Source organism: Pseudomonas sp. RP-B7 (assembly GCF_059803535.1).
In genome coordinates, this window is the sequence record NZ_JAPFHC010000028.1 from 1 (window position 1) to 56,800 (window position 56,800).

Here is a 56,800-nt window from a genome sequence, read left to right on the forward strand (position 1 = left end):
GCCTTGGCTGAATACAACGCTTCCGGCCAGCAGATCTCTCCCTGGACCGGCGCCAATCTGACCCTCAGCAGCGTCGGTGGCGGAGGCGGCACTGTCCCAGGCGGTGCAATCCTGCCACCAGGAAGCCCTCCAGTGCTTACCAGCTCAACGACCATCAACTCCCGCCAGCCACTGCTACAAGGCGTGGCTGCGCCAAATGCCATAGTCCAGGTTTTCCTCGCGGGTGGAAGTGTAAATTACGGGTTGGTCAGAGCCGATCAATTCGGTAACTGGAGCCTCACCCCCAACCAACCATTGGCAATCGACGCCTACGGTAACGTCAGTATCGCCTTGGCTGAATACAACGCTTCCGGCCAGCAGATCTCTCCCTGGACCGGCGCCAATCTGACCCTCAGCAGCGTCGGTGGCGGAGGCGGCACTGTCCCAGGCACTACGCCCCGCCCGCCAGGAAGCGCTCCCGTGTTGACCAGTTCGACCACAGTCAGTGCCTACAATCCTTACCTGCAAGGCATAGCAACGCCCTACTCAACCATCTGGTTCTATAACGCCAGCGGCAGCATCTTTCATGGCCAGGCACAGGCAGATGCGTCGGGTAATTGGAGCTTGACACTCAATCCACCGCTACAGCCCGACGCACAAGGCAACGCCTTGATCCAGTTTGCCGAATACAACACGGCAAACCAGCCTGTCTCCGGTTGGGCTACCTATACACTGAGGGTCATCTAGACCATTTCTGCGTTCGTGCTACCTACGGGGCGAACCAACTTTCTACTTCGCCCCGTCACCTCGCTCTACGCGCAACGGCTCATCCTCGTTATACTTGCCGGCTTTCCTGAATAAATGCCAACTAGGGTCCCGCCGCGCATGGATAAGACCTACCAGCCGCACGCTATCGAAACTTCCTGGTACAACACCTGGGAATCCGAGAATTATTTCGCCCCGCAAGGCGCGGGCGATTCCTACACCATCATGATCCCGCCACCGAACGTCACTGGCAGCCTGCACATGGGCCATGGCTTCAACAATGCGATCATGGATGCGTTGATCCGTTTCCGCCGCATGCAGGGCCGCAACACCCTGTGGCAGCCGGGCACCGACCACGCCGGTATCGCCACGCAGATGCTGGTGGAACGCCAACTCGAAGCCACCGGCCAGAGCCGTCACGACCTGGGGCGCGAGAAATTCCTGGAAAAAGTCTGGGAATGGAAAGACCAGTCCGGTGGCAACATCAGCCGTCAGATCCGTCGCCTCGGCTCGTCCGTAGACTGGAGCCGCGAGCGCTTCACCATGGACGACGGCCTGTCGGAAGCCGTGAAAGAAGCCTTTGTGCGCCTGCATGAAGACGGCCTGATCTACCGCGGCAAACGCCTGGTCAACTGGGACACCAAGCTGCACACGGCGATTTCCGACCTCGAAGTGGAAAACCACGACGAAAAAGGCTTCCTGTGGAACCTCAAGTACCCCCTGGCTGACGGTGCCAAGACCGCCGAGGGCAACGACTACCTGATCGTCGCCACCACCCGTCCGGAAACCATGCTCGGCGACGCCGCCGTGGCCGTTAACCCGAACGATGAGCGCTACCAGGCACTGATCGGCAAGTTCGTCGAGCTGCCGCTGGTTGGCCGCCGCATCCCGATCATCGCGGACGACTACTGCGACCCGGAATTCGGCACCGGCTGTGTGAAAATCACCCCGGCCCACGATTTCAACGACTACGAAGTCGGCAAGCGCCACAACCTGCCGCTGCTGAACATCTTCGACAAAAACGCCGCCGTATTGCCGGCCTGCCAGGTGTTCAACCTGGATGGCACGTTGAACGACAGCATCGACGGCAAGATCCCGGCCGAATACGCCGGTCTCGACCGTTTCGAAGCGCGCAAGCAGATCGTTGCCGCCTTCGACGCTGCCGGCCTGCTGGTCAGCGTTGACGACCACGGCCTGAAAGTGCCGAAGGGCGACCGCTCCGGCACCATCATCGAGCCGTGGCTGACCGACCAGTGGTACGTGTCCACCAAGCCGTTGGCCGAGCCTGCGATTGCTGCCGTGGAAGATGGCCGCATCCAGTTCGTGCCGAAACAGTACGAAAACATGTACTTCTCGTGGATGCGCGACATCCAGGATTGGTGCATCAGCCGTCAACTGTGGTGGGGCCACCGTATTCCGGCCTGGTACGACGAGTCGGGCAAGGTCTATGTAGGCCGCGACGAAGCCGAAGTGCGTGCCAAGCACAACCTCGGTGCCGACGTTGCGCTGCAACAGGACAACGACGTGCTGGACACCTGGTTCAGCTCGGGCCTGTGGACGTTCTCCACCCTGGGCTGGCCGCAACAGACCGAATTCCTGAAGAAATTCCACTCCACCGACGTGCTGGTCACCGGCTTCGACATCATTTTCTTCTGGGTCGCCCGGATGATCATGCTGACCATGCACCTGGTGAAGAACGAGGACGGCACGCCACAGGTTCCGTTCAAGACCGTGTACGTGCACGGCCTGGTGCGTGACGGCCAGGGCCAGAAGATGTCCAAGTCCAAGGGCAACGTCCTGGACCCGTTGGACATCATCGACGGTATCGACCTGGAAACCCTGGTACAAAAACGTACCTCGGGCCTGATGCAGCCGAAACTGGCGAAGAAGATCGAGAAGCAGACCCGCGACGAGTTCGCCGACGGCATCGCCAGCTATGGCACCGACGCCCTGCGCTTCACCTTCTGCTCGCTGGCGTCCACCGGTCGCGACATCAAGTTCGACATGGGCCGCGTCGAAGGCTATCGCAACTTCTGCAACAAGATCTGGAACGCCGCGCGCTACGTGCTGGACAAAGGCGAAGACTGCGGCCAGAACGGCGAAGCCGTCGAACTGTCCCTGGCGGATCGCTGGATCATCTCGCAATTGCAGCGCACCGAAGCCGAAGTGACCCGCCAACTCGACCAGTTCCGTTTCGACCTGGCCGCACAAGCCTTGTACGAGTTCATCTGGAACCAGTACTGCGACTGGTACCTGGAACTGTCCAAGCCTGTGCTGTGGGACGAAAACGCGCCGATCGAACGTCAGCGTGGCACCCGTCGCACCCTGGTGCGCGTGCTGGAAGTGGCCCTGCGCCTGGCGCATCCGTTCATGCCGTTCATCACCGAAGAAATCTGGCAGCGCCTCGCGCCGCTGGCCGGTATCGAGGGCAAGACCATCATGCTGCAACCTTGGCCGGTGGCCAACGAAGCGCGCATCGATGAGGCGGCCGAAAGCGATATCGAATGGCTCAAGACCCTGATGCTCGGCACGCGCAACATCCGCGCCGAGATGAACATTGGGCCGGGCAAGCCATTGGCGGTGTTTGTGAAGAACGCCAGTGCCGAAGACCAGCGTCGTCTCGCCGAAAACGATGCGCTGCTCAAGAAGCTGGCGAAGCTGGAGTCGATCACGGTATTGGCTACCGACGCCGAAGCGCCGCTGTCCGCCACCGCACTGGTCGGCGAGATGGAAGTGCTGGTGCCGATGGCTGGCCTGATCGACAAGGGCGCGGAACTGGCTCGACTCGACAAGGAAATTGCGCGCCTGCAAGGCGAAGTGCAGCGTGTGGGCGGCAAGCTGTCCAACGCGGCGTTCGTCGACAAGGCACCGGCCGAAGTGATCGACAAAGAACGCGCCAAGTTGGCCGAGGCTGAACAGGCCCTGGGCAAACTGGCGGAGCAACATGCGCGGATTTCCAGCCTGTAAGGTGGATTCCATGTAGAAAAGAGGCCTTCGGGCCTCTTTTTTTTGGCCTGAAAACCCAATCGATGTGGGAGCGGGCTTGCTGGCGAATGCAGTGTGTCAGGCACTGCATCTGTTTCTGATGTACCGCATTCGCGAGCAAGCACGCTCCCACATTTAACCGAGTTCACCCTGAGAATGTGTGACAATGCCCACCACTTTGAGCCAACACCAGAATCATCATGACCGCCCCCAGCACACCCAAGCCTGCACGCAAGAAGCCTAAAACCGCCGCCACGGCCAAGCCCGTCGCGCCGCGCAAAGAGGCTACCCTGCACCCGCGCAACCGCCACACAGGCCGTTACGACTTCCCGGCGCTGATCAAGACCACGCCGGAACTGGCGAAATTCGTGATCATCAATCCGTATGGCAAAGAGAGCATCGACTTCGCCAGCCCGGATGCGGTGCGGGTGTTCAACCGGGCGCTGCTCAAATCCTTCTATGGCATCCAGCATTGGGACATCCCGGCCGATTACCTGTGCCCGCCGGTGCCGGGGCGTGCGGACTACGTGCACTTCCTCGCCGACCTGTTGGCCAGCAACAACGACGGCAAGGTCCCGCGCGGCTCGATCATCAAGGTGCTGGACATCGGCATGGGCGCCAACTGCGTCTATCCGCTGATTGGCTACATGGAGTACCGCTGGACCTTCCTCGGCTCGGAGGTCGACCCTACCGCCGTGGCCGCCGCCAAGGCCATCGTGCAGTCCAACGACTTGAGCAAGGTCATCCAACTGCGCCAGCAACCCAACCCCAAACAGATCCTGCTGGGCTTGCTGGAGCCGGGTGAGCGTTTTGACCTGACCATGTGCAACCCGCCGTTCCACGCGTCCATGGACGAAGCCACCAAGGGCAGCGAGCGTAAATGGCGCGCCCTGGGCAAGGCCGATCCCAAGCGCAAGTTGCCGGTACTGAATTTCGGTGGCCAATCGGCCGAATTGTGGTGTGAAGGCGGCGAAGCGCGTTTTGTGACGCAGTTGATCGCCGAGAGTGCGCATTTTGCCCACAAGGTGTTGTGGTTCAGCACCCTGGTGTCAAAGGCGTCGAACCTGCCTGCCATCGAGACCGCGCTGAAAAAAGCCGGCGTGCTGGAAAGCCAGGTAGTGGAGATGTCCCAGGGGCAAAAGCAAAGCCGCTTTGTGGCCTGGACCTTCCAGACCAAGAACGAGCAGCAGATCTGGCGCCAGCGCTGGGCCCGCGACTAACTGTAGTGAGCGGGCTTGCCCCGCGCTGGGGGGCGAAGCCGCCCTAAAACGGTCTGCCGCGGTGTGTCAGGAAAACCGAGGTGACGGGATTTGGGGCGGCTTCGCCACCCAGCGCGGGGCAAGCCCGCTCACTACAGGGCCTCTACAAATCGCAGGCAACAAAAAACCGTGCCCGGATCGCTCCGGAGCACGGTTTTTTTTGCTGCGTCTTACTTGTTAACAGCGTCGGTCAGGCCTTTGGCCACAACCAGCTTGATAACTTTCTTGGCAGCGATTTCGATGGCAGCGCCAGTCGAAGGGTTACGGCCAGTACGGGCAGGACGCTCGGTCACTTTCAGTTTGCCAACGCCTGGCAGAGTGATTTCGCCGCCGTTTTCCAGCTGGTCAGCAACAACTTGGCTCAGTTGGTCCAGCAGAGCGCGCACGGTGGTTTTCGGTGCGTCTACTGCTTCAGCCAGGTCAGCGATCAGTTGGTCTTTAGTAATAGCCATTGTGGTGTTCCTTCCCTATCAAATTCATATGGATTGCAGAGTGCAGTGTCAGCCGTCGAGCCCGACCGTCTAGGTCTGGCACCCCAGGCTATAACCGCGAAGATCGGGGTTATAGATGCTTGAAACGGGGATTGGTTCGACCTGACAGATGCTGAATGCACGCTTAACGCCGAGACTTGGCGTAAGACGGGGCAAAACTAGCACAGAGACGGGGAAATATCCGCTTCTACCTACCCATTTGGTCAGCTTTATCGCTCTAAACCGTGAAAAAATGGCATATGCCATGTCGGAGAGCGGCAAAACCGCCTTGAAAGCGCGTCTTGACCAATGGGTGCGGTACACTGGGCGACTTTTCGGGGAGGCCAACCGCTCCCCTTCAACCAGCCGAGAAGCCCATGCCGATCCGTCATTGCATCGTCCACCTGATCGACAAAAAACCCGACGGCACGCCCGCAGTTCTCCACGCCCGCGATTCGGAGCTGTCCGAATCGGCCGCCATCGAGAACATGCTTGCCGACCTCAACGAGAGCTATAACGCCAAACAAGGCAAGGCCTGGGGTTTCTTCCATGCCGAGTCCGGCGCGCACCCGTTCAGTGGTTGGTTGAAGGAGTATTTCGACGGTGGCCAGGATTTCACCACCTTTAGCCGCACCGCCGTCGAGCACCTGCAAAAGCTGATGGAAGAGTCCAACCTCTCCACTGGCGGCCACGTGCTGTTTGCCCACTACCAACAAGGCATGACCGATTACCTGGCCATCGCCCTGCTGCACCACAGCGAAGGCGTGGCAGTGACCGACGAGTTGGACGTGACCCCGTCGCGTCACCTGGACCTCGGCCAGTTGCACCTGGCGGCGCGTATCAACGTTTCCGAGTGGCAGAACAACAAGCAGTCCAAGCAGTACATCTCGTTTATCAAGGGCAAGAACGGCAAGAAGGTCTCGGAGTACTTCCGCGACTTTATCGGCTGCCAGGAAGGCGTCGACGGCCCGGGCGAAACCCGTACCCTGCTCAAGGCATTCAGTGACTTCGTTGAAAGCGAAGACCTGCCGGACGAATCCGCCCGCGAAAAAACCAAGACCCTGGTGGACTACGCCAGCAGCCAGGCCAAGCTCGGCGAGCCGATGGGCCTGGAAGAACTCTCGGGCTTGATCGATGAAGATCGGCCTAAGGCGTTCTACGACCATATCCGCAACAAGGACTACGGTCTGTCGCCGGAAATTCCGGCGGATAAGCGCACCCTCAACCAGTTCCGCCGCTTTACCGGCCGCGCCGAAGGCTTGTCGATCAGTTTTGAAGCGCACTTGCTGGGCGACAAGATCGAGTACGACGAGGCGGCTGGCACGCTGATCATCAAGGGTTTGCCGACCCAACTGACCGACCAGCTCAAGCGCCGCAACTGATGCTCGGCGGGGTGTTCAAGAAAGTCCTGCTGGTATTGCTGGTGGTGGTGGTGTTCCAGAACTGGGGCAAGATCGAGCGGGTGTTCAATCCGTCCCAGGTGGCGCCGGAACAAACCCGGGCCTCGGCGCGGGTGGTGCTCTATTCCACCGAATGGTGCGGCTACTGCAAGCAGATCCGCCGCTTCCTGGACCAGAAAGGCCTGCCCTACCAGGTGTTCGACATCGAAAAGGACGCCCAGGCGCGCAAGGCCTACGAGGCGCTGGGCGGCGGCGGGATTCCGTTTGTAGACGTCAACGGCACGCTGATCCGTGAGTTCAGCCCGGAGAAGATCATGGCGGCGCTGAAATAATCAGCGCACCACGATCACGTGACCCAGCAGGTTGTGCTGCTCGAACCCGAGCACGGCCTGCAACGCATTCAACACCGCCTGCGGATCCTTGCTCGGGAAACTGCCACTGACGCGCTTGCTGCCCATCTCATCGTTGAGCAACAGGATGCGGCCCGGGTAGTAGCGCTCCAGATCCTTGACCACATCGGCCAGCGGCGCCTTGTAGTAGTTGAGCCAGCCGTCGCGCCAGGCCAGGCGCGATTCGCTGTCCACCGGGTGCATGGCATCGGCCACACCTTGCGTGTAGGCCACTTGCTGGCCGGCTGTAAGAACTTGCTGTTGGCCCTGCCTGGACGGCGTCACCCCTACCCGCCCCGACAGCACCGTCACCTGCGCCCCCGCCGGTTGCAGGCGCACTTCGAATTGCGTACCGAGCACCCGCGCTTCACCGCTGCCCGCCTCCACCACAAAGGACTCGCCAGTGTGGGTCACGCTGAAAAACCCCGCACCACGACGCAACTGGATGTGCCGTTCGCCATGGCTGAAATCCACGGCAATCGCGCTGTCGGCATCAAGGGTGACTTGGGATTTATCCGCCAGGGTGACGGTTTTGACTTCGCCTGGCGCCGTCACATAGTCGGCGCCAAAGTCATCGACCCAGCGCGACGGCTGCCAGCCTGCGCCCATGGACACCATCAGCAGCAGGCACGCGGCCATCGCCAACGCGCCTGCCCCGCGTACAACCCGCGAGCGCTTCGAGGTGTGCATCGCCTTGAGGTAACCCTGCAAGGCCAATGCATCCTCGTCCGCCAATTTTCGCGCAGGCACTTCACTCAATTCCCACAGTACCTGGGCCTGGGAGTACGCCTCGATGTGGGCCGGATCGGCACGCAACCATTGGCTGAACGTGGCCTGGTCGCCGCTGCTCGGTTGGTCGTGCAGCAGGCTCAGCCAGGCCAGCGCGGCGTGTTCCTGGTCGGGCGTGGGGGTGCGGTTCACGGTGCTGTCCCTGGCGTGCGTGGGGGTGATGGCTCACGAAGGCTGGCTTTGCAGGCTTCGAGGGCACGCATCATATGTTTTTCCACGGCACTTTGGGACAGACCCATGGCCTTGGCGATTTCCGCGTACTTGCGGCCATGAATGCGGTTGAGCAGGAAAATCTGCCGCGTGCGCTCCGGCAAGCTGCGCAGGGCAGCTTCGACATGGCGCAGATCATTGCCCGCCTCCAAGGCCGCTTGGGGTTCGCAACCCTGATTATCCTGTTGCTCGGGCAGCCAGCCTTCGCTGCTGCGCACCCGCGCGCTTTCGCTGCGCAGGTGGTCAATGGCGATGTTGCCAGCGCAGCGCAGCAGGTAGGTGCTGAGTTCCTCGACCTGCACCAGCGGGCGGCGCCAGAAGCGTAGGAATAAATCCTGCACCAGGTCGGCAGCCGTGGCACGGCAACCGACACGTCGGCTGACCAAGGCTTCCATCTGTGAACGCTGCGAGAGAAACACCTGCAGGAAATGCGCACGCCCGCCTGCTGATTCAGCGCGCTGGCTGTCCTGGGACTCCGGTGGGGTGCTGATCATCATGGGCGTGGCTCAGAGGATGGCGAAGGCCGCGACGGGGCTGGCCAGCAGGCCGACGCCCGCCAGGATCAAGGCCAACCGTGGCCGATACGGCAACAACAGCACCAGCAACAGCGCACTGAGCATCAACACCGCGCACCACTCCACCAGGCCCCGGCTCCAACCACCGAGCGCCACGGCCGGCCAGATCGACAGTGCCAGCAGCAACCAGCCCGCCGCCCGCAACCCCACGCGCCGTTGGGGCGACGGCTTGCTGTGCAGCAATTCGCCATAGTGACGGTCGGTGGACAGGCACAGCGCAGTGAACCCGGCGTAGCACATCAAGAGTGCGAGCAGCATTCAGTTCGCCTCCTGCTTGAGGGTCAACGAACGCGCCCGCTCGCCCCTGGGCTGGGGCGCAGCACGGTGCTGCATCTTCCACGCGGCCCAGGCGAGGAATACGCCGCTGGCCAGGCACGTCAGGTCGAAACCGGCCATGGCCCAATCACCCGTCGCCAGCGACACGCCCAGGTGGTGCGAAGTGGTCAGCGCATTGAGCAGCGGGATCGCGACAAACAGCAGCGCGCCGACACTCAGTTGTTCAACCCAGCCCTGGCGGCCACGGCGCAGGACCGCGTGCAGCAGGCTCACACCCCAGGCCATGAAGAAGGTCTGTACTTCCCAGGCAGAGCGCTCGGCAAAGCCCACCGGCAGCAGGCGGTTGGCCCAGAAGAACGCCGCTATGGCGATCATCAACCCGGACATGCTGGCGATGTTGAGCACCTCCACCAGGCGCAGTTCAAACGGCATCACGCCGCTCTTGGCGTGCTTGAGTTGGCGCTTGCCCAGCCAGATCACCAGCCCGGTGCCGATCATCGCCGTGCCCGCCAGCCCGCAGATAAAGTACAACCAACGCAACACCGGCCCGGCGAACTGGCCCATGTGCAGGCCGTAGAAACTGCCGCCGATGATCGCCGGCAGCGATTGCCCGGCACTGGTGCGCAGCAGTTCGCCGCTGGTGCCGCTGAACGACACGATGCTGTCGAACTCATGCACCACGTTGTCGGAACTGGCCCGAAACACATTGACCGAAGCGTTCACGTCGCTGGGGTTGTTCACCCCCAGACGCCCCACATGGCCACCGTCCCATTGCGCCCGCGCCTGTTCGTACATCGGCAACAGCGGCAGCAATTTGCCCGGTTGCCCCTGCGCCGGCGCGTTGTTGGTGGCGGGGAACACGTCGTTGAAAAAGGCGCGGGTATCACCCGAATAGGAGGCGAGGATCGGCGCCGGCATCACCATGCTCATGAAAATCACCAGGCTGCTGTAGGTGATCATCAGGTGGAACGGCAGCACCAGCACACCGACCGCGTTATGCCCGTCGAGCCAGGAACGCTGGCCTTTGCGCGGGCGGAAGGTGAAGAAGTCCTTGAAGATTTTCTTGTGGGTGATGATCCCGGTGATCAGCGCGACAAACATCACCATCGCAGCGATGGTGGACAGCCAGCGGCCCCAGGGATGGGGCATTTGCAGCTGGAAATGGAAACGATAGAAGAACTCGCCGCCCATGCTTTCGCGGGCCTGCACATCTTGGCCGGTAACCGGGTCGAGGGTTTTCTGGATGAAATTGCCGCGACGGCCAGGGTCGAGTTTGTCTTGCCACATCACCGTCAAGGCGGGGTCGCGGTCATCCGGCAGGTTGATAAACCAGCGCGCGGCCGTTGGCGCCACCTGCTGCAAATAGGTTTGCGCGACGCCCAGGCTGCGCGCGTTGTCCAGTGGATAAGCCTGCACTTCGGGCTGCATCCAGTGGCTGATCTCGTCCTTGAAATACGACAAGGTGCCCGTCAGGAAAATCGCAAACAGCAGCCAGCCAAAGATCAGCCCGCTCCAGGTGTGCAACCAGGCCATGGCCTGGCGAAAACCCTCTTTCATGGACGCGCCATCCACAACCCCACACCCGCCAGGGTGGCAAACGCCGCACTCGGCAACATCACGCCAAACCAGGCGCGCCAGGCCGTGCGGCATGCAAAGCACCAGAGCACCGCCAGCAGATAGAACACAAACGAACTCATCATCCCGGTGATCACCGCGTCGGCGCGGGACGTGGGCATCCACAATGCCAGGCAGATGGCGGCCAGGGAGGCCATCAGGTAGCCGCCGACGACAGCCGCGAGCACCCGCGATGTGACGGCCAGACGGTAGGGTAGCGCAAGTGAGGTTTTGCTTTTCATGCGGGAGACGCCAGGTTCATCAGTGCGCAATATTAATGATAAATATTCTCATAAGCAAAAAAGAACGGATGAAACGCCGGTACTGGCGGATTGCCGAACCGTAGCGGCCCACCTACAATGCGAACAATTCTTGTTCTCTAAAGCATGCCAAATGCCCGCATGCTCGTAGCGAAGGGTGATCGCGTTGCAGCCGTCCAACACCGTCGAAGTTTTGTACACCGACCATCACCACTGGCTCACCGGCTGGTTGCGACGCAAGCTCGGCTGCCCGGAAAGTGCCGCCGACCTGGCGCAAGACACCTTCATCCGCGTGCTCAGCGCCCGTGAAACGCCAACATTGATCGAACCCCGCGCCTTCCTCACCACCGTGGCCAAGCGCGTGCTGTGCAATTTCTACCGCCGCCAGGACCTGGAGCGCGCCTACCTCGACGCCCTGGCCCAGTTGCCCGAACACGTGGCACCGTCGGAAGAAGAACGCGCAATCATCCTGCAAACCCTGGTCGAGCTGGACCAGTTGCTCGACGGCTTGCCCACGCCAGTCAAACGCGCCTTCCTGCTGGCCCAACTCGATGGCCTGACCTACGCGCAAATCGGCGCAGAGCTGGGCATCTCCATCGCCACCGTCAAACGCCACCTGAATAAAGCCGCCATGCGCTGCTACTTTGCCCTATGAATTTCTCGACCCAAGTTGCCGAACAGGCCGTGCATTGGCTGATGGAAATGCAGCAAGGCGCCCTCAACCCGCGCCAACAAGCGGCCTGGCAGCAATGGCTGAATGCCCACAGTGAACACCAGCGCGCCTGGGACCATATGCAACGCGTCAACCAGCGCCTGCGTGGCATGCCATCGCCCCTGGCCCATGCGGCGTTGAACGCGCCAACCTCCACCAGCCGCCGCCAGGCCCTCAAGCTGCTGCTGATCCTCGGCGCTGGTTCGGTCGCCGCCTGGAGCCTGCGCCAGCAACATATCCTGCCGCCGCTCACGGCCGACTACCGCAGCCCCGTCGGTCAACGGCGCAAGGTGCAACTGGCCGACGGCAGCCAGTTGCAGCTCAATACCGGCAGCGCGGTGGATGTGCATTTCGATGGCCAGCAGCGGCTGATCCGCCTGCTCGAAGGCGAGATCCTGCTGACCGGCGCCAAAGGCAACCGGCCGCTCAACGTGCTGACCGGCCAGGGTCTGCTCAGCAGCCAGGCGGCGCGCCTGAATGTGCGCCAGTTCAACGACCACACCCAACTGGCGGTCCTCGACGGCCACGTCGACGTGATGCCCAATATCTACAGCGGCCTGCCGCTGACGGTCGACACCGCGCACCAGGTCAACTTCACCCGCAAAGGCTGGGACACCCCGCGCGCCACCGACGCCAACAGCGGCGCGTGGGCCGATGGCATGCTGGTCGCAGCCCACATGCGCCTGGAAGATTTCCTCGGCGAACTCAGCCGTTATCGCCGTGGCCAACTCAATTGCGCCCCCCAGGTCGCCAACCTGCTGATCTCCGGCAGCTACCCGCTGGACGACAGTGAACGCATTCTCGACCTGTTGACCGTCAGCCTGCCGGTCAAGGTGCGGCGCTTTACCCGCTATTGGGTGACCGTCGAGGCGCGAGCCTGAAATTATCTGCAATTGTTGTGAGCCGTTTTCCACACCTCGCGTGACAGAGAAGGAAAGCCACCTTGATCCTTCCTTCTCAGGACCGCACTTCATGCCCCAGCAACCGACGCTTCTTGCCCGCACCTTGGGCCAACTCCTACTCGGCGCCAGCCTGAGCCTGACCGTACTACCTGCTGCAATGGCCGCCGACGCCAAGCCTTACCACATCGCACCAGCGTCGCTGGAAGCCGCGTTGAATCAATTCGGTCGCGAGGCCGGCGTGCTGATTTCCTTCGGCTCCGAGGTCACGGCCGGCATGCAGAGCCGTGGTTTGAGCGGCAACTACAGCGCCGCCGATGGCCTGCAAAAATTGCTCGAAGGCACCGGCCTGCAAGCCCGCGCCGAGGGCGACAATGCCTACAGCCTGCAGTCGGCCAGTGCACCGGCAACCCTCGAACTGGGCACCTCCAGCGTGGTCGGCGACTGGCTCGGCGATGCGGCGCAAACCAATGTCTTCGAACATCCCGGCGCCCGTGACGTGATCCGCCGCGATGAATTCGAACGCCAGGGCGCAACCCAGGCCCGCGATGTGCTCAACCGCATCCCCGGCGTCAACGCCCCGGAAAACAATGGCACCGGCAGCCACGACATGGCGCTGAACTTCGGAATTCGCGGCCTCAATCCGCGCCTGGCGTCGCGCTCCACGGTGCTGATGGACGGCATCCCGGTGCCCTTCGCACCGTATGGCCAACCGCAACTGTCATTCGCGCCGATCAGCATGGGCAACATGGACGCGGTGGACGTGGTCCGCGGCGGCGGCGCCGTGCGCTACGGCCCGCAGAACGTCGGCGGGGTGGTCAACTTTGTGACCCGCGCAATCCCGGACACACCGACTGTCAAAGGCGGTTTCCAGACCGAAACCAGCCCGTCTTCGAGCCATGACGGTTTCAAGACCACCGCCAACCTGCTGGCCGGCGGCACCGCCGACAACGGCCTGGGCGGCGCGCTCCTGTACTCCGGCACCCGTGGCGGCGACTGGCGTGAAAACAGCAACACGCGCATCGATGACCTGATCCTCAAGGGCAAATACCAGCTCGACGAGGCCAACAGCTTCAACGCCATGGCGCAGTACTACGAAGGCCAGGCGGATATGCCCGGTGGCTTGAACGTCAAGGACTACAAGGCCGACCCGTATCAGTCGACCCGTCCCTACGACAAATTCTGGGGGCGCCGTACGATGTTCAACGCCGGTTACCGCTACCAGGAAGACCGCCGCGAATTCACCGTGAACACCTTCTTCACCACCACCCTGCGCAACGGCTACCTGGACCAGACCCGCTTCCTGTCCCTGTCGCCCCGCGAATACTGGGTGCGCGGCCTGGAAACCCGCTTCGCCCAAGGCTTCGACCTCGGCAACACCAGCCACGAAGTCGGCGTGGGCTATCGCTATATCAACGAAGCCGGCCACGAGATGCGCTACACCACGCCGATTGCGGCCAACCAGCAAATTCCGAGCACCAGCAGCAAGAACGACCGCGACACCCGTGGCAGTACCGAAGCCAACGCGTTCTTCATCGACGACCGGATTGATATTGGCAAGTGGACCATCACCCCGGGCGTGCGCTACGAAATGATCAAATCCCGGCAGGTCGACCACATCAACAACCTCGACAACAAAGGCAGCTACAACACCGCGCTGCCAGCGTTGAACGTGCTCTATCACCTGACCGACAGCTGGAACCTCTACGCCAACACCGAAGGCTCGTTCGGCAGCGTGCAGTACAGCCAGATGGCCAAGCGCGTGCCCAAAGGCGAAGTCAAACCGGAAAAAGCCCGCACCTGGGAAATCGGCACGCGCTACGACGACGGCACCTTGCGGGCGGAACTCGGCGCGTTCCTGATCAACTTCGACAACCAGTACGAAAGCAACCAGACCGATGACTCGGTGATCGCACGCGGCCAAACCCGCCACCAAGGCATCGAATCCAGCTTCAACTATGCCCTCGACGGTCTGAGCCCGGCGCTGGCCGGTTTTGATGTGTACGCCAGCTACGCCTACGTCGACGCGACCATCCGCGAAGACGGCCCGAACAAAGGCAACCGCGTACCCTTCTCGTCCAAGCACAAAGGCACCCTGGGCGTGGGTTACACCGAAGGTCGCTGGAAACTCAATGTGGACAGCAGCTACCAGAGCAGCCAGTTCGCCGACAACGCCAATACCGAGCAGGAAAATGCTGAAGGCAATACCGGACGTATCCCTGGCTACATGCTGTTCAGCAGCCGTGCCGCGTACGACTTTGGCCCGCAACTGTCAGACTTGAACGTCGCGGTCGGTGTGAAAAACATCTTCAACAAGCAGTATTTCACCCGCTCGTTCGACGACAACAACAAGGGCAAGTACGTCGGTGAACCGCGCACGGTGTACGTGCAGACTTCCATCGCCTTCTAACCCTCGCCACTTTAACTGCCCGCCAGGCAGCTCGGGGTCGCCGCGACCAGTGCGTCGATGGCGCACCGGGTCTTGGCTGGCATGTGCGGTGCGGTCGGCCAAATCACGTGGATCGGCGAAGGCTGTTCACGGTAGCCCGGCAACACCGCCTCCAGCCTCCCGCGCAGTACGTAATGCGCGATCAACCAACTCGGCAACCAGGCCAGGCCAACGCCCGCGATGGCGGCATCGGCCACGGCCTGGAGGTCGTCCAGCACCAACGGCGAAACCACTCTCGAACGATGCGGGGTGTTGGTTCTGTAGGCGATGCCGCGATGGCCTGCCAGATCATCGATAGATTCAATTCGTCCTACGCGCTGCAGGTACGCCGGTGACGCCGCCAGGCCTACCGATTGTTCGCCCAGCCGGCGCGCACTCAGGCGGTCGGTGTCGGGCAGCGGGCCGATCCGCACGGCGAGGTCAAAGCCTTCCTGCACCAGATCGATCATGCGGTCGGCAAAACTGATCTCGATCTCCAACTCCGGGTAAACATCCATCAGCCCCCACAACGCAGGCGCCGCATAGTGATGCCCGAATGCCAGTGGCACGCTTGCCCTCAAGCGTCCGCGCGGCTGCTGGCGCCCGCTTTCCAGCACCGATTCGGCCGCCTCGAGTTCCGCCACTGCACGTAGGCAATGCTCGTAGTACGCCTGCCCATCCTCGGTCAGATGCTGACGCCGGGTAGAACGCTGCAGCAAGCGTGTGCCCAAGCGGGCTTCCAGCCGCGCCAGACCTTTGCCGACGGCCGAGCGCGTGAGGTTCAGGCGTTCGGCCGCCTCGGTCAGGTTGCCGCTTTCCACCACTTGCAGAAAGAGCTCAACGCCATCAAAACGTGGGATAGACATGCTTGAATTGTCGCTCCTGATTCCCGTATTGACGGAAAACTTATCACGAATAACGAACTGAATTCCCCTGAAAATAGCATCACTTCACTCTTCCCAGGAGAATTCCATGCCCGCCGCCACGTTATCGGCCACTCAACCAACCCACACCGCCAGGAACGGCCTCGCTTTAACCGCCGTCTGCCTGGTGGCCCTGATGTTCGGCCTGGAGATTTCCAGCGTGCCGATCATCCTGCCCACCCTCGAACAACAATTGGGCACCGGCTTCCAGGACGCCCAATGGATCATGAACGCCTACACCCTGGCCTGCACCAGCGTGTTGATGGCAGCCGGTACCCTGGCCGATCGCTTTGGTCGGCGGCGCATGCTGGTGCTGTGCCTGTGGCTGTTTGGCCTGGCCTCGCTGGCGTGTGGCCTGGCTGACGACGCCTCCACGCTGATCGCGGCACGTTTCGTACAGGGCGTGGGCGCCGGGGCGATGATGATCTGTCAGTTCGCGATTCTGTCGCACCAGTTCCGCGAGCCAGCGGCGCGCGCACGGGCCTTTGCGGTATGGGGCGTGATCGCGGGTGTGGGGTTGGGCTTCGGGCCGATGGTCGGGGCGTTGATCCTGGCGGTGGCGGACTGGCGCTGGGTGTTTCTCGTACACGTGCCGCTGACCTTGCTGACGCTAGGATTGCTGCACATCAGCGTGCAAGAATCCCGCGACCCGGCCGGAAACCGCCTCGATATCGCCGGCATGTTGACCCTGACGCTGTCGGTGTTTTCGCTGGTGTACTTCATCACCCAGGGCAGCGAATACGGTTTCGGCACACCGGCCATGCTCGGTTGGGCGGGCTTGGCGTTGGTCGGCCTGATGCTGTTCATATTTATCGAGAGGCGCAGCGCCCACCCGATGTTTGATTTCTCGGTGTTCCGCATCCGCCGCTTCAACGGTGCGCTGATGGGTTCCATCGGCATGAACTTCAGCTTCTGGCCGTTCATGATTTACCTGCCGCTCTACTTCCAGGCTGGCCTGGGCTACGACACCCTGACCACCGGCGGCGCCCTGCTCGCCTACACCTTGCCGACCTTGCTGGTGCCGCCACTGGCCGAACGCCTGGCCCTGCGCTACGGCGCCGAACGCATCATCCCCCTGGGGCTGGGCCTGATGGGCGTAGGCTTCTTGAGCATGGCCGCCGTCAACCTTGCCGCACGACCCAGCATCGTGCTGGTGCTGATCAGTTGCGTGATGGCCGGCGTGGGCCTGGCGCTGACCAACTCGCCGACCACCAACACCACCACCGGCTCCGTGTCCGCAGACCGCGCGGGAATGGCCTCGGGCATCGACCTCAGTGCGCGGTTGATTACCCTGGCGCTCAACATTGCGTTGATGGGGTTGGTGTTGCTACTGGGGATCAGCGATCAATTGGCCGCACTCTTGCCCGCCAGTACGCTGACGCAGTGGCCGGCCATCAGCCAGAACATTGCAGCGGGCAAGCTCACCGCCTCAAGCGTACTTGCGGCCACCGACGCCCAGGCGGCGCTGCGTCACGGCGCTGGCTGGGCGATGCTCTTCGCAGGGGCGGGCGCCGCCGGGCTGGCAGTGTTGAGCCGGTATTTTTTCCGACGTCTGGGGTAAACGAAAACGGGCCTGCATTTGCAGGCCCGTTTTATGGGGGGGATGAAAGAACTGTCAGCTATCAGCTGTTAAATACGGCACGTTCTTTTTCCAGAAACTCCTGTTCAAGCTCATCTTCATTGACTTTGGTATCCGACAAACTTTTACCGGCAGCGCGTGGCTTGCCTTGCAGTCGGCCAAACAGATGTTCCAACGCGTGGTCCAGCTTGGTCGCCGCACCGTCGATAGCCTGTTCAAGGGTATCGGCCTTGTGCAGTACCGAGAGCGGCTGATGGCCCTTTGGCCGTGCTTCCAGACGGCAGCTCAAATCATGGGGACCGGGCTTGTCGCCGTTCTCATCGCGCAGGTAGACCTCAACGCGGGTCAGGTCTTCTTCGTATCGTTCGAGCGTGCTCTCAATGGTAGTACGTACCCACTCCTCCAGTCGGATGCTGCTTTCAATATGGTTATCGCTATTGACTTGGATTTGCATAGTTCTTCCCTTATTTCAGCTAGCTCGCGGGAGGTCACAACTGCAACACCGATGCGGTGAAACCATGACCTCCTGACTACACAATTGAGCAGTCAGCGAAACAATTCAACCCCTTTGCAAAGATAAATCCCACATTACAAATTAACCCTGACTACAAGCAAAAACGCTGTTAGGGTGGGGAGTTAGTTACAACTTATTCCACCCTGCGCCCCTCACAATTGCCCCTCGCCCAACGGGTGCAATCCGCGAAAAATCCCTGCCTCCTCCACCAGCCAATCATGCACCGCCCGCACGCCCGGATGGTTCAGCGCGCCCGGCGCATACAGCAGCACGTAACGTTTATGGTTGGGCACCGCCAGGCCGAACGGCACGATCAAGGTGCCGCGTTCCAGCTCATCGTTGAGCAAGGTGCGGCGTGCGATGGCCACGCCCATGCCGGCGATGGCGGCTTCGATGGTCAGGTGATTGCGGTTGAACGTGTGGCCGCGGCGCACATCGGCTTCGTGATAACCGATGGCATTCAGGTAAAACTCCCACTCGGCGTATTCATAACTCCCACGCCAGGCGGTGATGTCGTGCAGCAGCGGGAAATGCACCAGGTCGGCCGGGCCATGCAACGGCGGGCGTCCGCGCAGCAGGCTTGGCGCGCACACCGGGAAAATCTGCTCATCCAGCAGGGCTGTGGATAACAGGCCGGGGTAGCTGCCGTCGTTCAGGTCGATAGCGAGGTCGAAGTCGCCCTCATGCAAGGCGATGCTGCTGTCTTCGGCGACCATGCGCAGCTGAATGTCCGGGAACCGTTGCTGCAAGCGCGGCAGACGCGGGGTCAGCCATTTGCCCAGGAACGACGGGATCGACCGCAGGCGCAAGGTGCCGCTGATCATTCCTGCGTCCAGCCGCTGCAATTCCGCATCGATGCTGCCGTAGGCCTCCCCCACCGTCGCCGCCAGCCGTTGCCCCTCGGCGCTGAGCTCTACCCCGCGTGCACGGCGATGGAACAGCCGAAACCCCAAACGCTCCTCCAGCTGGCGAATCTGCTGGCTCACCGCCCCCGGTGTGATGTGCAGTTCTTCGGCGCAACGGGTGAACGACAAGTGTCGTGCCGCGCAGGAAAACACGTGCAGCCAGACATAAGTCTGGCCATGGAGGGGACGGGTCATAGGGTTTAGTCCTGCTAAAGGGTGTCTTAGGATAATTCGTTGGTCAGTGCTGATCCAGAGGCTCAGTATCGCGCCAACTCCGCTCGGCCGACAAAAAATGGCAGCGATTACCTTCCATTGCTTGTAAGGCTTTAGCATGGCTATCAGTGTTTTTGATCTATTCAAGGTGGGCATCGGCCCGTCCAGCTCCCACACCGTTGGCCCGATGCGTGCGGCGGCGACCTTCGCCCAGGCACTGCTCGACCACCATCTGCTGAGCGACACCCGCCGCGTCGAAGTGCGCCTGTACGGCTCACTGTCCGCCACAGGTATCGGCCATGCCACCGACCGCGCCTGTGTGATGGGCTTGATGGGCGAGTGGCCCGATCGCGTCGATCCCACGTCGATCAATGCACGTATCCAGCACCTGCGCGAGTCCGGTCGACTGCTGCTCGCAGGCCAACAGGAAATTGCCTTCAACTGGCAAAGTGATCTCCTGCTGCTGGACGAAAGCCTGCCCTACCATCCCAACGCCATGTCCCTGCACGCCTATGGCGACAACGGCCTGTTGAGCGAACAAACCTACTACTCGGTGGGCGGCGGTTTCATTATCGAAGCGGCTGAGGCCGAATCGGGCCTTGCGCCGACCAGCGATGTGCAATTGCCCTACGACTTTTCCAGCGCCGTCGAACTGCTGGCGCTGTGCAACAAGCACGGCCTGCGGGTTTCCGAGCTGATGATGGCCAACGAACGCGCATGGCGCAGCGATGAGCAGATCCGCAGCGGCCTGCTGCATATCTGGTCGGTGATGCGCGAATGCGTGGAACAAGGGCTGCGCGATGAAGGCATCTTGCCAGGCGGCCTGGATGTTCCGCGCCGAGCGGCGAAATTGCACCGCAGCCTGTTGGAAATCGGCAAACCGAATGTGATCACGTCGACCTTGTCGGCGATGGAATGGGTCAACCTGTTCGCCCTCGCCGTCAACGAAGAAAACGCCGCCGGCGGGCGCATGGTCACCGCACCGACCAATGGCGCGGCGGGGATCATCCCGGCGGTGCTGCATTACTACATGAAGTTCAATGCCGATGCGTCCGACGACGACGTGGTGAATTTCTTCCTGGCGGCCGCCGCTGTCGGCATTTTGTGCAAGAAAAACGCCTCGATCTCCGGCGCCGAAGTCGGCTGCCAGGGCGAAGTCGGTTCAGCCTGCGCCATGGCCGCGGCCGGCTTGGCCGATGTCCTCGGCGCCACGCCCGAACAGCTGGAAAACGCTGCCGAGATCGGCCTGGAACACAACCTTGGCCTGACCTGCGACCCCGTCGGCGGGCTGGTCCAGGTGCCGTGCATCGAGCGCAATGCGATTGCCGCCGTCAAGGCGATCAACGCCACGCAGATGGCCCTGCGCGGCGACGGCAAACACTTCATTTCCCTCGACCGGGTGATCCGCACCATGCGCGATACCGGCGCCGATATGCATGACAAATACAAAGAAACTTCACGGGGCGGCCTGGCCGTGAGCTGGGTGGAATGCTGAGGAGCATTCCCTGACCGTCCCAACGTGAGCCCGCGCAAAAATAATAACGAGGCAATAACGATGACCGATGTACGTACACCTGCTGCCGAAAATCCTGTAATTGAAACAACCGTGAGCAAAGGCTGGACCAAACACGACACCACCTGGATGCTCGGCCTCTACGGCACCGCCATCGGTGCCGGCACGCTGTTCCTGCCGATCAACGCCGGCGTGGGCGGCTTCTGGCCGCTGATCGTGCTGGCGTTGCTGGCTTTCCCGATGACTTTCTTCGCCCACCGTGGGCTGACGCGCTTTGTGCTGTCGGGCAAATCCGGCGACATCACCGAAGTGGTCGAAGAACATTTCGGCGTCGGCGCGGGCAAGCTGATCACCCTGCTGTATTTCTTTGCGATCTTCCCGATCCTGCTGGTGTACAGCGTGGCGCTGACCAACACGCTGAGCAGCTTCATGGAACACCAACTGCACATGGCCCCGCCGCCCCGGGCGATCCTGTCGCTGGTGCTGATCCTCGGCCTGATGGCGATTGTGCGTTGCGGCCAGGGCGTGATCGTCAAGGCCATGAGCGTGCTGGTGTATCCGTTCGTCGCCGCCCTGTTGTTGCTGGCATTCAGCCTGATCCCCAACTGGAACGGCGCATTCTTCGCCTCAGCCAGTGAGGGCATGCCCCTGCCGCTGTTCTTCAAGACCCTGTGGCTGGCGATTCCGGTGATGGTGTTTTCCTTCAACCACTCGCCGATCATCTCCGCGTTCGCCGTCGACCAGAAACGCGTGTATGGCCCGCAGGCCGAGCGCAAAAGCAGCGGCATCCTCGCCACCGCCCACGGCATGATGGTGCTGACGGTGATGTTCTTCTGCTTCAGCTGCGTGCTGGCCCTGTCGCCGGCCGACCTGGCGGCCGCCAAGGCGCAGAACATCTCGATCCTGTCGTACCTGGCCAACCACTTCCAGACCCCGGTGATCGCCTATGCCGCGCCGTTGATCGCGCTGGTGGCCATCACCAAATCGTTCCTCGGCCACTACATCGGCGCCAGCGAAGGCTTTCAAGGTTTGATCGTCAAATCGTTGCGCGGGCGTAACCGTTCGATGTCGGCCAAATGGCTGGAGCGCAGCACCGCGCTGTTCATGGTGCTGACCTGCTGGGCCGTGGCCACCTTCAACCCGAGCATCCTGGGCATGATCGAAACCATGGGCGGGCCGATCATCGCGTGCCTGCTGTTCCTGATGCCGATGTATGCGATTCGCCGCGTGCCATCGCTGCGCCAGTATTCGGGCCAGGTGTCGAATGTGTTTGTGGTGGTGATTGGGCTGATTGCGCTGTCTGCGATCGTTTTTTCGGTATTGCCCTGAAACAACGCACAAACCTGATGAACAACACTGAGTGAATGTGGGAGCGGGCTTGCTCGCGAATGCGGTACATCAGCCAAGTATTCATTGACTGATCCACCGCATTCGCGAGCAAGCCCGCTCCCACAGGGGGACTTCAGCGCTGGAGGGTTCACTGTACGGCACGGCCCTTGCTGTACAGGGAATGAGGGCAATGGCCGGTGGTCAGGAGATACGAACTAATCCCGCCACCGGCCGTCAATGACTGCATGTTCTTATCAGGCGGTACGCACCATGGACAATCCTTTTCAGATCATCACCGACACCTTCACCCCCGAATACCGCGTCAACCTCAGCATCCAGCGACTGGATGGCAGCATCATGCTCACCCTCTCGAATGAGTCGGGCGTGGTGGCCAAGCGCATGATCAGCGCCGAACAACGCAACGATCCACAGCGCCTTAAACGCCTGGTGCAAAGCATCCAATTCGGCATCGCCATCGAGCAGGGCCACAGCGCCATGGAGATCCTGGCGGTGATGACGGATGGCGATCACAAACTGTTGCAGCGACCACCCAGCCGCGCCCTGCCCTTCAGCGTCGGGCTTTAAAGCTCACCCTTCTCGGTCTCCAGGCTCGCCTCGCCCTTGCGACGCGGGCCTTCGACTTTCACCGAAGGGAACGCCGACGAGGCGTAGCGCACCACCAGAATCGAGAAGGCCAACAGCAGAATCCCACCGCACAGGTAGATGATGCCTACGTCTGGCGGGTTGTGGTGGGACACGTTGGAGATCAACAGGCGCGTCAGTGCGGTGATCGCCACGTAGATCAGGAAGCGCACGGGCATGTGGTTGGTCTTGAAGTAAATCCCGACCATCGCGCCCAATTCCAGGTAGATGAACAGCAGCAAGATGTCATCGATCTTGATATGCCCGTTCTCCAGCATCCCCAGAAATTCCATCACCGCCGCCCAGGCCGTCACCGCACCAATGGCGAACAGCGCCAGGTAGTGAAACGACTCCACAAACAGATTACCCAGGGATTCCGCCAGCCCATGCACGTTCTGGCGCAGCCTTTCGGCCCAGTTGATTTTCACGATGATGCTTCCTTAGGTCGGTTCGACCGGATAATGCGGGTTGGACGTGACGGTTGTTCTGCATGCAGAAAAAAGGCCAGCGGCGTGTATAAGATGATGGCGGGGTGACATGAGGCACGCTCAACCTGTATTTACGGGCTACATTAAAAAACTGCTACCCAAACCCCACGGTTTGGCTTACCCTTTTAGCTGTATATAAATACAGTAGTCGCAAAAGACAACTATCGTGAAGGCATGTGAGGTGGTGAATGGCCGTCGAAGTGGTATACCGCAGCAGCCGAGATCTGGAGCGTTTGTTCATGGATAAAGCCGAAGCTGACCGTCATGACAAGATGCTTGAACTCGCTGAGTTGCTCGCAGAAGTGTTGCAAAAAGCCGTGCCGTCGTTGAGCGAGCAGCAGGTTGAGGAAGCCGGGATCTACATGGCGAAGAACCGCGATGTGTTTGCCAAGGCGTTCAAGAGCCAACCGGATGCACTGTCCGAGTTGCTGAACCCGGCGGCGGAATAAAGCCCGAATTGAACAGGCCCTGAATCATTGATTCAGGGCCTTTTTAATATCTGGTTAGCGGTACAGCAGGCGTTCGGCCAGTTCGTCCGCCACCCTGGCGGGGGAGCGTTTTTCGGCTTGGGCGTGGGCGTAGATTTCCGTCAGGCGGGTGCCAATGTTCGACAGGTGCGCGGTGATGGTGGGCAGTTCGGCGCCACGGTGCTTGAGGGCGACGTAGATCAGGCCGCCGGAGTTGATCACGTAGTCGGGGGCGTAGAGGATGCCCCGTGCTTCCAGCTGATCGGCGTTGTCCAGGTGGGTCAGTTGCGCGCTGGCGGAACCGGCGACGGCGGCGCAGCGCAGTTGGCCGACGCTCTGGCGGTTGAATACGGCGCCCAGGCCGCAGGGGGCCAGGATGTCGCAGGGGGTGCTGAGCAATGCATCGTTGGCGATGGGGTGCGCGCCCAATTGCTCCATGGCCAACTGCACCTTGCCATGGTCGATGTCGCTCACCAGCAGCTCGGCACCCGCGGCGTGCAGTTGCTCGGCCAGCGCGTAACCGACGTTGCCCAGGCCCTGCACGGCCACCCGCAGGCCTTCGAGGTTGTCACTGCCCAGGCGCGCCATGGCGGTGGCGCGGATACCGGTGAATACGCCCATGGCAGTATGGGACGAAGGGTCGCCCGCCGCCGTGGTGCTGGTGACGAAACGGGTGTGCTGGGCGATGCAGTCCATGTCGGCTACCGAGGTGCCACTGTCGATGGCGGTGATGAAGCGCCCGTCGAGTTTTTCGAGGCAGCGGCCAAAGGCTTCAAACAACGCGGCGCGGCTTTCCACGTGCACTGGGCGGACAATCACCGCCGTGCCGCCGCCCACCGGCAAGCCAGCCAGGGCGGCCTTGTAGCTCATGCCCTGGGCCAGGCGCGCGGCATCCGCCACGGCACTTTCGTCGTCGGGGTAGGAGAGGTAGCGACAGCCACCCAGGGCGGGCCCGAGACGGCTGTTGTGGATGGCGATGACCGCCTTCAGCCCGGTAACCGGGTCGACGCTCAAGTGCAGCGATTCAAGGCGGGTGCTGTGCATGAGAGCAAACATCGTCAAGCTCCCGAATCACTTCTGGTAGTGGCCCAAGTATAGGCTTGCGGTGGAAAACTGCCGGAATACGCTGGAATAAGCCGCCCGGTTTTGCAGGTCGCGCGACATAAGCAAGTGGGATATTTCTCAAGCCACTGGACGAAAATTCCCAGCAAGGCTAAAACGGGGACATCCGCCGGAGAATGCAATGAATCCCCGCAAAGCCTTTTTCGCCTGCCTGGAACGCTCCCCCCCTGCGCTGTTTGAAGCGGCGCTGTGGATTGCCGCCGAGCACGACCCCACGGTGCAGCCGTTGGTGATCCTGCAAGAGCTGACGTTGCTGCAACAGCAAGTCAGCGTAGGCATGCCCATGCTGCCGGCGGATGAACTGGGCCAGCCGCTGCTGCGCCGCTTGAACGACCTGGGCTTCGCCCAGGACGACTTCACCCCGCTACGCCCCGCCGCGGCCTTGCTGGACAAAGTCTTGCAACGCAAACGCGGGCAGCCGCTGGCCATGGGGTTGATCGCGCTGGAGCTGGCGCGACGCCTGCACATCCCGATGGTCGGCGTGAATTTCCCCGGACACTTCCTGCTGCGGGTACCCGGCGCCGATCACCTGCTGGACCCCTGCGGCGGCCGGCGCCTGTACCCCAACGATTGCCGCGAACTGCTGCAACGCCAATACGGCCCCAACCTCAAGTTGCAGGCCGACCACCTGCACAGCGCCGACCCACGTTCGATCCTGCAACGCCTGTCACGCAACCTGCGCCAACTGCACCTGGCCAATGACGCGCCGCTGGCCGCCCTGGTGGATGCCGAACGTGTACTGGAACTGGGCAATGCCAGCGCCGCCGATTACCTGGCGCGGGCCAGTTTGTATCAGCGCCTGGATTGCCCGAACGCCGAGCGTTTTGATCTGGAGCACGCGTTGATGCTCAGTGAGGACCCGATCCAACGCCTGCGCTTGACCGAGCGATTGGGCCATTTGCCGCCTAACTCAGTGGTGCACTGAGCATCAAATTGTGGAAGCTGCGGCGCATCAGTGATTGGCCGGCGCTTTTAGAATGTCGCCATGCAACGGACTCACAGGCCCACTTGAGCCCGGTGATCTCACTTGGATGATCAAGAGCGCCGCCATCACCGCCGGAATCGCACAGAAGAAGAAAATCTGCTGCACCGGGATATGCATCGCCAACAACAGGCTGCCGAACAGCGGCCCCAGGATCGAGCCAAACCGACCCACACCCAACGCCCACCCCGTGCCAGTGGCGCGCACGTGGGCCGGGTAGAAGTTGCTGGCGAAAGCGTTAAGCGTCAGTTGCCCGCCGATAATGCAGAACCCGGCGGCAAACACGCACGCCACCAGGTAGCGCGGATTGTCGTGATTCAAGCCCAGCAGGATCGTGCACAGCGCGGCCGCCGCCAATACCCCGGACAACAGGCGCACTTTGCTTTTCAGGCGGTCGGCGAACCAGGCCATGCCGATGGCACCAAGGGTGCCGGCAAACAGGAACATCGAGGTCACCAGGTTGGCTTGCTTGAGGGCCAGCCCACTTTCCAGCAGCAGCGACGGCAACCAACTGATCATGAAATACAACAGGATCAGGCTGACAAAAAACGTTGCCCAGATCAGCAGCGTCGGGCGCGCATAGCCGTTGCGGAACAGCTCCACTACCGTCAGTTGGCCGCCCTGCGCCTGCGGGCTGTCTGCCGCAGCCGCCAGCGGCGCTTGCCAGCCGGGCACCATGTGCGTGCTGACGTCGTGCAAACGCGCATACGGCGGCGCATCCCGCAGCAAGCGCGGCAGCGACTCCGGCAGCAACCACACGAGGAACGGGAACAGCAGCAACGGCGTCACGCCACCGGCAAGAAACACCGCCTGCCAGCCGAAGCCGTCGATAAACCCGGCGGCCACAAAACCACCCGCCGCACCGCCGAACGAAAAGCCGCACGCAGCCAACGTCACCATCAAGGTGCGCAGGCGCGGTGGCGAGTAATCCGACATCAACGCCATGGCGCTCGGCATGGCGCCGCCCATGCCGATGCCGCAGATAAAGCGTGCCGCCATCAAGCTGGTCAGTGAGTGGGCGAACACCATCAGCAGCGTGAGGCTGGCGTAGATCAGCACGCAGCCGAGCAGGATGCGGCGCACGCCAAAGCGGTCCGCCAGCGGCGTGACCAGCAGCGAGCCCAACGTCAGCCCCAGCAGGTTGGCGCTGAACACCGGGCCGAAGGCCGCTTTTTCCAGCCCCCAATCCTTGGCCAGCGCTGGCACCACGTAACCCAGGACCTGGGCGTCGTAACCATCGGTCACCAGCAACAGCGCCAGCAACAGAAGAATCAACCACTGATAGCGCGACACCGGACGGGCGTCGAGTGCCGCGCGAAAGCTGGCAATCTGATTGTGCATCGCAAGGTACCTATTATTTTTATAAGGATGACGCTGATCAAACTGTGGGAGCTGGCTTGCCTGCGATGGCGGTGCGTCAGGCAACTCATCTGGCACGGGTGCTCCGCTATCGCAGGCAAGCCAGCTGCCACATGTGTATTTAGGGGGTGTCAGGTTGATTGGCGGGGTGCGCCTGAATAAAGGCCGGATGCTGCGCGGCCAACGCCGCTACCCGGCCGATACGCGGATACGCCGCCAACGGCACCTTGAAGCGCTCCGCCGCATATAGCTGCGGAATCAGAAACGCATCCGCCATGCCTGGCTGCTCCCCAAAGCAAAACCCTATGTCGCCAATCAACTGTTCCACCGCGCCCAGGCCCTGGCTGATCCAATGGCCGATCCATTCCAGCAGTTGCGCTTCGTCATGCCCCCACTGACGCAACAGGTTCTGGGTGCTGGAGTTGTGCAACGGATGAATATCGCAGCCAATGATCGACGCCACCGCGCGTTCGTGGGCACGGGTTGCCAGGTCCTTGGAAAGCAGCGGCGCCTGTGGATAACGTTCGTCGAGGTACTCGATGATCGCCGGTGACTGGATCAACAACTCGCCGTCATCGGTGCGCAGGGCAGGCACGCGGCCCTGCGGGTTGATCGCCAGGTACTCGGGCTGGCGGTTCGCGCCACCGGCCGGCACCAGCAGGTTGACCGGCACCGCACGAAAATCCAGGCCCTTGAGCGCCAGGGCGATGCGCACCCGGTACGACGCGGTGGAGCGGTAGTAGGTATAGAGTTCCATCGCCCTGCCCTCTTAATGTGCGGCGACCACCGTGCCACGGCACTCGCCGAAGCCGATGGAGGCAAACCCTTCGCGGTTGCAGCGGGCGCGCAGGATGATTTCGTCACCGTCTTCAAGAAACTTGCGCACCTCGCCGGAAGGCAACTCGACCACCTTCTTACCGCCCTCGGTCATTTCCAGCAGGCTGCCAAACTGGCCTTCCTGCGGCCCGGACAAGGTGCCCGAACCAAACAGGTCACCGGGCTGCAATTGGCAACCGTTGACGCTGTGATGCGCCACCAACTGGGCGACGGTCCAGTACATATGCAAGCTGTTGCTCAGGGCCAGGCGCTGGGCCGGCAGGTTCTGCTCGCGCATGGCGGCGGTGGTCAGCAGCACTTCCAGTTCGATGTCCAGCGCACCCGCCGCCTGGTCGCGTTTATCCAGCAGGTACGGCAGCGGTTGCGGGTCGCCTTCAGGACGCGCCGGTTGTGCCTTGCGGAACGGCGCCAGGGCTTCGGCGGTGACGACCCACGGCGAGACGGTGGTGATGAAGCTTTTCGACAGGAATGGCCCCAGCGGCTGGTATTCCCAGGCCTGGATGTCCCGCGCCGACCAGTCGTTGAGCAGGCAGAAACCGGCGATATGCTCGGCCGCGTCGCCAATCGCAATCGAGTCGCCCATGGCATTGCCCTGGCCGATCCAGATGCCCAGCTCCAGCTCGTAGTCCAGGCGTGCGCAGGGGCCGAAGCTCGGTTCGGTCTGGCCGGCCGGCAGCGTCTGGCCTTTGGGGCGGCGCACGTCCGTACCGGACGGGCGAACGGTCGAGGCGCGACCGTGGTAGCCAATCGGCACGTACTTGTAGTTGGGCAGCAATGGGTTATCCGGACGGAACAGTTTGCCAACGTTCTGCGCGTGCTCGATGCCGACGTAGAAGTCGGTGTAATCGCTGATTTTCGCTGGCAGGTGCATCTGGCAATCGGCGGCGCGATGCAGCACCTGGGCCTCTCGCGCTTGCAGCGGGCTGCCTTCGGCGAGCAGTTCCAGCAGGCGCTCGCGCAGGGCCACGCGCGGGCCGCGACCCAGTGCGAAAAAGTCGTTCAACTGGCCACCGGCCGTGGCTTCGACGGCACGCCGGGCTTCGCCTTCGAACGCGTCGATGGCCGCGTGCAGGTCCAGGATCGCGTCGCCTATCGCCACGCCACTGCGCGGCGCCGAGCCGTTGTGGCTGAAGATGCCCAGGGGCAGGTTTTGCAATGGGAAATCGGCGTGACCGTTGGCGGAGGCTACCCAGCTGCGGGTCGTGGTGGGCTGAGTCATGGGTTATCTCCGGTTCGGGTTGAAGGTGACGGGCAGCGAGGCCCAGCACGCGTCATAAGAGGGTTGCAGTTGCGGGCAGTCCAGGGCGAATTGGGTCGGGCGCAGCACTTGGCTGGTCTCGAACATGAAGGCCATGGTGTTATCGATCTTGTGCGGCGCCAGCTCGACGTTGATCGCCTTGGTGCAGGTTTCGCCGTCCGGGCCGTGGGCGCTCATGCAGCTGTGCAGCGACGCGCCGCCGGGCAGGAAGCCTTCGGCCTTGGCGTCGTAGGCCCCCTGGATCAGGCCCATGTATTCGTTCATCAGGTTGCGATGGAACCACGGCGGCCGGAAGGTGTTCTCGGCCACCATCCAGCGCGGCGGGAAGATCACGAAGTCGAGGTTGGCCAGGCCGTGCACGCTGGTGGGCGAGGTCAACACGGTGAAGATCGACGGGTCGGGGTGATCGAAGCTGACGGTGCCGATGGTGTTGAAACGGCGCAGGTCGTATTTGTACGGCACATTGTTGCCGTGCCAGGCGACCACATTGAGCGGCGAGTGGTCGAGCTCACAGCCCCACAGTTCGCCGAGGAATTTCTGCACCAGGGTGGTCGGTTGCTGCAGGTTCTCGTAATGCGCGACCGGCGTGAGGAAGTCACGCGGGTTGGCCAGGCCATTGCTGCCGATGGGGCCGAGGTCCGGCAAGCGCAAGGGGGCGCCATGGTTCTCGGCGACGTAGCCGCGGGCTTGGGCATCCAGCAGTTCGACACGGAATTTCAGGCCGCGTGGCAGTACGGCAATCTCCAGCGGCTCAACGTCCAGCACGCCCAGCTCGGTGGCGATGCGCAGGCGGCCCTGCTCGGGGACGATCAGCAGTTCGCCATCGGCATTGAAGAACACCCGTTCCATCGAGCGGTTGGCGCAATAGTTGTAAATGCTGATGCCTGCGGGTTTTTCCGACCCGGAGTTGGCGACCATGCCGACAAGGCCGTCGATAAAGTCCGTCGGTTCAGCGGGAATATCCAACGGGTTCCAACGCAACCGGTTTGGCGTCACCGCGCCCAGCGGTCCGCCGGCGAGCTGGCGCTCCAACTTGACGAACGCCGGGTGATTGGCCGACGGCTGGATGCGGTACAGCCAGGTACGCCGGGCTTCGCTGCGCACCATGGTGAAGGCCGTACCGGAGAAGAGTTCGGTGTACAGCCCGTAGGGCGCTTTTTGCGGGGAGTTCTGGCCGACCGGCAATGCGCCGGGCAGGGCTTCGCTGGCGAATTCATTGCCGAAGCCCGAGAGGTATTCGAGGTTCATGGATCATCCTCTGTACGGAAGTTGTTTTTATCGTAATCCAGTTACGCATAACGTAATTTGATCACTATCGACCGTCAAGCTATAAAGACGCCCATTCATCTCTCGGATTCCCGCTCCCCCATGGAAAAGCCCCGCGACACAGGCAAACAGAAAGTCCGCTCGGCCGAAGTGGGCACCGACATCCTCAAGGCCCTGGCCGAACTGTCGCCGGCCACGTCGCTGTCGCGCCTGGCCGAGCATGTGCAAATGCCGGCCAGCAAGGTGCATCGTTATCTTCAGGCGTTGATCGCCTCGGGGTTTGCCGAACAGAACACCGCCACCAACCATTACGGTCTCGGTCGCGAAGCGTTGCGCGTGGGCCTGGCGGCGCTGGGCAGCATGGACGTGTTGAAAGTCGGCGCCCTGCCCCTGGCGGAACTGCGCGATGAGCTGAATGAAACCTGCTTCCTGGCGGTATGGGGCAACCAGGGCGCGACCGTGGTGCATATCGAACCGGCAGTGCGTGCGGTGACGGTGGTGACGCAATTGGGCTCGGTGTTGCCGCTGCTCAGTTCGTCCACCGGCTTGGTATTCAGCGCCTTCCTGCCCTCGCGGGAAACCGTGGAGTTGCGTGAACGGGAGATCCAGGCCGGTATCGCCCACGCCCTGGCCGACGATCAGGCCTACGCGACCACGTGCGAACAGATCCGCGCCCGTGGCCTGCACTTTGTGCATGGCTTGCTGATGCCGGGTGTGGATGCACTGTCGGCGCCGGTGTTCAACGCCGTCGGGCAAGTGGCGGCGGTGATGACGGTGGTCGGTCCCACCTCGCTGTTCCACGCCGATGAAGACGGCCCGGCGGCGCAGCACTTGCTGGCCGCGACCCGGGCCGTGAGTTGGCGCATGGGTTATCAGCCCTGAGTCACCAGTTGGCCAGGGTCAGCGCGACGCGGTTTTCCAGGGCTTTGATCTGCGCGCCACTGGCCAGGTAGTTGTTGCTGATCATCGAGAACACCAAGCGGCGCCCGTGGGCGTCGGTGATGTAGCCACCCAACGAAGAGACGCCGACCATGGAACCAGTCTTGGCGTGCAGGTTATCTGCCGCCGGGGTCTTGCGCAGGCGCCAGCGCAAGCTGCCGCCGGTCATGCGATCGCGGTTGCCGGCAATCGGCAGCGCGTTGTACCAGGCGTCGAACCAGGGCTGTTTGCTTGCGACCAGCAACAGGTCGGTGAGGGTTTGCGAAGACACCAGGTTCAGCCGCGACAGGCCCGAGCCGTCAACCTGCCTCAACATCGTCGTATCCAGCCCCTGGCGCTGCATGAAGCCCGCCACCGCCACCACGCCTGCCGACGCTGTCCCGCTATTCGACGCTTTGCGGCCCATGGCCTTGAGCAAGGCTTCGGACATATTGTTGTTCGACAGCTTGAGCAGCGGCGTAATCAATTCTTGCAACGGCGCCGACTGGTGCTCGGCCAACACGTTCGCCGTGGCCGGGCTTGCTCCGCCCATCACGCGACGGCCGAGCACGGTGATGCCCTGCTGCGCCAGCGCCTGCTCGAACAGGTTGGCGACCAATTGCGTCGGTTCCCAGACACTGAGCAGTTGCTTGCTCTGTTTACCCGGCGCCAGCGCACCGCTGAGCTGCAGCAGGTTGGTGCCGTGGCGACGGTTGATGCCATAGCTGTTGCCTGGCCCGCTGACCGCGCGATTGCTCAGTTGCAGGTAGTCGGTGGGAGGGAAGATCTCCACGCCCACCGGCTGGCCGACCCGCACCGGCGCCTTGGCCGTGACCAGCACGGTGCCTGCATCAAAATCCGCATTGGGTGACACGGTCAGCGCCGAAATCTGCGCGCCGTAGTAGGTGCTTTCGTCATCGTGGGACCAGTCGACCCCCAAGCGCTCGGCATCAAACCAGCTGTCGTCGAACACCAGGTCGCCCTGCACCTGGCGGATGCCCTGGCTGGCCAATTGCGCGGCCAGGGCCTGATAGTCGGCCCATTGCAGGGTCGGGTCGCCCAGGCCGCGCAGGTAGAGATTGCCGCCCAGGCGCTCGCCCTGCCGGGTGCCATTGCTCAACAGTTGCGTGGCAAAACGGTATTGCGGGCCCAGCACATCCATCGCCGCCGCCGTGGTCAACAACTTGAGGTTGGAGGCCGGCACCAGCCGTGTGCGTGGGTTGTGCTGATAGAGCATGTTGCCACTGCGGGCATCACGCACCGTCAGCGACACCGTGGCGCCGTGCAGCGCCGGGTCGGCCAGGAGTTGGTCGAGGGAAGTGGTTTGCGAAACGCTGGCGCAACCGCTGAGTAACAACAGAAGTGCGCTGGTGTAGATCAACTTTCCAAATGGCATCAGTAAGGTGTTTCCGCGAAAAATCAGTGCGGCCACGCTACCAGCTCGCTTCCCTTGTGGCGAGGGAGCCTGCTGCCGTCAGGTCGCGCAGCGGCCCCGGCACTTTGCTTGGAAAGACGAGGACTGCTGCGCAAAGCGCCTTTGCCACAGGGGCCAGGTTTAGAACGCCAACGTGCTGGACACCGACACCTGCCGCGCATCGCCAATCGACACAAACAGGCGGCTGGCCGCCGAGCTGTAGTAGGTGCGGTCGAACAGGTTCTTCACGTTGAGCTGGAACTTGACCTTCTGCCCGTCGATCTTGGTGTCGTAGGTGGCAAACGCGTCCGCCACGGTGTAGCCCGGCAAGGTGAAGTCGTTGGCCGCGTCACCCGCGCGCTCGCCGACGTAGCGTGCACCTGTGCCCACGCGCAACTGGTCGCCACCGAAAATGCTGCCGAAGTCGTAGGCCACCGACAGCGAGCCGGTGTGCTTGGCGACGTTTTGCAGGCGGTTGCCTTCCAGGGTCGGATCTTTGTCCTTGGTGTCCCTAGCGTCGGTATAGGCGTAGCTGCCGATCAGGCTCCATTGGTCGGTCAACTGGCCGCTGGCGTCCAGTTCCAGGCCACGGGAGCGCACCTGGCCAGCCAGGCTATAGATGGTGCTTCCCGCCACTTCCGACGACACCAGCACGTTGCGCTTGTCGATATTGAACAGCGCCGCACTGGCGGTGATGCGCCCAGGAATGTCGAGCTTGGCCCCCAGTTCCCATGACTTGGATCGCTCTGGCGTCAGGTCCCCGGTCAAGGTGCTGCCATCGGCCAGGGCGGCGATGGTGGAGTTGGGCTTGAACGACTCGGTGTAGCTGCCATAGAACGACAACTCATCGGTATAGCGATACACCAGGCCCGCACGCGGCACCCAGGCCTGGCCATTGCCGTTGGTGTTGGCCTTGAACGGCACGCCTTTGCCGGCGTACTGGTCGTACATCTGGTAGCGCGCACCGGCGACGAAGATCCACTGGTCGGTGAGGTGGATCGCGTCCTGGAAGAACAGCGAGTCGCTGCGCAGCAGGTCGGTCTGGGCGCTGTCGGCGGCGCTGACGTTAGTGCCCGCGACTTCATTGCCGTAGACCGGGTTGTAGTAGTTGAACGAGCCACGCGAGTTCTGGCGGATCAGGTCGGCGCGGTAGATCTTGCGATACTCGTCGTCCATGCCGAACACCAGGTCGTTCTGCAGGCCAAACACGTTGACCTTGCCTTCGAGGCTGGCGGTGGTGAAGCGGTCGGTGGTGATCGCGCCTTTGGTGCCGTCCATCCTGCGCGTCAGTGCGCCGTTGGTAGCCACGGCGCTGACGCGTACCTGGCTGGCGTCGTAGGTTTCGCGGTTCCAGCTGTAGCCGAAGTGGGCCTTCCAGTCGTCGTTGAGGTCGTGGTCGGCTTCAAAGCGGTACAGGTCGGAACGGCCTTCCATATTGTTGAAGGGCTCATCCAGCCGGCGGGTGGACGGAATGTCCAGCGGGTGGTTGGACTTGTCGATGGCGGTGCCGCGGTCGAACGGCGAGAGAAACTCGCGGTGCTCGTAGGCGAACAGCAACTTGGTGTTGTCGCCGTACCAGGCCAGGGACGGCGCCACCAGCGTCTCGCGGTGGGTGCCGAAGTTGCGCCAGTAGTCTTCGTCTTCATGGTCGACGATCAGCCGATAGGCCAGGCCGCTGTCGCCAATCGGGCCGGTGGTGTCGAGGCTGCCGCCGCTGCCATTCTTGCCGTCGCCGAAGGTCGAGCCGCGCACGGTCAGGGCGGTGGACTGCACCAGTTCCGGTTTTTTGCTGACGATGTTGACCACGCCGCCCGGGTCCTGGATGCCGTACAGCAACGACGCCGGGCCCTTGAGCACTTCGACGCGCTCAGCGGTGGCGTTCAGCGCCCGACCCTGCACCACGGGCATGCCGTCGCGCATGATCGAGCCGTTACGGTTATCGCCAAAACCGCGCAGCATCACCGCGTCCTGGGTGCTGGCCAGCGTGTTGGCCTGGGTGATGCCGCTGATATTGCCGAGGGCGTCATCCAGGTTGCGTGGGGTCTGGTCGCGCAGCACTTGGGCGGGCACGACGTTGACGGTTTGCGGGGTTTCCAGCAGCAGGCCGCGCGAGCGCATCACCGAGCTGGTGGGCGGCGGCTGGTAGCTGGTGCTGTCCTGGGTCTGCTGGCCGACGCCGCTGATGGTGGTGGCGCCGAGGTTGACTGCGCCTTCGGTCGGCGCGGGTTCCAGGGCCAGGGTGCGGGCGTCGATCTGGCGGAAGGTGAAACCGGAGTTGCCGAGCAGGCGTTGCAGGGCCAGGGTCGCGCTCATCTGCCCGTTGACCGCCGGGGCGCTGAGACCGTAGGGCGCTTCATCGGTGTAGATCACGCTGATCCCGGTGACCCGGCTGAAATCGCTCAAGGCCTGGGGCAGCGGCTTGGCTGCCAGGGCAAAGTTGAACTGGGCGTTTTGTTGTTCCTGCGCCTGCGCCACGGCCAGGGGCAGCAACGCCAACCCCGAGACCGCCAATACCGAGGCTCCCAGCCACTGTTTAACCCAACCGACCGCCGTCAACTTCATGCTGTGAGAACCCGTGTAGAAAACGCTGTTAATGCGAATTGATCGCAGTTTCAAGCACTACACGTATGGGCCGCCGGTTTACCTCACCTTACTTTGCAAAATATTTTGTTTATTGCGCCTGAATGCGAAAACCCATGCGCGGGAAATGCACATGCACGGTGCCAGCACGTTCGTCGCTGCGGCGCAGGATCAGTTCTTCGCGCCCGGTAAACAGCAACTCACCAGCAACCGGATCGGTGCCGTAGTCGGTGGCACTGATGCTCACCTGCTGGCCTGGGGTGAAACCGTTCAAGTCTTCGAACACTTCATCCGGCAGAGGGGCTGGCGTGGCGTTGCGGCAAACCTCCAGGGCCTGCTCGGCGCTCATCTGGTTGGAGGTGCCATGGCCGAAGCCCAACACGCGGTCCAGCCAGGCGGCAACAGGCGGGTAAGCGTCCACCAGCGGCGATGTCACCGAGGAGCCTTTGAGGAACCACAACGGGTGGGCCAGGGCGAAGTCGGCAATGGAGGGCTCGCCGAACAGGAAATCCCCGGCTTGGTGCTTCAATTGCTGATCGATGCGACTGACAATCGCCGGCCATTGGTGCAGGGCCTGGTCCAATTGCACACGTGCCGCCGTGCCGCCGCTGAACAGTTTGCCGCGGTCGGCTACCAGCACTTGGAGCATCTGGGGCGGCACCTTGGCGAACTTGACCGCCAGGGACTCAGGTTGGAACACCAGCGCCACGGCATGGGAAAACACCACCGAATCGGCCCAGGCGGCGAAGCCTTGGGTGACCAGTTCCAAGCCTTGGGGAAACAGCGCGGGGGCGGCTTTTTCCTGCTCCAGGCGGCGGGCGATCAAGGCGGTGTCACAGTAGATATCGGCGCCCACTTGCAGCACCGGAGTCTTGCGATAGCCACCGGTGAGCGCGGTGAAATCCGGCTTGGGCATGACTGGCGGGATCAGCACCGAATGCCAAGACAAGCCTTTGAAGCCCAACAACAGACGGGCTTTTTCTGCGAAGGGGGATTGGGGGTAGTGGTGAAGAATAAGCTCAGACATGCCGGACTCCGCTCCAGAAGTGAGCCGCTAGCTTAGCCTGCAAAATCCTGGTTGGGGGCGATGGGAACCCATCAGTCAAATCAATGAGCCACTGGCCGCCAGGCATTCCTTGGCACTTTTCTTCAGTTTCTTGATCAACCGTTCCTGACGCAGCGCCTCGGCCTTGCTTGCACATTGCTCGGTGTACACCAGTGCCACGGCCGGGCTGGACAGGAAAAAGCGTGCGCCCTTGCCGCTCTGGTGCATGGCAAAACGGCGCAGCGGGTCATTGCTGATGCCGCAATACAGCGAGCCGTTGGCGGCGCGCACCAGGTAGACAAACCAGGGTTTGGGTTCAGGCGTGTTCACAGATGGATTCGGCAAGGCAAAGAGGCGCCAAGCTTATCAACGACTGGCCTGGAATGCCTTCAAACCGCGCAATGCCTGGGCACGCACTGCGTTTTTCACCAACGGTGTCCAGCCCAACAACAAGCCCTTGGTGCCCAACGCCTGACGCGACCAGCGCCACAGGTCGAAGCTGTCGTGGTGTTCGCAGATCTTGCCGTCGCGAAACACAAAGCGTGCCTGGATATCGTTGACCACCGTGTTGCCGGTGGCGCTGAACAGGTAGGTCGCCACCCAATGCGCGCCGCCACTGCGTTCGTCGCTACGCACATTGTCGAAGGTCAGGGAAAAGTCCTTGGCACGGGTGGTGAGCATGCGCCACATGTCACCGGCATCGCGCCCGTGCAGTTCGCCGAAGGCCGGGTCGCTGAACACCACGTCATCGGTGTAGCAAGCGGCCATGGCTTCGGCGTCCAGGCGTTGGAATGCCGCATAGAAGTGGGTGATAAGGGCGGTGTGGGCTTCACTCATGGGCAGGCTCCTTGATTATCGGCAGGTGAGCTGCACGATAATCCGCGATGCTGGGGAAAGCCATGGGCATTCGCCAACCGAATGAGTGATGCACGGAGTGTTACAGGTAGACGATGTCCAAGGTGGCGCTGCCATCGATCAGGATTTCTTCGGCGACAGGAAGTTCCCGCTTGTCAGTGATGGTCGTTGCAACCACCACATCCGTCGTAAACATTTGCATGGGCAGTGGAACCGCACCAACCCCCGCTGCGCCCGTCAGGGAACGCATCCAGCTCGGCTGCCAGATCGTGCCGTCTGGCGCATCCATCCAGGTTTGACCATCGATGGACTCGATGACTGCGCGGGGAATATCGTCAGCGAGTGCGTTCAGCATTTTCAGTCGGTACCAGCCGATTTTCTTGTTGCCGGAGGTCAGTCCCAAGCCGTAGTTGGGCAGCCCGATGTCAGATTCTGCGGAAGTGCCTGCACGGTTGTCTGTGCCCTTGATAGCAACCAATGTCGCGGCTTCACAATTGATCGCCAATTGCAGGACCGCTTCCGGGAGCGGGGTCGGCGCGTTACCCAGGTCCTGAACCGATATTTTCCCATGGTCCACAACCCCACCCGCTGAGAGCGTTGGGGTACAGGCCGACGGAGTGATGGTCCCGGAGACGCTCAAGTCCACGCTAGACGCGGCATACACAGGGGAAATGGCAGACAGCACGATGGCCGCAGCCATTAGACTCAAAGACTGTTTCATATAAAGTTGCTCACACTAACAACCTGCATAACAGGTTAATTTGTCGGACTAGAGGATTAGTGTCATCGCCCTATATAGCAATAACACCCACCCACTCTAATCCCGACACCAAACTTCCCAAATACAAGTATTACGAATGCGGCAAACTTCCAACCTATCTGAATACAACTAACACTTGCGCGATCAAGAACGCGATCAACTCTTTGGCACCATGCCACTCTCTCGAGCATAGGCGTACAAATCCACATCGGTGGAAATGCACAGGCGTAACATCGCCGTACTTTTCTGCTTGCTGATCGTCGATATGCTGCGATTGACTTGCGCGGCAATCTGGCTGACGGTCATACCACTGGCCAACATGCGTACAACCTCACGCTCTTTGCCGGATAACTGGGGCGGCTGATCACTGCTGGCACCCGCCATATCCAATTGGGTACGCAAGCACTCGCTGACAAATGTGCGCCCATGGATCACTGCCTTCAGGGCCAACGGCAGCTCGCTCGCAGAGGCGCTCTTGGCCACAATGGCGCGGGCTCCGTGGCTGAAAGCAGCCCTGAGCGTGGCCACGTTGGCGAACATGGTCACCAGAATCACCGGCAGCGTCGGATGCTGGCGCTGTAGCAGTCCCAGCAAGCCAAAACCGTCTGCCTGTTGGTCACCGGGCATGGCAAAGTCGGTCACAATCACATCGCATGGCGTAGTCGCCATCAATGCCAGGAGCTGGTCGGGACCATTGGCTTCCCCAACGACCTTGAACACGCCGCTGGCCTCGATGACCACTTTTTGACCAACACGAACAATGGGGTGATCGTCGGCAATCATTATCCGAAACATCGTGCTATCCATGATGGCAATTTGAGTTTTTTCAAAATACCTCGACACGCTTGTTACAACAACACTTGGAAACAATCCGATTTCCGGTGCGCCCTTTATTTATACGGCGAAAACTTATGCCTACAGCATAAAAAGAATTGGAGTACAGAAACAACCTACACGACAGAAAGGAAACCTCCTTCTTATTTATGTAGGACGCTACAGATTGGCCAAGTAAGACAGATACCGTTCGATTTCTTGCTCGAACCGTTCCAGCAGGGGTTTATTGGCCGCGATACCACTGCGCCGGACCCGCTCGATCAAGCGGATTGCACGTTGCTCCAGACCGGTATCGCCTAAAAAAGCTACCCCGCCCACCAGCCGGTGCAGATGCTCGACGGTCAGCTTGACGTCCAAGGCTTCGCGCGCCTGCCCAAGCGCGGTGAGGTCATCGTGCGCTTCCTGGAGCAAGCAGAACAACAAGGGCTCCACCACCTCCCAAAAGCCAAAACTGGCAATAAGGCTGGCGCGCGTCGGCAACCAGCCATGCATACGTGCCAAATTGGCCGCATGCCTTGTTGGGTGTACACGGGACTCGGGGTCGGGCAACCAATACAGCAGCGCTTCACGCAATTGCTCAAGGGTGACGGGTTTGAGCATCCAGTCATCCATGCCGCAGTCAACGCAACGGCGCATCTGCTCGGCATCCAGGCCGGCCGTCATGGCGATCACTGGCAGACGTGCGGTTCCAGCCCGGTTCTCACGACGGCGCAGCTCCCGTGTCAGGGCATAGCCATCCATCCCAGGCATACGGCAGTCACTGATCAGCAGATGAAAAGGTCGTGCGGCCAATGCATCAAGGGCCGCTTGCCCGTCACCGACGGTTTGGTGCGCCACACCCAGCGTGCTCAAGAAAGAGCCGATCAACAAACGATAGGCCCGGTGATCGTCTGCCAGTAACACCCGCACCTTCTGCCAATGGACAGGCGGGGACACTGACGGGGGAAAGCATTGCGGACTACAGCCAGCAGTCGGATCCTGCATAGCTACCTCGTGCAAAACGATCAGCGCGTCAGCCCAGCAAGGGACGACGATTGCCGACCTGTCGGTCGACCTCACTCGATTTTTTCGCGCAAGGGCCTTTACAGCCATTCAAATGAGTGAATAGCCATTATTTAAGTGCGCAGAAAGTATCCGAGCGGGTAGATGATGGCGATACAACAACTACGACAACGCAGAATTTCCTACAGACACAAAGAGGCCTTCCAACGCGCCAGCAACACCGGCGAGCACTATCGTAATAGTTGCATTCACCCTCGCAGGCCCCACCGCTAAAGTCGCCGTCGCTCGGGCTCAAGAAGGCGCGAGGGGGCTTAAAACAACCACACTGCCACTCCCTCAGCGCACCGCCTAGAGCTCCCTGTCCCTTAAAAACGCCTAGGAGCCCCATTCAATGAAAGCTTCACTCGCCACGTTGGTGGCTGCCGTCCTGCTGGGCGGTACGTCTTGCGTACTGGCCGCCAGCAACGTGGATCTGACCGTCAAGGGAAGTATCACGCCAAGTGCCTGCGTACCCAACTTGACCCAAGGGGGCACCGTGGACTACGGGAAGATTCCCGCCAAGGACCTGTCGGTCGACACCCCTACCGAGTTCGCCCCCGCCACACTTCAACTGAGCATCGCCTGTGAGGCCCCGACTCTGTTTGCCCTGAACGCCAAGGACAACCGTTTTGGCTCGTCACTCTTCCCTAACCTCACGTGGTACTACGGCCTGGGCTACGTCAACGGTACCCAGAAGTTAGGCAGCTACTCCCTTGACTTGCTCAACCCTGTCGCGGACTCCGACGTGTTCCCGATCCACTCCTTCGATCAAGGCCAGAGCTGGTCGAAATTCGCGGGGGGCATGATGAGGCACACCTACTGGAACTCATTCAGTGATACCCCAGGTGTCGGTGGCCCTTACTTTCCCAAAGCGCTGCGCGCAGTCACGGCCGACCTGCAGATCATCACCTTCGTCGCGCCCAGCAAAGATCTGCCCTTAAGGGAAGAAGTGCCCCTGGACGGCAGCGCTTCACTGGACCTGTTGTACCTCTGACTCTCCCCCAACCGCCCACTCACAAGGACTTGTGCCCATGGAAAGAACCCCCTCGGTCGCCTTCGCCATTCTGCTGGCGGCCTGCTCACCCAGCGTGTTTGCCGCCAGCAGCCAGGACTTGAGCGTCACCGGGATCATCACCCCGGCGTCGTGCACGCCTGTGCTGTCCGGCGGTGGCGTGATCGACCACGGCAAGCTGACGGCCAAGGATCTGCACCCGGACTTCCCGACCAGCCTGCAAGCCGGGGAAATGCAGCTACAGGTGCAGTGTGAGGGGGCGACGTTTTTCACCCTGACCACCGTCGACAACCGCGCCGGCAGCTCGGCGATCAACCCGGCACACCATGGGCTGGGCATCATCAACGACGACCAGAAACTCGGCAGCGTGGCGTTTGGCGTGTTCGACCCGGTGGCCGATAGCGTGCCGGTGCAAACCATCCTGTCCCGCGACAACGGCGCCAGTTGGCGTCCGTCCTCGTACCTGGGGCATGCGGCCCTGACCTCGTTCGCCCCGCCTGCAGGTCCTTACACCCCGATGGCCCTGCAAACCCTCAACGCACGTTTGCGGGCATTCACCGTGATCGTGCCCGCCAGCGACCTGACCCTGCTCGACGAAGTGCCCATCGATGGTCAGGCCACGCTGCAACTCAAGTACTGGTAACGCCTTCTTTTCATCTCAACCTGGAGCCTCACCATGAACACCGTACTCAAATCCGTCGCCGTCGCCCTGCTGGCCGCCAGTAGCGCCACTGCGTTTGCTGCGTCCAGTGTCGACCTGACGGTCAAGGGCCTGATCACCCCAAGCGCCTGCACGCCGGCACTGTCCAACGGCGGGACCGTGGACTACGGCAAGATCTCGGCCAAGGACCTGAACATCGATCAGATGACCCCACTTGCCGAACAATCCCTGCAGCTCACCGTCACCTGTGACGCGGCGACGTTGATGGCCCTCGACGCCGACGACAACCGCGCCGGGTCGAACCACGGCAACGACATGATGGAATTCGGCCTGGGTTTGATCAACGACACCGAAAAACTCGGCGCCATGACCCTGCGACTGCTTTCGCCTATAGCTGATGGCGTTGCAGTCAAAGCCATTGGTTCCGAGGACGGCGGTGTCACCTGGTTCACTGAGCGCTACCTGATGCCCGAGAACCTGATCTCGGTCGCCAACACCAGCGCCGATGCACCGATCCCGGTCCAGGTGCTGACCTCGGAAATGCGTGTCGGCCCCAAGATCGCTCCGGCCAGTGGCTTGACCCTGACCAACGAAGCCGCCATCGACGGCTCGGTGACCGTCACCGTGCGCTACCTGTAACCCCTGAAGCGCGCGACGACAGCCCCCTCCTGTCGTCGTCGCGCCTTGCCCCCTGAACCAGGCAACCGGTGAACCTCCTCCATGAAGCACGTTTCTTCACGCCTTCTTGCCCTGTTTTATCTGCTCAGCGTCGGCTCGTCGGTGCTGGCAGCGTCCAGTACCGAACTGAACGTCACGGGCTTGATCACGCCCAGTGCCTGCGCCCCCACATTATCGGCCGACGGCATTGTCGACCATGGAAGGGTACCGGCACGCAGCCTCAACCAATACGAGTACAGCGCCCTGCCGACCCAGGTCCTGGAACTGGTGGTCAGTTGCAACGAACCGGTGCTGTTCGTGTTGGTGGGCATGGACAACCGCGCCGATTCATCCCTGGGCCCAGGTTTCTACTACGGCCTAGGCACCAACATCCACGCCCCGACCGAACGACTGGGCACTGTGTCCCTGGTGTTTCGCGAGGTGATGGGCGATGGCGAGCGCGTGCTGGTGCTGGCGTCCAGCAACCAGGGCCTGACCTGGTTTCCGGAATCCAACGCCTACCCGAACAACTACATGGGCTTTGCCCATCCCGGCACGCTGGTGCCGGAGCCGCACCGGCTGCTGACGGCCACATTGCAAGTCAACACGTCCATCAACGCCGCCGCCTATTTGACCCTCAAGCAGGAGGTGCCCCTGGACGGGTCCATCGTGCTTGACCTGAGGTATCTGTAGCCATGAATCCCCTACCCTTTTTTACCCGACTGTTCACGTACCTGCGCTACGCCGGCATTTACCTCGCCTCACTCGCCCTGGCATGCGGCGCACCTGCGCTGGTACTGGCCGATGGCATGGTGCCCGACACCTCGGTGGTGATCGTCAACGAGGCCGATGGCGAAGCCTCGGTGACGGTCACCAACACCGACGACAAACTGGCCCTGTTGCACGTGACCCTGGAAGACATCCCCGAGGACAAGGCTTCGCTGCTGTTCGTCACGCCCCCCCTGGCAAGGGTCGAGCCGGCCAAGAGCCAACTGATCCGGTTCATCCTGCAATCAGCCGAGCCGCTGACGACCCAGCGCTTGAAGCGGGTGATTTTCGAAGGCATGCCCCAGGGGCGTTCCGCCGCGCAGGCCGGGCATGCGCGAGTGGGCGTCACCGTGCGCCAGAACCTACCCGTGATTCTGCATCCCAAGGGCCTGGCGCCCAACCGCACACCCTGGACCGGCTTGGAATGGCGCTTGAGCAGCGACCAACTGAGCGTCAGCAACCCGACGCCCTACGTGGTACGCCTGGCCCAGGAATTGAAGCTGTTGCCCGGTGGCGGTTCGGCGTTGTTGCCGCGCACGTACGTGCTGCCGGGTGAAACCCTGAAGGTGACGGCCAGCGGCAGCGGTGCGAACCGTGTGCAGTTGCAGCCGGCCACGGTCTACGGCTTTGCCGTGGCGCCCTACGAAGCACCGATCACCCTATAAAAAAGAGTGGCCTGCCAACGCCACCATCAGGCCTGACTCACCACAGAGTGAGCGGGCCGCCAACTGTTGAGTACGACCTTGTGAGCACAGCAATGACTGACCGCGACGGCGGCGCCGTGCCTGGCGTTTCACCACGCCCGGCACCTTATATTCTGGCGGGGCTGGCCCTGGCGTTGGGCAGTGCACTGCCCATGGGAGAGGCACTGGCCCATGACGACCTGATCGCCGGCTCCTTCGACCCCCAAACCCTGTCGAGACGCGGCATCGACCCGGAACTGGCCAACCTGTTGCTGGAGGCACCGCGCTTTGCCGCAGGCCGGCACGCCGTCAACCTGAACGTCAACGGCCAGCGCCGTGGCCGGGTGGATGTGACCTTCGAGCCACAGGGTGGCTTGTGTTTCAACCGCACACTGCTGGATGCCGCAAACCTGATCGTGCCCGATGACGACGGCGCTCCGACCTGCCATCGCTTTACCGAACGCTTCCCGCAGACCGTGATCGAGCAAGACCCCGCCAGCCTGAGCCTGGCCTTGGTGGTACCGACCGACGCCGTGCGCCCTGCGCAACAGGACATCTCCGGCTACCAGACCGGCGGCTTCGCCGGCCTGCTCAACTACGACCTGACCGGTCTCTACAACGAGTTCGGCGACAACACCAGCCGCTTCGGCTCGGCCAATACCGAGGTGGGTTTCAACGCCGGTGATTGGATCGTACGCAGCCGCCAGGTAAAAACCTGGCAAGACAGCCGCTCGCGCAACACGCACCTGGACGCCTACGCCCAACGCACCTTCGCCGAGCAGCAGACGGTGTTGCAAGCGGGTCAGATCAGCCTCTACAACCCGGTACTGGCCGGCACACAGATCACCGGTGCCCAGGTACTGACCGAAACGGCGCTGCAGGACCAGAACCAAGGCGCAACCATTACCGGTATCGCCAACAGCCCGGCCCAGGTGGAGGTACGCCAGAACGGCGCACTGATCCACTCAACCGTGGTACCCGCCGGCCCATTCGCCCTGACCGATGTGCGACGCTTGAACAGCCGCGCCGACGTGGAAGTCACGGTCAAGGAAACCACCGGCGAGGAGCGCCGCTTCACCGTGCCCGCCGGCATGCTCGGCCTGGGCTTGCCGGCACCAGGCTATTCGGTGGCCGCCGGCCGCGTGCGCCAGATCGGCGACAGCGACGGCAAGGAGCCCTGGGTGGTCAGTGCCGGCTGGAGCGGCACGGTGCACCCGCAAGTCAGCGTGGGCGGTGGCGGGCTGATGGCCGATGCGTATCGTGCCGTTGGCGTGAACCTGGGTTGGCTACCCTGGCAGGACAGCCAGTTGCAGTTCACCACCCAGGCCGCCGAGGCCAGCCGTGAGGGGCGTGATCGCGGGGTACAGACCGACCTTTCCTGGTCTCAGCGCCTGAACGACAGTTGGTCGCTGAGTACCAGCGGCTCGTGGCGCTCCCAGGGCTATCGCGACCTGGAAGACTCCACCTACGTCGGCAACAGCCGCGACCAGCAGCGTTCGCGTTACCGCGACCAGCAAAGTTTCACCGCGTCCTGGGCGCATCCGGCACTGGGGGCGTTCAGTGCCGGCGTCTCGCGCACGGCGTCGTACAACGGTGAGAGCAGCAGCCGTGCGCTCGCCTCCTGGGGCCGCAGTTTTGGCCGGGTGTCCGTGTCGGCGAGCGCTGAGTGGCAAGTGGGGGGGCGCCAGCAGAACGACAACAGCGTCTACCTGAACCTGAGTGTGCCGCTGGGCGAAAGCCGTCGAGGACGTGCCTGGGCTCGCCACACTGGCGGTGAACATCGACTTGGCGTAGGGGTGAGCGAACAACTCAACGACCAACTCAGCTACCGGGTGGGGGTGGAACGCGACAGTCGCGACCGCGAAGTGGAGTCGTCGCTCGGCGTATCGGCCTTGCCGTGGTACAGCCAGTTGGACTTCAACTACACCCGCTCCGACAACGAGCGCTCCAGCTACCAAGGCGGCGCCCGTGGCGGCGTGGTGGTGCATGGCGACGGCGTGACCTTCTCGCCCTACCCGGTGCGCGAGACCTTCGCCGTGATGTCGGTGGGCGAGATGGCCGGGGTCAAGGTCAGCACCCCTAGTGGCCCAGTCTGGACCGATTGGCAAGGCCAGGCCGTGGTGCCGCAGCTCAACGCCTATGGCCGCAGTCCGGTGGAAGTGCAGACCCGCTCGCTGCCGCGCAACGCCGATATCCACAACGGTCTGGCGATGATCTCCGCCGGCCGCGGAGCGGTGGACAAGGTGCAATTTGGTGTGGCCCTCACGCGCCGCGCACTGCTCAACGTCACCACCGACAGCGGCCAGCCGCTGCCACGGGGCGCCACCGTCAGTACCGCCGAGGGTGAGTTCGTCACCCTGGTGCAGGAAGGCAGCCAAGTGTTCCTGCCCGATGTGCTGGACCCGCGCCCGCTCTGGGTCAAGCCGCCGGGACAGCCCCGCTGCCGCCTGGAGTTCCAACTGCCGGAAGACGCCGACCCCGAGGTGTATTTCGAAACCGCACCGGCCCGGTGCCGCCCGTCATGAGGAGTCCTGTCATGGGCCTGAAACACCTGCTGTATCCCCTGGCTCTGTTGACGAGTGCCGGCGCCTGGGGGGCGGACGAATGCCAACTCAACCTCAGCCAGGCAGAGCTGGACTTCGGCCTGATGAACCGCGCCACGGCCGTGACCCCGGCGGCGGAGCGATGGCTGGGAGAGCGGCGGATCAGTCTCACGCTGAACTGCCCGCACCCCAGCGATCTGAGCCTGTTCTATCGAGGGCCCGGCGCCGGGTCCGAGCGGTTCCGCTTTACCGAGCGCGGCACTTACGGTTTGCGGGTCAGCGATGCGGTGCTGGATGGTCAGGCGGTGGAGCTTGGCCAGATTGCGGGCCCGGGCCAGGCGCCCTCCACGACCGGCGCGCAACTGCCTTGGCCGCCGGACCATGGCGTCGTGCCGATGCGGGGTGGCGTCGTGGTAACAGGGCGCAACCTGTCGTTGCAGATCGACGCCAGCGCCTGGGCCAGCGAGGCGGCCACGCAGGTGCGCGACGCCGTGACCTGGGACACCGCCGGGCTGTTCGAGGCCCTCGCCGCCGGGCGTTCACGGGAGCTGCGGCTATTGGCACGCTTTGCGCCTGCGGCCTGTACCCCCACCTTGTCCAATGGCGGCCATGTGGAACTGGGCAAGCTGTCGGTCAGCGACCTGAGCATGGACAAAAACACCGCCCTGGCGCCAAGGGCGCTGTCGCTCAGTGTCATCTGCGATGGGCCCACGGCATTCGCCGTACGCATGCAGGACAACCGCCAGGGCTCCGCCACCGGCATCGCCGATGAAAGCGCCTACGGGCTGGGCCTGGACGCCCGGCAGCAGAAAATCGGGCGTTACCGGCTGCTGTTCGATCCGAGCCGGATCACGGCCGACAGCTTAGGCCCGGTTTTTTCCACCGATTCCGCCAGCGGTGGCCTGCCCTGGAGCAGTGCCAGCGCGCGCATCGCGGCAGTCGGTGCCAATCGCTACCTAGGCTTCAGCGCCACCTCCGGCAGTACCAGCGGCCCCAGCGCGATTCAGAACCTCAATGCGACGCTGAGCCTGGAGGCCGTGATTGCCCCCCTGGGCTCGCTGGACCTGGGCAATGAGGTCCGGCTGGACGGCTCAGGCACCCTCGAAATCATCTATCTATAGGAACGCGACATGAAACCCTTGCTGATCGCCCTCGCTGTCTTTACCTGGGTCAACACAGCCCAGGCCGCTTCCGGTATTGACCTCAATGTCACCGGCCTGGTCACCCCCAGTGCCTGTGAACCGAGCCTGTCCAATGGCGGCCTGTACGACCTGGGCAAAATCGCCGCCCGCGAGCTAACGCTCGACGCACCTACCGTTCTACCGCCCCACAGCCTGCAACTGACGATCAACTGCGAAGCCTCCACCCTATTGGCCCTGGAACCCCGGGACAATCGTCTGGGTTCCAGTTATGCCGGCGATCAGAGTTTCAAGTTCGGCCTGGGGTTGATCAATGGCGTCACCCGGTTGGGCTCCATGACATTGAGCGTCTACTCAGTGGTGGCCGACGGCGTCCAGATGCACCCCATCGGCTCCAGTGGCCCCACTTCGTGGGCACCCGCGAAGTTGCTGTCACCGCACTTTCTGACCGCATTCACGCCGACCCCGACGGTGCCGGTGCCTGCACCGATAAAGCTACTGACAGCATTCCTGTACATCGAGCCCAGCATCGCGCCGGCCAATACGCTGCCCCTGGCCGAGGAGATTCCCATCGACGGGTCCATGACCCTGACCATGAAGTACCTATAGGAGTTGAACCATGAAAATGTTGCTGATTGCAGTGGCCGGGCTTGCCTATGTCATACCCGCCCATGCCGGCTCCACCGCCGAACTGACCGTCGGCGGCCTGATCACGCCCATGGCCTGCACCCCGGTGCTGGCCGGCGGTGGCTTGATCGACTTCGGCAAGATTTCCCAGCAGGACCTCAACCAGGCCACGGGCACCCGGCTGCCACTCAAGTCCTTGACCCTGACCGTCAGTTGCAATGCCCCCGGCCGCTATGCGCTGCGCATGGCCGACAACCGAGACGGCACGGCCCACGTCAACAGCGAGATCTACTACGGCTTGGGCCTGGACAGCGCGGGCAACAAGATTGGCGTGTACTCGGTCAAATTCGACCCCAAGCAAACCGTGGCCGATGACTTGGCAGTGGCCTATGGCACCGAATCGACCACCGGCGGCGTGGCCTGGCGTACGTCCAATACCAACCCCATCGACATCGGCTCACGCAGCTTGCTGGGCTTTACCGATGTGGCGGGCAGCACCGCCGGGCCTTCGGCCATCCGGAACCTGACGAGTACCTTGACCCTGGAAGCCGTGATCAATGCCAAGCAGAACCTGGACCTGAGCGTCGAGACCCCCATGGACGGCTCCGCGACGCTGGAAGTGGTGTACCTGTAATCAGACCTTCTCGCTGGTGACGCCGACGTACTGGGCACGACCTGCCCCGCACCCCGTGACGATCGCACCGACGCCGATCACCGCGAAGACCCAACCGGTGGCTCCCCAGCCACCGGTCCAGTCATGCAGGACGCCCACCGCCAGCGGCCCCAGGGACGCCAGGGTGTAGCCGAACCCCTGGGCCATGCTCGACAGGTTGGCCGCCACATGGGAGTCCCGTGAGCGCAGCACGATCAAGGTCAGCGCCAGGCTGAAGGTGCCGCCTTGGCCCAGGCCAAGCAGAATCGCCCAGCCCCACAGCCCTTCGATGGGCGCATACAGGCAACCGAACAAACCGCCGAGGGTCAGCAGCATCACCACCACGATGGCCAGGCGCTGGTCCTTGCCACGGGTGGCCAGCCACGGCGCAGCGAGGGAGCTGATCAACTGCACGATGATCGACCCCGACAGCGCCAACCCCGCCTCGGTGGCACTCAGGCCGCGGCCGATCAGGATGGACGGCAGCCAGCCAAACACGATGTACGCCAGGGACGATTGCAGGCCCATATACAAGGTGACTTGCCAGGCCAGCGGATCACGCAGCAACCCTTTCACGCGGTAGGCAACCCGGTGATTCCCCTGTTTGTGCCCGACCTGAGGCAGCCAGAACAACGCCGCCAACACGGCAGGTACAATCCAGAATCCCAGGCCGATATTCCAACTGTCGTCGAAATACTGGCTCAGGGGCACCGTCGCCCCCGCCGCCACCGCCGCGCCCAGGCACAGGGCCATGGTGTAGACACCCGTCATGGCCCCTGCCTGCTTGGCGAAATCTCGCTTGACGATACCGGGCAGCAACACACCGATGATGCCGATGCTGGCACCGGCCATCAGGCTGCCGGCGAACAGCCCGACTTCACCGAAGGAACTGCGCAGGACAATGCCGGCGGCCAGCGTCAGCAAAATGCCCAGCACCACGCGCTCTGCGCCGAAACGCCGAGCCAGGAGCGGTGCCAAGGGGGCGAACAACCCCAGGCACAGCACCGGCAAAGTGGTCAGCAAGCCAGCCTTGGCCGCTGACAACCCCAGGCTGGCGGACACCTCGCTGAGCAGCGGCGCCATGCTCGACAAAGCCGGGCGCAGGTTCAACGCCACCAGGATCAACCCCAGCAGCAACAGCCATGGGCGGCTCACCTGCGGGTGGGCGTGCTGCACCACCGCATCGTCCACTTCGGCGTCGATCAACAGTTCTTCAAGCTTGGTTTCGGAGGTCATGGATCCACTGCCAGCAGAGGGATGGTCGTTTGGATGAACAGCCCCACAGCCTATTCGGACACACCTACAAGAGCAACGCACTAGGGTTTTTAGACAGTTAAAAGCGGTTGGGAGGCGGCCACAACGCGTTCTCACGTTACGAACGCGGCACGTTCAGCGACACCAAACACGACAAAGCTGAAACGCTGAACGCGTCCTAGCCCCAAAAAAACAAACCCGGCACCAGGCCGGGTTTGTTTATTCAAGCATCGATCAATGCAAAATCTGGCTCAAGAACAACTTGGTCCGATCATTCTGCGGGTTGTCGAAGAAGTCATTCGGCGCCGCCTGTTCCACGATCTCGCCCTTGTCCATGAAGATCACGCGGTTGGCCACGGTGCGCGCAAAGCCCATTTCGTGGGTGACGCACAGCATGGTCATGCCGTCTTCCGCCAGGCCGATCATGGTGTCCAGCACCTCCTTCACCATCTCTGGGTCGAGTGCCGAGGTCGGCTCGTCGAACAGCATGATTTTCGGCTTCATGCACAAGGCACGGGCAATCGCCACGCGCTGTTGCTGGCCGCCAGACAACTGGCCCGGAAACTTGTGGGCCTGCTCCGGGATGCGCACGCGCTCCAGGTAGTGCATGGCGATTTCTTCGGCCTTGCGCTTGGGCATCTTGCGCACCCACATCGGCGCCAAGGTGCAGTTCTGCAGGATGGTCAGGTGCGGGAACAGGTTGAAGTGCTGGAACACCATGCCGACCTCGCGGCGGATCGCTTCGATCTGCTTGAGGTCGTTGGTCAACTCCACGCCATCCACCACGATGCGGCCCTGCTGGTGTTCTTCCAGGCGGTTGAGGCAGCGGATGGTGGTGGACTTGCCCGAACCCGACGGGCCGCAAAGCACAATACGCTCGCCCTGCTTGACGTTGAGGTTGATGTCTTTCAACACGTGGAACTGGCCGTACCACTTGTTGACGCCCTGCATCTGAATAATGCCTTCAGGGCTCACAGGCTGTTTGATCGCTTCGCTCATAACATCAACTCCTAACGCTTGTGGCCTGTGTCGAGCTTGTGTTCCAAATGAATGGAATAGCGCGACATACCAAAACAGAAAATCCAGAACACCAGGGCTGCGAACACGTAGCCTTCGGTGGCCATGCCCAACCATTTCGGGTCGGCGGCGGCTTGCTTGACGCTGTTGAGCAGGTCGAACAGGCCGATGATGATCACAAGGCTGGTGTCCTTGAACAGCGCGATAAACGTGTTGACGATGCCGGGAATCACCAGCTTCAGGGCTTGCGGCAGAATCACCAGGCCCATGCTGCGCCAGTAACCCAGGCCCATCGCCGCGGCCGCTTCGTATTGGCCCTTGGGAATCGCCTGCAAGCCACCGCGCACCACTTCGGCCACGTAGGCCGACTGGAACAGGATCACGCCGATCAACGCCCGCAGCAGTTTGTCGATGCCCATGCCTTCAGGCAGGAACAACGGCAGCATCACCGAAGACATGAACAGCACGGTGATCAACGGCACGCCGCGCCAGAACTCGATGAAGGTCACGCAGACCACACGAATCGCCGGCATATTCGAACGCCGCCCCAGCGCCAGCACAATCCCCAGCGGCAACGCGCCGGCGATCCCGACGGTGGCGATCACCAGGGTCAGCATCAGGCCGCCCCATTGGCTGGTCGCCACGTTGGTCAGGCCGAAGATGCCACCGTGCAACAGGAAGTAGGCAATGATCGGGTACAGCACCAGGAAGCCCAGGCCATAGACCGCCTTGCGCGCAAAGCGCGAGATGAACAACGGCGCCACGCCGACGATGGCCAGCCACACGGTCAGGTCCACGCGCCAGCGCAGGTCGCCGGGGTAGTAGCCGTACATGAACTGCCCGAAGCGCTGCTGGATGAACACCCAGCACGCGCCTTCCTTGGTGCAATCGGCACGGGTGGTGCCAACCCAGTTGGCGTCGAGGATTGCCCAGTGCAGGATCGGCGGCACCACCAGGTAGACCAGGTAGAACGCCAGCAACGTCAGCAGGGTGTTGAGCCAACTGGAAAACAGATTGGCGCGCATCCATGCCACCGGGCCAAAGACTTTGCTCGGCGGCGGCATATCAGGTTTGAAAGTATGCGTACTCATGCAGGTTTCCTCACCGCTCGATCAGCGCAATGCGCTTGTTGTACCAGTTCATCAGCAGGGAAATGCTGATGCTGATCGCCAGGTACACGCTCATGGTGATGGCAATGACTTCGATGGCCTGGCCGGTCTGGTTGAGCACCGTGCCGGCAAACAGCGAGACCATTTCCGGGTAACCGATACCGGCGGCCAGCGACGAGTTCTTCGCCAGGTTCAGGTATTGGCTGGTCAGCGGCGGAATGATCACCCGCAGGGCCTGCGGGATGATGACTTTGCGCAGCGTCGGCCCGGGGCGCAGGCCCAGGGAGCGCGCGGCTTCGGTCTGGCCGTGGCTGACGGACTTGATGCCCGAACGCACGATCTCGGCGATAAACGCCGCGGTGTAGACCGTCAGCGCCAGGGTCAACGCCAGCAGTTCGGGAATCAGGACCCAGCCGCCGACAAAGTTGAAGCCCTGCAACTTCGGCATTTCCCAGTGCAGCGGCGCACCGAAGATCAACGCGCACAACGCCGGGATCACGATGAACAGCGCCAGGCCCGCCCAGAATTTGTGGAACGGTTCGCCGGTCGCTTCAAAGCGCTTGTTGGCCCAACGCGTCATCAGCACGATGGCCACGATGGCAACCACGATGCTCACCACAAACGGCCAGAAACCGTCGGCGGCAATCGCTGCCGGCATATTCAGGCCACGGCTGCTGACAAAGAAGGTATCGCCGAAGTTATGACTGTTGCGCGGCCCCGGCATGGTCAGGAACACCGCGAAGTACCAGAACAGGATTTGCAGCAGTGGCGGGATGTTGCGGAACACTTCCACATACACGGTCGCCAGCTTGTTGATCATCCAGTTCGGCGACAGACGCGCCACGCCGATGATGAAACCGAGCAGGGTCGCCAGGATCACGCCGATCACGGTGACCAGCAAGGTGTTGAGCAGGCCGATCACAAAGACCCGGGCATAGCTGTCCGATTCGGTGTAATCGATCAAGTGCTGCGCGATGCCGAAGCCGGCACTGCGTTCAAGAAAGTCGAAACCCGAGGTAATGCCCCGGTGCTGAAGGTTGGTCTGGGTATTGTTGAAGAGGTACCAGCCCAGCGAGACCACCGCCACAATCGTGATGATCTGGAAGAGCCACGCACGCACTTTGGGATCGCTGAAGCTGAGCTTCTGCTTTGGTGCGCCGATTTGATTTTGCATGAAGTGCCCCGGAAATAATGGAACAGAACATCACCCGGCGGTTGGCCCACCGGGTGACAGAACCATCAGCGATCAGCGCACAGGTGGTGCGTATTGAATGCCGCCGTTGTTCCACAGCGCGTTCAGGCCACGGTCGATTTCCAGCGGGGTGCTCTTGCCCAGGTTGCGCTCGAACACTTCACCGTAGTTACCGACCTGCTTGACGATCTGTACAACCCAGTCTTTCTTCACTTTCAGGTCTTTGCCGTATTCGCCGTCAGCACCGAGCAGACGCGCAACGTCCGGGTTCTTGGTGGACTTGGCTTCAGCTTCAACGTTTTTCGAAGTGATACCGGCTTCTTCAGCGTTGAGCATGGCGTAGCCAACCCAGCGCACGATGGCCAGCCACTCGTCGTCGCCGTTACGCACGACCGGGCCCAGCGGTTCTTTGGAAATGGTTTCCGGCAGAACCACGTAGTCCTTCGGCGAGGCCAGCTTGCTGCGCTGGGCGAACAGTTGGGACTTGTCCGAGGTCAGCACGTCGCAACGCCCGGATTCCAGCGACTTGGCGCTTTCATCGGAGGTGTCGAAGGTGATCGGGGTGTATTTCAGGCCGTTGCCACGGAAGTAGTCGGAAACGTTCAGCTCGGTGGTGGTACCGGCCTGGATGCAGATGGTTGCACCGTCCAGTTCCTTGGCGCTCTTCACGCCCAGCTTGTTGTTTACCAGGAAGCCGATGCCATCGTAGTAGGTGATGAAGCCCGGGAATTTCAGGCCCATACCGGCGTCACGGGAGCTGGTCATGGTGGTGTTGCGGGACAGAATGTCGACTTCGCCGGACTGAAGCGCGGTGAAACGCTCCTTGGCGTTCAACTGGCTGAATTTGACCTTGGTCGCATCGCCGAACACGGCAGCGGCAACAGCGCGGCACACGTCAGCGTCGATCCCGAGGATCTTGCCGCTGGCATCCGGCACCGAGAAACCCGGCAGGCCGTCACTCACGCCACATTGCACAAAGCCTTTCTTCTGCACGGCATCCAGGGTGGCGCCGGCTTGGGCGAAACCACTGACACCCAATACGGCCGCCGCTGTCACGATGGCCAGGGTGGATTTCAATACCTTCATTCAAACCTCCAGTTGCTCTTGTTGTGTCGGAACTCGAACCCCACCGCACCCTTTTGAGGCGACATCGACCCGTGTTGGCTTTTTTTGGGGTCAAACGGCATGAGGCTGTCGCTGTAAGTCCAGTTGCTATCCCAGAGGCGGTTGTCACTGATAGTGTTACCGCCAGGGGAGAGACCTGACATCGGTTTCTCCATAGCAAGCGCCGTACCAGACTGCGCGCTGAGTCGTTTCAGCCCACGGTCAATAGAAAAAGATTCAACCTTGCGACATTCTCTTAACAGATCAACCTGTCGCGCACCGTTCCGTCGCACCCAATCGGAGCGCGCGCACATATATGGAGCAGACATGACCGACCCCTTGATTCTTCAGCCCGCCAAGCCCGCAGACGCCTGCGTAATCTGGTTGCATGGCCTGGGTGCCGATCGCTACGACTTCCTGCCGGTGGCCGAAGCACTGCAAGAAAACCTGCCGACCACCCGTTTCGTTTTGCCCCAGGCGCCGACCCGCCCTGTCACCATCAACGGTGGCTACGAGATGCCCAGTTGGTACGACATCAAGGCCATGAGCCCGGCCCGTTCGATCAGCCTGGAAGAACTGGAAGAGTCGGCCCGGATGGTCACGGATTTGATCAAGGAGCAAAAAAGCATCGGAATAGACGCCTCGCGGATTTTCCTCGCCGGTTTTTCCCAGGGCGGCGCAGTGGTTTTCCACACAGCGTTTACCAAATGGCAGGGAGCCTTGGGTGGTGTGATCGCCCTCTCCACGTATGCGCCGACCTTCAGCGACGAGCTGGAATTGTCCGCCAGCCAGCAACGTATTCCAGCCCTATGCCTGCACGGCCAGTACGACGACGTGGTACAGAACGCCATGGGCCGTAGCGCCTACGAGCATTTGAAGACCCGTGGTGTCACCGTGACATGGCAGGAATACCCAATGGGCCACGAAGTGTTACCCGAAGAGATCCGTGACATCGGCACCTGGCTGACCGCCCGCCTGGGTTGAAACCCGGCGTTTATGTAGCCGTATGACAGACGCACTACGCCGCGCCCGTTTCTTGCATTACACTGGCCGGCGTACATTCCTTAACCAATTAATGAGATCACCGTGCTCGAAGCACTCAAGAAGATGTTCGGCAAAAGCGAGGCCGAGCCGCTCGCGCCTGTTCCCAGTGCTCCTGTCCCGACTGCCGGCAGCCGCAATGACGGTAAACAGCCAGAGCGGCCTGCGCCTGTCGCCCAGCCGACGACGCCTACGGTGACCACGCCTGAACCGGCTAAAGAAGCGGCACCGGCCCCCAAGCCTCGCCGCGAACGCGCGCCCAAGCCGCCGGTCATTCCCTGGAAACTCGAAGACTTCGTCGTAGAACCCCAGGAAGGCAAGACCCGCTTCCACGACTTCAAACTCGCCCCGAAACTGATGCACGCCATCCAGGACCTGGGTTTCCCGTACTGCACGCCGATCCAGGCACAGGTGCTGGGCTTCACCCTGGCGGGCAAAGACGCCATCGGCCGCGCCCAGACCGGCACCGGCAAGACCGCCGCGTTCCTGATCTCGATCATCACCCAGCTGCTGCAGACGCCGCCGCCGAAAGAGCGCTACATGGGTGAACCGCGCGCGCTGATCATCGCCCCGACCCGCGAGCTGGTGGTGCAGATCGCCAAGGACGCCGCCGACCTGACCAAGTACACCGGTCTCAACGTCATGACGTTCGTCGGTGGCATGGACTTCGACAAGCAGCTCAAGCACCTCGAAGCCCGTCACTGCGACATCCTGGTTGCCACCCCCGGCCGCCTGCTGGACTTCAACCAGCGCGGCGACGTGCACCTGGACATGGTCGAAGTGATGGTGCTGGACGAAGCCGACCGCATGCTCGACATGGGCTTTATCCCGCAAGTACGCCAGATCATTCGCCAGACCCCGCCGAAATCCGAGCGCCAGACCCTGCTGTTCTCCGCGACCTTTACCGAAGACGTGATGAACCTCGCCAAGCAGTGGACCACCGAGCCGTCCATCGTCGAGATCGAAGCGGAAAACGTCGCCAGCGAAAACGTCGAGCAACACATCTACGCCGTGGCCGGTGCCGACAAGTACAAGCTGCTCTACAACCTGGTCAACGACAACGGTTGGGAGCGTGTGATGGTGTTTGCCAACCGCAAGGATGAAGTGCGCCGCATCGAAGAGCGCCTGGTGCGTGATGGCGTCAACGCCGCGCAACTGTCCGGTGACGTGCCACAGCACAAGCGCATCAAGACCCTGGAAGGTTTCCGCGAAGGCAAGATCCGCGTGCTGGTGGCCACCGACGTGGCAGGCCGCGGGATTCACATTGATGGCATCAGCCACGTGATCAACTTCACCCTGCCGGAAGTGCCGGATGACTATGTGCACCGTATTGGTCGTACTGGCCGTGCGGGGGCTGCGGGTGTGTCGATCAGCTTTGCCGGGGAAGATGATTCGTACCAGTTGCCGTCGATCGAAACGTTGCTGGGGCGCAAGATCAGTTGTGAGACGCCGCCGACGCATTTGCTGCGCCCGGTAGAACGCAAACG

Annotated in this window: 54 protein-coding genes (1 of these 54 cut by a window edge); 26 read left to right on the top strand and 28 right to left on the bottom strand. The window is 62.0% G+C overall.

Annotated features, from left to right (window positions below):
* The 3 genes from OPU96_RS21825 to rlmF form a co-directional block, all read left to right on the top strand.
* Nucleotides 1-726, top strand: a 726-nt coding sequence (locus OPU96_RS21825) for a hypothetical protein (protein WP_498559666.1), incomplete at its 5' end; no start/stop codon positions are given.
* A gap of 138 nt (nucleotides 727-864) precedes the next feature.
* Entirely contained in the window at nucleotides 865-3,711 is a 2,847-nt protein-coding gene (locus tag OPU96_RS21830) for a valine--tRNA ligase (protein WP_498559667.1), read from the top strand.
* Between the two features lie 218 nt (nucleotides 3,712-3,929).
* Entirely contained in the window at nucleotides 3,930-4,949 is a 1,020-nt protein-coding gene (gene rlmF / locus OPU96_RS21835; RefSeq protein WP_192297455.1) for a 23S rRNA (adenine(1618)-N(6))-methyltransferase RlmF, read from the top strand.
* A 209-nt stretch (nucleotides 4,950-5,158) separates the two neighbouring features.
* Here the strand turns inward: rlmF and OPU96_RS21840 are convergent, their stop codons facing one another.
* Nucleotides 5,159-5,440, bottom strand: a complete 282-nt coding sequence (locus OPU96_RS21840) for an HU family DNA-binding protein (RefSeq protein ID WP_003188840.1) — start codon at nucleotides 5,438-5,440, stop codon at nucleotides 5,159-5,161.
* Between the two features lie 395 nt (nucleotides 5,441-5,835).
* Here OPU96_RS21840 and yejK point away from each other — a divergent pair, with 395 nt between their 5' ends.
* Together yejK and OPU96_RS21850 are read left to right on the top strand one after the other, a co-directional pair.
* Nucleotides 5,836-6,840, top strand: coding sequence for a nucleoid-associated protein YejK (gene yejK / locus OPU96_RS21845; RefSeq protein WP_003171997.1), 1,005 nt, complete (start codon nucleotides 5,836-5,838; stop codon nucleotides 6,838-6,840).
* Complete coding sequence (locus OPU96_RS21850) at nucleotides 6,840-7,190, top strand: glutaredoxin family protein (protein WP_498559668.1); 351 nt, start codon at nucleotides 6,840-6,842, stop codon at nucleotides 7,188-7,190. Before yejK ends, OPU96_RS21850 begins: the two co-directional genes overlap by 1 nt.
* Here the strand turns inward: OPU96_RS21850 and OPU96_RS21855 are convergent, their stop codons facing one another.
* Genes OPU96_RS21855 through OPU96_RS21875 form a run of 5 tightly spaced genes read right to left on the bottom strand, consistent with a single transcriptional unit; the run spans nucleotide 7,191 to nucleotide 10,953 of the window.
* Entirely contained in the window at nucleotides 7,191-8,168 is a 978-nt protein-coding gene (locus OPU96_RS21855) for a FecR family protein (protein ID WP_498559669.1), read from the bottom strand.
* Entirely contained in the window at nucleotides 8,165-8,743 is a 579-nt protein-coding gene (locus tag OPU96_RS21860; protein ID WP_192297461.1) for an RNA polymerase sigma factor, read from the bottom strand. Before OPU96_RS21860 ends, OPU96_RS21855 begins: the two co-directional genes overlap by 4 nt.
* A 9-nt stretch (nucleotides 8,744-8,752) precedes the next feature.
* The gene (locus tag OPU96_RS21865) at nucleotides 8,753-9,079 is read right to left on the bottom strand and encodes a DUF3325 domain-containing protein (protein ID WP_498559670.1); all 327 of its coding nucleotides are present in this window, start codon (nucleotides 9,077-9,079) and stop codon (nucleotides 8,753-8,755) included.
* Nucleotides 9,080-10,654, bottom strand: a complete 1,575-nt coding sequence (locus tag OPU96_RS21870) for a PepSY-associated TM helix domain-containing protein (RefSeq protein WP_498559671.1) — start codon at nucleotides 10,652-10,654, stop codon at nucleotides 9,080-9,082.
* On the bottom strand, nucleotides 10,651-10,953 hold the full coding sequence (locus OPU96_RS21875) for a DUF3649 domain-containing protein (RefSeq protein WP_192297467.1): 303 nt from the start codon (nucleotides 10,951-10,953) through the stop codon (nucleotides 10,651-10,653). Before OPU96_RS21875 ends, OPU96_RS21870 begins: the two co-directional genes overlap by 4 nt.
* A gap of 184 nt (nucleotides 10,954-11,137) precedes the next feature.
* Between OPU96_RS21875 and OPU96_RS21880 the strand changes: the two genes are divergently transcribed.
* The 3 genes from OPU96_RS21880 (at nucleotide 11,138) to fecA (ending at nucleotide 14,992) form a co-directional block, all read left to right on the top strand.
* Complete coding sequence (locus OPU96_RS21880) at nucleotides 11,138-11,626, top strand: sigma-70 family RNA polymerase sigma factor (protein ID WP_192297469.1); 489 nt, start codon at nucleotides 11,138-11,140, stop codon at nucleotides 11,624-11,626.
* Entirely contained in the window at nucleotides 11,623-12,564 is a 942-nt protein-coding gene (locus OPU96_RS21885; RefSeq protein ID WP_498559672.1) for a FecR domain-containing protein, read from the top strand. Before OPU96_RS21880 ends, OPU96_RS21885 begins: the two co-directional genes overlap by 4 nt.
* A 91-nt stretch (nucleotides 12,565-12,655) precedes the next feature.
* Nucleotides 12,656-14,992 carry a TonB-dependent Fe(3+) dicitrate receptor FecA gene (fecA, locus tag OPU96_RS21890; RefSeq protein WP_498559673.1) on the top strand — a complete coding sequence of 779 codons (2,337 nt, stop codon included), beginning with the start codon at nucleotides 12,656-12,658 and terminating at the stop codon, nucleotides 14,990-14,992.
* An 11-nt stretch (nucleotides 14,993-15,003) separates the two neighbouring features.
* Here the strand turns inward: fecA and OPU96_RS21895 are convergent, their stop codons facing one another.
* On the bottom strand, nucleotides 15,004-15,876 hold the full coding sequence (locus tag OPU96_RS21895; protein ID WP_226457424.1) for a LysR family transcriptional regulator: 873 nt from the start codon (nucleotides 15,874-15,876) through the stop codon (nucleotides 15,004-15,006).
* Nucleotides 15,877-15,982: 106 nt separating this feature from the next.
* On the opposite strand from OPU96_RS21895, the gene OPU96_RS21900 reads away from it, so the two are divergent.
* Entirely contained in the window at nucleotides 15,983-17,494 is a 1,512-nt protein-coding gene (locus OPU96_RS21900) for an MFS transporter (RefSeq protein WP_226457425.1), read from the top strand.
* A 61-nt stretch (nucleotides 17,495-17,555) separates the two neighbouring features.
* Here OPU96_RS21900 and OPU96_RS21905 read toward each other — a convergent pair whose 3' ends face one another.
* Both OPU96_RS21905 and OPU96_RS21910 read right to left on the bottom strand, forming a co-directional pair.
* On the bottom strand, nucleotides 17,556-17,966 hold the full coding sequence (locus tag OPU96_RS21905) for an HPF/RaiA family ribosome-associated protein (protein ID WP_012722380.1): 411 nt from the start codon (nucleotides 17,964-17,966) through the stop codon (nucleotides 17,556-17,558).
* Between the two features lie 212 nt (nucleotides 17,967-18,178).
* Nucleotides 18,179-19,126, bottom strand: a complete 948-nt coding sequence (locus tag OPU96_RS21910; RefSeq protein ID WP_192297479.1) for a LysR substrate-binding domain-containing protein — start codon at nucleotides 19,124-19,126, stop codon at nucleotides 18,179-18,181.
* 136 nt (nucleotides 19,127-19,262) lie between these two features.
* Here OPU96_RS21910 and OPU96_RS21915 point away from each other — a divergent pair, with 136 nt between their 5' ends.
* From OPU96_RS21915 to OPU96_RS21925, 3 genes are all read left to right on the top strand, one after another.
* A complete protein-coding gene (locus tag OPU96_RS21915; RefSeq protein WP_226457426.1) occupies nucleotides 19,263-20,639 on the top strand; it encodes an L-serine ammonia-lyase in 1,377 nt (458 codons plus the stop codon).
* A gap of 60 nt (nucleotides 20,640-20,699) precedes the next feature.
* A complete protein-coding gene (locus tag OPU96_RS21920; RefSeq protein ID WP_498559674.1) occupies nucleotides 20,700-21,986 on the top strand; it encodes a serine/threonine transporter in 1,287 nt (428 codons plus the stop codon).
* Between the two features lie 270 nt (nucleotides 21,987-22,256).
* Nucleotides 22,257-22,571 (top strand): DUF3509 domain-containing protein, encoded by a 315-nt coding sequence (locus tag OPU96_RS21925; protein ID WP_192297484.1) that lies wholly within the window; start codon nucleotides 22,257-22,259, stop codon nucleotides 22,569-22,571.
* On the opposite strand, the gene OPU96_RS21930 is transcribed toward OPU96_RS21925, so the two are convergent.
* Nucleotides 22,568-23,056 (bottom strand): phosphate-starvation-inducible protein PsiE, encoded by a 489-nt coding sequence (locus tag OPU96_RS21930; RefSeq protein WP_192297485.1) that lies wholly within the window; start codon nucleotides 23,054-23,056, stop codon nucleotides 22,568-22,570. The two genes, OPU96_RS21925 and OPU96_RS21930, sit on opposite strands and share 4 nt — an antisense overlap.
* Nucleotides 23,057-23,304: 248 nt before the next feature.
* On the opposite strand from OPU96_RS21930, the gene OPU96_RS21935 reads away from it, so the two are divergent.
* Nucleotides 23,305-23,565, top strand: a complete 261-nt coding sequence (locus OPU96_RS21935; protein ID WP_003188807.1) for a YebG family protein — start codon at nucleotides 23,305-23,307, stop codon at nucleotides 23,563-23,565.
* A 54-nt stretch (nucleotides 23,566-23,619) separates the two neighbouring features.
* On the opposite strand, the gene OPU96_RS21940 is transcribed toward OPU96_RS21935, so the two are convergent.
* On the bottom strand, nucleotides 23,620-24,639 hold the full coding sequence (locus OPU96_RS21940; RefSeq protein ID WP_192297487.1) for a Glu/Leu/Phe/Val dehydrogenase family protein: 1,020 nt from the start codon (nucleotides 24,637-24,639) through the stop codon (nucleotides 23,620-23,622).
* A gap of 187 nt (nucleotides 24,640-24,826) precedes the next feature.
* Here OPU96_RS21940 and OPU96_RS21945 point away from each other — a divergent pair, with 187 nt between their 5' ends.
* Nucleotides 24,827-25,630 carry a SirB1 family protein gene (locus tag OPU96_RS21945; RefSeq protein ID WP_226457428.1) on the top strand — a complete coding sequence of 268 codons (804 nt, stop codon included), beginning with the start codon at nucleotides 24,827-24,829 and terminating at the stop codon, nucleotides 25,628-25,630.
* Between the two features lie 27 nt (nucleotides 25,631-25,657).
* Here the strand turns inward: OPU96_RS21945 and OPU96_RS21950 are convergent, their stop codons facing one another.
* The 4 genes from OPU96_RS21950 to hmgA all read right to left on the bottom strand — a co-directional run bounded on the left by OPU96_RS21950 (nucleotide 25,658) and on the right by hmgA (nucleotide 30,389).
* Nucleotides 25,658-27,028, bottom strand: coding sequence for an MFS transporter (locus OPU96_RS21950; protein WP_226457429.1), 1,371 nt, complete (start codon nucleotides 27,026-27,028; stop codon nucleotides 25,658-25,660).
* 139 nt (nucleotides 27,029-27,167) lie between these two features.
* Nucleotides 27,168-27,803, bottom strand: a complete 636-nt coding sequence (maiA, locus tag OPU96_RS21955; protein WP_498559675.1) for a maleylacetoacetate isomerase — start codon at nucleotides 27,801-27,803, stop codon at nucleotides 27,168-27,170.
* Nucleotides 27,804-27,815: 12 nt separating this feature from the next.
* Nucleotides 27,816-29,102: a fumarylacetoacetase gene (gene fahA / locus OPU96_RS21960; protein WP_226457430.1), complete on the bottom strand. Its 1,287-nt coding sequence runs from the start codon at nucleotides 29,100-29,102 to the stop codon at nucleotides 27,816-27,818.
* Between the two features lie 3 nt (nucleotides 29,103-29,105).
* On the bottom strand, nucleotides 29,106-30,389 hold the full coding sequence (hmgA, locus tag OPU96_RS21965; RefSeq protein WP_305392111.1) for a homogentisate 1,2-dioxygenase: 1,284 nt from the start codon (nucleotides 30,387-30,389) through the stop codon (nucleotides 29,106-29,108).
* 120 nt (nucleotides 30,390-30,509) lie between these two features.
* Between hmgA and OPU96_RS21970 the strand changes: the two genes are divergently transcribed.
* On the top strand, nucleotides 30,510-31,289 hold the full coding sequence (locus tag OPU96_RS21970) for an IclR family transcriptional regulator (RefSeq protein ID WP_192297498.1): 780 nt from the start codon (nucleotides 30,510-30,512) through the stop codon (nucleotides 31,287-31,289).
* Nucleotide 31,290: 1 nt separating this feature from the next.
* Here OPU96_RS21970 and dacB read toward each other — a convergent pair whose 3' ends face one another.
* The 8 genes from dacB to OPU96_RS22010 all read right to left on the bottom strand — a co-directional run bounded on the left by dacB (nucleotide 31,291) and on the right by OPU96_RS22010 (nucleotide 39,716).
* Entirely contained in the window at nucleotides 31,291-32,721 is a 1,431-nt protein-coding gene (gene dacB, locus OPU96_RS21975) for a D-alanyl-D-alanine carboxypeptidase/D-alanyl-D-alanine endopeptidase (RefSeq protein WP_305392110.1), read from the bottom strand.
* A 159-nt stretch (nucleotides 32,722-32,880) separates the two neighbouring features.
* On the bottom strand, nucleotides 32,881-35,301 hold the full coding sequence (locus OPU96_RS21980; RefSeq protein WP_498559676.1) for a TonB-dependent siderophore receptor: 2,421 nt from the start codon (nucleotides 35,299-35,301) through the stop codon (nucleotides 32,881-32,883).
* Nucleotides 35,302-35,410: 109 nt separating this feature from the next.
* Nucleotides 35,411-36,346 (bottom strand): glutathione S-transferase family protein, encoded by a 936-nt coding sequence (locus tag OPU96_RS21985; RefSeq protein ID WP_305392108.1) that lies wholly within the window; start codon nucleotides 36,344-36,346, stop codon nucleotides 35,411-35,413.
* Nucleotides 36,347-36,421: 75 nt separating this feature from the next.
* Nucleotides 36,422-36,694: a GIY-YIG nuclease family protein gene (locus tag OPU96_RS21990; protein ID WP_305392107.1), complete on the bottom strand. Its 273-nt coding sequence runs from the start codon at nucleotides 36,692-36,694 to the stop codon at nucleotides 36,422-36,424.
* 36 nt (nucleotides 36,695-36,730) lie between these two features.
* A complete protein-coding gene (locus OPU96_RS21995) occupies nucleotides 36,731-37,201 on the bottom strand; it encodes a nuclear transport factor 2 family protein (RefSeq protein ID WP_226457436.1) in 471 nt (156 codons plus the stop codon).
* A 100-nt stretch (nucleotides 37,202-37,301) separates the two neighbouring features.
* A complete protein-coding gene (locus OPU96_RS22000; RefSeq protein ID WP_226457437.1) occupies nucleotides 37,302-37,940 on the bottom strand; it encodes a DUF1120 domain-containing protein in 639 nt (212 codons plus the stop codon).
* A 195-nt stretch (nucleotides 37,941-38,135) separates the two neighbouring features.
* Nucleotides 38,136-38,774 carry a response regulator gene (locus OPU96_RS22005; RefSeq protein ID WP_226457466.1) on the bottom strand — a complete coding sequence of 213 codons (639 nt, stop codon included), beginning with the start codon at nucleotides 38,772-38,774 and terminating at the stop codon, nucleotides 38,136-38,138.
* A 198-nt stretch (nucleotides 38,775-38,972) separates the two neighbouring features.
* Nucleotides 38,973-39,716: a response regulator gene (locus OPU96_RS22010; protein ID WP_329959630.1), complete on the bottom strand. Its 744-nt coding sequence runs from the start codon at nucleotides 39,714-39,716 to the stop codon at nucleotides 38,973-38,975.
* A gap of 490 nt (nucleotides 39,717-40,206) precedes the next feature.
* Here OPU96_RS22010 and OPU96_RS22015 point away from each other — a divergent pair, with 490 nt between their 5' ends.
* The 9 genes from OPU96_RS22015 (at nucleotide 40,207) to OPU96_RS22055 (ending at nucleotide 48,578) form a co-directional block, all read left to right on the top strand.
* Nucleotides 40,207-40,848, top strand: a complete 642-nt coding sequence (locus OPU96_RS22015; protein WP_226457438.1) for a DUF1120 domain-containing protein — start codon at nucleotides 40,207-40,209, stop codon at nucleotides 40,846-40,848.
* A gap of 37 nt (nucleotides 40,849-40,885) precedes the next feature.
* The gene (locus tag OPU96_RS22020; RefSeq protein ID WP_498559677.1) at nucleotides 40,886-41,509 is read left to right on the top strand and encodes a DUF1120 domain-containing protein; all 624 of its coding nucleotides are present in this window, start codon (nucleotides 40,886-40,888) and stop codon (nucleotides 41,507-41,509) included.
* 33 nt (nucleotides 41,510-41,542) lie between these two features.
* The gene (locus OPU96_RS22025; RefSeq protein ID WP_226457440.1) at nucleotides 41,543-42,166 is read left to right on the top strand and encodes a DUF1120 domain-containing protein; all 624 of its coding nucleotides are present in this window, start codon (nucleotides 41,543-41,545) and stop codon (nucleotides 42,164-42,166) included.
* A gap of 81 nt (nucleotides 42,167-42,247) precedes the next feature.
* Nucleotides 42,248-42,877 (top strand): DUF1120 domain-containing protein, encoded by a 630-nt coding sequence (locus OPU96_RS22030; protein ID WP_498559678.1) that lies wholly within the window; start codon nucleotides 42,248-42,250, stop codon nucleotides 42,875-42,877.
* A 2-nt stretch (nucleotides 42,878-42,879) separates the two neighbouring features.
* On the top strand, nucleotides 42,880-43,617 hold the full coding sequence (locus tag OPU96_RS22035) for a fimbria/pilus chaperone family protein (protein WP_305392105.1): 738 nt from the start codon (nucleotides 42,880-42,882) through the stop codon (nucleotides 43,615-43,617).
* Between the two features lie 92 nt (nucleotides 43,618-43,709).
* Entirely contained in the window at nucleotides 43,710-46,160 is a 2,451-nt protein-coding gene (locus tag OPU96_RS22040) for a fimbria/pilus outer membrane usher protein (RefSeq protein ID WP_498559679.1), read from the top strand.
* Nucleotides 46,161-46,171: 11 nt separating this feature from the next.
* Nucleotides 46,172-47,299 (top strand): DUF1120 domain-containing protein, encoded by a 1,128-nt coding sequence (locus OPU96_RS22045; protein WP_498559680.1) that lies wholly within the window; start codon nucleotides 46,172-46,174, stop codon nucleotides 47,297-47,299.
* A 9-nt stretch (nucleotides 47,300-47,308) separates the two neighbouring features.
* On the top strand, nucleotides 47,309-47,926 hold the full coding sequence (locus OPU96_RS22050; RefSeq protein ID WP_498559681.1) for a DUF1120 domain-containing protein: 618 nt from the start codon (nucleotides 47,309-47,311) through the stop codon (nucleotides 47,924-47,926).
* Between the two features lie 10 nt (nucleotides 47,927-47,936).
* Nucleotides 47,937-48,578, top strand: a complete 642-nt coding sequence (locus OPU96_RS22055) for a DUF1120 domain-containing protein (RefSeq protein WP_498559682.1) — start codon at nucleotides 47,937-47,939, stop codon at nucleotides 48,576-48,578.
* Here OPU96_RS22055 and OPU96_RS22060 read toward each other — a convergent pair whose 3' ends face one another.
* From OPU96_RS22060 to OPU96_RS22080, 5 genes are all read right to left on the bottom strand, one after another.
* A complete protein-coding gene (locus OPU96_RS22060) occupies nucleotides 48,579-49,832 on the bottom strand; it encodes a CynX/NimT family MFS transporter (RefSeq protein ID WP_498559683.1) in 1,254 nt (417 codons plus the stop codon).
* A gap of 252 nt (nucleotides 49,833-50,084) precedes the next feature.
* A complete protein-coding gene (locus OPU96_RS22065; protein ID WP_003171943.1) occupies nucleotides 50,085-50,849 on the bottom strand; it encodes an amino acid ABC transporter ATP-binding protein in 765 nt (254 codons plus the stop codon).
* A gap of 11 nt (nucleotides 50,850-50,860) precedes the next feature.
* Nucleotides 50,861-51,958 carry an amino acid ABC transporter permease gene (locus OPU96_RS22070; RefSeq protein ID WP_192297532.1) on the bottom strand — a complete coding sequence of 366 codons (1,098 nt, stop codon included), beginning with the start codon at nucleotides 51,956-51,958 and terminating at the stop codon, nucleotides 50,861-50,863.
* Nucleotides 51,959-51,968: 10 nt separating this feature from the next.
* A complete protein-coding gene (locus OPU96_RS22075) occupies nucleotides 51,969-53,150 on the bottom strand; it encodes an amino acid ABC transporter permease (protein WP_192297534.1) in 1,182 nt (393 codons plus the stop codon).
* A gap of 72 nt (nucleotides 53,151-53,222) precedes the next feature.
* Entirely contained in the window at nucleotides 53,223-54,254 is a 1,032-nt protein-coding gene (locus OPU96_RS22080; RefSeq protein WP_004371891.1) for an amino acid ABC transporter substrate-binding protein, read from the bottom strand.
* A gap of 345 nt (nucleotides 54,255-54,599) precedes the next feature.
* Between OPU96_RS22080 and OPU96_RS22085 the strand changes: the two genes are divergently transcribed.
* Together OPU96_RS22085 and rhlB are read left to right on the top strand one after the other, a co-directional pair.
* Complete coding sequence (locus OPU96_RS22085; RefSeq protein ID WP_498559684.1) at nucleotides 54,600-55,256, top strand: alpha/beta hydrolase; 657 nt, start codon at nucleotides 54,600-54,602, stop codon at nucleotides 55,254-55,256.
* A gap of 102 nt (nucleotides 55,257-55,358) precedes the next feature.
* Nucleotides 55,359-56,800 carry the 5' portion of an ATP-dependent RNA helicase RhlB gene (gene rhlB, locus OPU96_RS22090; RefSeq protein ID WP_498559685.1) on the top strand. Its footprint extends 10 nt past the window's final position, so 1,442 of the gene's 1,452 nt are visible here — the first part of the coding sequence; its start codon is at nucleotides 55,359-55,361; its stop codon lies beyond the right edge, outside the window.

Coding starts and splice junctions, on each gene's coding strand:
- OPU96_RS21830 (WP_498559667.1), top strand. CDS start 865: ATGGATAAGACCTACCAGCCGCACGCTATCGAAACTTCCTGGTACAAC.
- rlmF (WP_192297455.1), top strand. CDS start 3,930: ATGACCGCCCCCAGCACACCCAAGCCTGCACGCAAGAAGCCTAAAACC.
- OPU96_RS21840 (WP_003188840.1), bottom strand. CDS start 5,440: ATGGCTATTACTAAAGACCAACTGATCGCTGACCTGGCTGAAGCAGTA.
- yejK (WP_003171997.1), top strand. CDS start 5,836: ATGCCGATCCGTCATTGCATCGTCCACCTGATCGACAAAAAACCCGAC.
- OPU96_RS21850 (WP_498559668.1), top strand. CDS start 6,840: ATGCTCGGCGGGGTGTTCAAGAAAGTCCTGCTGGTATTGCTGGTGGTG.
- OPU96_RS21860 (WP_192297461.1), bottom strand. CDS start 8,743: ATGATGATCAGCACCCCACCGGAGTCCCAGGACAGCCAGCGCGCTGAA.
- OPU96_RS21865 (WP_498559670.1), bottom strand. CDS start 9,079: ATGCTGCTCGCACTCTTGATGTGCTACGCCGGGTTCACTGCGCTGTGC.
- OPU96_RS21870 (WP_498559671.1), bottom strand. CDS start 10,654: ATGAAAGAGGGTTTTCGCCAGGCCATGGCCTGGTTGCACACCTGGAGC.
- OPU96_RS21875 (WP_192297467.1), bottom strand. CDS start 10,953: ATGAAAAGCAAAACCTCACTTGCGCTACCCTACCGTCTGGCCGTCACA.
- OPU96_RS21885 (WP_498559672.1), top strand. CDS start 11,623: ATGAATTTCTCGACCCAAGTTGCCGAACAGGCCGTGCATTGGCTGATG.
- fecA (WP_498559673.1), top strand. CDS start 12,656: ATGCCCCAGCAACCGACGCTTCTTGCCCGCACCTTGGGCCAACTCCTA.
- OPU96_RS21895 (WP_226457424.1), bottom strand. CDS start 15,876: ATGTCTATCCCACGTTTTGATGGCGTTGAGCTCTTTCTGCAAGTGGTG.
- OPU96_RS21900 (WP_226457425.1), top strand. CDS start 15,983: ATGCCCGCCGCCACGTTATCGGCCACTCAACCAACCCACACCGCCAGG.
- OPU96_RS21905 (WP_012722380.1), bottom strand. CDS start 17,966: ATGCAAATCCAAGTCAATAGCGATAACCATATTGAAAGCAGCATCCGA.
- OPU96_RS21910 (WP_192297479.1), bottom strand. CDS start 19,126: ATGACCCGTCCCCTCCATGGCCAGACTTATGTCTGGCTGCACGTGTTT.
- OPU96_RS21915 (WP_226457426.1), top strand. CDS start 19,263: ATGGCTATCAGTGTTTTTGATCTATTCAAGGTGGGCATCGGCCCGTCC.
- OPU96_RS21920 (WP_498559674.1), top strand. CDS start 20,700: ATGACCGATGTACGTACACCTGCTGCCGAAAATCCTGTAATTGAAACA.
- OPU96_RS21925 (WP_192297484.1), top strand. CDS start 22,257: ATGGACAATCCTTTTCAGATCATCACCGACACCTTCACCCCCGAATAC.
- OPU96_RS21935 (WP_003188807.1), top strand. CDS start 23,305: ATGGCCGTCGAAGTGGTATACCGCAGCAGCCGAGATCTGGAGCGTTTG.
- OPU96_RS21940 (WP_192297487.1), bottom strand. CDS start 24,639: ATGTTTGCTCTCATGCACAGCACCCGCCTTGAATCGCTGCACTTGAGC.
- OPU96_RS21945 (WP_226457428.1), top strand. CDS start 24,827: ATGAATCCCCGCAAAGCCTTTTTCGCCTGCCTGGAACGCTCCCCCCCT.
- OPU96_RS21950 (WP_226457429.1), bottom strand. CDS start 27,028: ATGCACAATCAGATTGCCAGCTTTCGCGCGGCACTCGACGCCCGTCCG.
- maiA (WP_498559675.1), bottom strand. CDS start 27,803: ATGGAACTCTATACCTACTACCGCTCCACCGCGTCGTACCGGGTGCGC.
- fahA (WP_226457430.1), bottom strand. CDS start 29,102: ATGACTCAGCCCACCACGACCCGCAGCTGGGTAGCCTCCGCCAACGGT.
- hmgA (WP_305392111.1), bottom strand. CDS start 30,389: ATGAACCTCGAATACCTCTCGGGCTTCGGCAATGAATTCGCCAGCGAA.
- OPU96_RS21970 (WP_192297498.1), top strand. CDS start 30,510: ATGGAAAAGCCCCGCGACACAGGCAAACAGAAAGTCCGCTCGGCCGAA.
- dacB (WP_305392110.1), bottom strand. CDS start 32,721: ATGCCATTTGGAAAGTTGATCTACACCAGCGCACTTCTGTTGTTACTC.
- OPU96_RS21980 (WP_498559676.1), bottom strand. CDS start 35,301: ATGAAGTTGACGGCGGTCGGTTGGGTTAAACAGTGGCTGGGAGCCTCG.
- OPU96_RS21985 (WP_305392108.1), bottom strand. CDS start 36,346: ATGTCTGAGCTTATTCTTCACCACTACCCCCAATCCCCCTTCGCAGAA.
- OPU96_RS21995 (WP_226457436.1), bottom strand. CDS start 37,201: ATGAGTGAAGCCCACACCGCCCTTATCACCCACTTCTATGCGGCATTC.
- OPU96_RS22000 (WP_226457437.1), bottom strand. CDS start 37,940: ATGAAACAGTCTTTGAGTCTAATGGCTGCGGCCATCGTGCTGTCTGCC.
- OPU96_RS22005 (WP_226457466.1), bottom strand. CDS start 38,774: ATGTTTCGGATAATGATTGCCGACGATCACCCCATTGTTCGTGTTGGT.
- OPU96_RS22015 (WP_226457438.1), top strand. CDS start 40,207: ATGAAAGCTTCACTCGCCACGTTGGTGGCTGCCGTCCTGCTGGGCGGT.
- OPU96_RS22020 (WP_498559677.1), top strand. CDS start 40,886: ATGGAAAGAACCCCCTCGGTCGCCTTCGCCATTCTGCTGGCGGCCTGC.
- OPU96_RS22025 (WP_226457440.1), top strand. CDS start 41,543: ATGAACACCGTACTCAAATCCGTCGCCGTCGCCCTGCTGGCCGCCAGT.
- OPU96_RS22030 (WP_498559678.1), top strand. CDS start 42,248: ATGAAGCACGTTTCTTCACGCCTTCTTGCCCTGTTTTATCTGCTCAGC.
- OPU96_RS22035 (WP_305392105.1), top strand. CDS start 42,880: ATGAATCCCCTACCCTTTTTTACCCGACTGTTCACGTACCTGCGCTAC.
- OPU96_RS22040 (WP_498559679.1), top strand. CDS start 43,710: ATGACTGACCGCGACGGCGGCGCCGTGCCTGGCGTTTCACCACGCCCG.
- OPU96_RS22045 (WP_498559680.1), top strand. CDS start 46,172: ATGGGCCTGAAACACCTGCTGTATCCCCTGGCTCTGTTGACGAGTGCC.
- OPU96_RS22050 (WP_498559681.1), top strand. CDS start 47,309: ATGAAACCCTTGCTGATCGCCCTCGCTGTCTTTACCTGGGTCAACACA.
- OPU96_RS22055 (WP_498559682.1), top strand. CDS start 47,937: ATGAAAATGTTGCTGATTGCAGTGGCCGGGCTTGCCTATGTCATACCC.
- OPU96_RS22060 (WP_498559683.1), bottom strand. CDS start 49,832: ATGACCTCCGAAACCAAGCTTGAAGAACTGTTGATCGACGCCGAAGTG.
- OPU96_RS22065 (WP_003171943.1), bottom strand. CDS start 50,849: ATGAGCGAAGCGATCAAACAGCCTGTGAGCCCTGAAGGCATTATTCAG.
- OPU96_RS22070 (WP_192297532.1), bottom strand. CDS start 51,958: ATGAGTACGCATACTTTCAAACCTGATATGCCGCCGCCGAGCAAAGTC.
- OPU96_RS22075 (WP_192297534.1), bottom strand. CDS start 53,150: ATGCAAAATCAAATCGGCGCACCAAAGCAGAAGCTCAGCTTCAGCGAT.
- OPU96_RS22080 (WP_004371891.1), bottom strand. CDS start 54,254: ATGAAGGTATTGAAATCCACCCTGGCCATCGTGACAGCGGCGGCCGTA.
- OPU96_RS22085 (WP_498559684.1), top strand. CDS start 54,600: ATGACCGACCCCTTGATTCTTCAGCCCGCCAAGCCCGCAGACGCCTGC.